The sequence below is a fragment of the Rhizobium sp. Root1203 genome, from assembly GCF_001424945.1.
Classification (GTDB): Bacteria; Pseudomonadota; Alphaproteobacteria; order Rhizobiales; family Rhizobiaceae; genus Rhizobium.
The window spans coordinates 167,731-223,369 of the sequence record NZ_LMCW01000012.1; the positions used below are offsets into that span (position 1 = coordinate 167,731).

Consider the following 55,639-nt stretch of genomic DNA (forward strand, 5'->3'; position numbering starts at 1 on the left):
TGCAGGAGTTGCAGCGCGACGGCGCGTTCGACCGCTCCATCCTCGTCATCATCGTGCCGACGGGTACCGGCTGGGTCGATCCGGCTGCGATGGACCCGCTCGAATATCTGCATCGCGGCGATGTGGCGAGCGTGGCGCTACAATATTCCTATCTGTCGAGCTGGCTGTCGCTGCTGGTGGAGCCGGAATACGGCTCGGAGTCTGCCAAGGCGCTGTTCCGCGAGGTGTACGGTTACTGGACGACCTTGCCGCATGACAAGCGTCCGAAGCTCTACCTGCACGGCCTCAGTCTCGGTGCGCTCAACTCGCAGATCTCTGCGGATCTTTTCGATGTCATCGCCGATCCCTTTCAAGGCGCCCTCTGGAGCGGCCCGCCGTTCGAGAGCGCGACATGGAGGGCCGTCACGGCGGGCAGGGACCCGCAGTCGCCTGCCTGGCTGCCGAAATTCCGGGACAGCTCGATTATCCGGTTCACCAACCAGGAGAACCAGCTCGACATTCCCGGCGCGGCCTGGGGGCCGATCCGGATCGTCTACCTGCAATATGCTAGCGACGCCGTCACATTCTTCGACGCTCACGCCTTCTATCGCGAGCCGGCCTGGATGCGGAAGCCGAGGGGACCGGACGTGACCGCTAGCCTGAGATGGTTCCCGGCGCTGACGATGCTGCAACTCCTGTTCGACATGATGATCGCGACGACCTCGCCGATGGGCTATGGCCATGTCTACGCGCCGGAGCATTATATCGACGGCTGGGTGGCGGTCACGGCGCCTGCGATCGAGCCCCGGCAGATCGACGAACTCAAGCGGCATTTCGCAGACACGGCAGCCACGATCGAAGGGCATGATTGATTTCAGCCTTTCCATTCTGTTCACAAACGGGATTATCGCGTGCGTTAACCATGCCTGTTAGGCTTTCGTTCAGGCTCACGCATCAGTTTGCGCCGCAGTGGCTGGGAAACCACATCCTTGAGGCTCGAAGAATGACCTATAGCGGCTTGCTCCTTTCTGCCATCGTGGCCGGGCTGATCACAATCCTTGCGATCGGCAGCCGACCTGCGACCGAGGCGGCGTCCAACTGGCCACAGATGGATCTTTCAAAAACCGACCGGATCGTGACGGGTAGCGTCCCGCCTCGATAAGGAGACGACGGTTGCGGGACGTGCTGGCGCCATATTGTGCCAAGCGGTCCGTTTTTTCTGATCGATTCAGACAAATACAAGAATTCGCCTGTACTAACTTAGGGGTTGCAGCAAGGCTGCGTTAAGGCCGCGCGACGTAAGCGAGTGGAGTAGTGAAAGCGTTAGACCCATGAACAGCTCCAATCCGCGGTACGACATCATTTGCGATCCACTCGATATGTGGATTGTCTGGGACAACCAGACCGACGAACCCGCCACCTTCGGCGGCCAGATACTTCATGGATTGACCCAGGGCTATGCCGTCGAGGTCGCCAAGATCATGAACGAAATCTACGGCACCGGCGGCCGCCCGGCGCGGCAGGTCGATAAGACCGCGCCGGCGGGCGCTGCCTTGCGGAACGCTATCTGACGCCCGGTGTCCCGCCGTTGCGTGGATCGGTCCACGGCACGGCTGCTTTCATCCTCCTCGCGCACGACGCTGCGTTCGCCAAATGGACGCTGCGGGAGCTGCGTTGCGCATTCCTGCTTCCAGACGTAAGCTGACGACGTCCGACATCGCGTATGGCGAAGCGGTCCAGTTTCGCCGGGAGGCCGATGCCGTGAGCATAGAGGAACTGTTTTCAAAGGCGGCCGGGCATGCAGCGCGCTTTCGCGGGACCGTCGGCGCCGGCGCGCATCGACCGGAGCAAGACTACGCATCCGCCATTTCAGCCTTCACACAGGATGTTCCAGCACAGCCGACGCCGATGGCCGACGTGCTCGAAGAGCTCGTGGCCAAGGCCGAGCCCGGTCTCCATCTCATGGCGGGGCCGCGCTTCTTCGGCTGGGTGATCGGCGGGTCGCACCCGATGGGCGTGGCAGCGGACTTCCTGACGAGCGCATGGGGACAGAATGCCGGGAACCATGTGGTGGCGCCTTCGGCCGCGGCGGTGGAATCGGTTGCCGGCAGCTGGCTGCTCGATATCCTGGGTCTCCCGCCGGAGAGTTCGCTGGGTTTCGCCACCGGTGCGACGGTTGCGAATTTCACCTGCCTTGCGGCAGCACGCGGAGAGGTGCTGCGGAAGGCGAACTGGGACGTAGATGCCCAGGGGTTGTTCGGTGCGCCTTCCATCACCGTCCTGATCGGGGACGACGCGCATACCACAGTGTTTTCAGCATTGCAGTTCCTGGGACTGGGTCACGACCGTGTGGTGCGGATCGCGACGGACGAACAGGGGAAAATCCGTCCCGCCGCCTTTTCCAAAGCCATCGAGACGGTGCGCGGCCCTTCAATCGTCATCCTGCAGGCTGGACAGATCAATACCGGCGCTTGCGACGATTTCGCCACACTTGTTCCGCAGGCGCACGCTGCAGGCGCCTGGGTGCATGTCGACGGGGCGTTCGGGCTCTGGGCGCAGGCGTCGGCCAAACGGCGTCATCTGACGCGCGGTATCGAACTTTCCGACAGTTGGGCGACGGACGGCCACAAATGGCTGCAGACGCCGTACGACTGCGGCTACGCGATCGTAAGGGACGAGCTGGCACATCGCCGGGCCATGACGATCGCTGCCAGCTATCTGCCATTGGCAAGCGAGGGCGAGCGCGATCCCTCGCACTATGTGCCGGAACTGTCGCGGCGCGCGCGCGGTTTCGCGACGTGGGCGATGATCAAGCATCTCGGACGCTCGGGCATCGAGGCGCTGGTGGAGCGCTGCTGTGCCTCCGCCGCAGACATGGCCCGCGCATTGTCACGGGAGCCCGGGATCCACGTTGCCAACGAGGTCGTCCTGAACCAGATCGTCGTGCGCTTTGGCGCCGATCTTCCAGACCAGCAGGGTGACGACCTGACGAGGCGAACGATCGCCGCGCTGCAGCGCGATGGCGAGCTGTTTGCGGGCGGTGCGACGTGGCGGAGCCGGCAGGTCATGCGGCTGTCGGTGACCAACCACCAGACGGATCTGGACGAGGCAAAAAAGAGCGCAGAGGCGATCGTTGCCGCGTACAGGATCGCAAGGCGGAGCGCCTTGGGTGCATGAGGAGGCGCGATCGGCGGACGCTTTGCGGCCGGGCGGCTAACCGTCGTAGTGACCGGAGAAGACCTCGTCAGCGGACTTGACGACCACCGCTACATTCACGCCTTTCGTCACCGTCGTGCCGGCCGCGCCGAGGTCGGTGACGACTTTCAGGCTGCCGGACTTCGGCGCGGAGAGGGGCTTAACCGTTCCTGCGTCGAAATCGACGACCCAGAGGTCCGTTTCACCTGCAATACCAATAACAACGACCTTAGCCATGCTTTGTCCCCTGTTTAGAGTTTTGGTGTCTAAAATCCTGCTTTTTTCAGGCCTTCGCGGTAGAGATCCTTGTGCCACTGCTCCTTGCTTGGAACTGCGGCGAGCCATTTGTCGACATCGAAGTCCGGATTGGCCTCGCGCACCCGCTGCACGAACACGCGTGCCCGATCCGCATAGCCCAGCATCGCCCAGCTCGCAGCTGAAAGCCTGTCGGCCAAGCTCGGATTGGCCATCTGATCGATGTAATCCAGCGAAGCCTCGAATTCTCCAAGAGCGTAATTTGCACCCGCAGCAGTCCAGAGATAGGTATCCGGACTGAGCGGGTTCAACGCGATCGCGCGCTCGATCTTCTTCAAAGCCATGGAAGGCAGGGAGCAGTGAACGAGCGTATCCGCATGATCAGCGACGATATCGGCATAATGCGGAGAAAGGGTCTCCGCTACCTCCATCGCCGAAGCGCTTTCGTCGAAAGCGCCCTGCAACAGCTTGGCGATGCCCAACTCACGATACCCGTCAGCCAGGTTCGAACGCGCATGAATGGCTTGCGTTGCGAAGGTCTCGGCCGATTTCAACAGATCGATGTCACCTCGCGCGCTGAGCAGCCATTCCTTGGAATAGGTTCGCCCGATCGAACTGAGTGCCGGGGCAAACTCCGGGCTCTCGCTCAAGGCAGCTTGCATCTCGTCGCGCGCGCGTCGCAGGTTCGGAAGCGTCAGCTGGCCCAGATGCCGTCTGCCGACGAGATAGCGATGGTAGGCGGCCGGATTGAGTTCGTAGTCTGAGCGTTCCTGCTGGTGGCGCTCGATCTCGCTCGACACAGAAAGCGCGATCTGTCGGGAAAGAACCCGCCGGTCCCTGACCAGATCCGAATGGTCGAGGCTGAATCTCTCTGCCCAGACGACTTTGCTATCGTCGAAGAAGATGAGTTGGGAGAACAGCGTTACCTCGTCGCCGATGCTGCTGATCCGGGTTTCCAGGACATAGTTGACGGAATGCCGTTTGAAGAAAGCCGCCTGAGTTTCCATTTGGTGGCCGATCTGGACGGCGGAATGGGGGGCCATAACCTGGAGGCTATTGAAGGCACAAAAGCCAATCGTGATATCCTCGATGAGGGACGCGGCCAGCATGCCGGCATCGGGACGAATGGACTGATTGCTGGGGGGCAACAAGACGAGACGCGGAAGCACGTGATCGAGGCCCACGGAACCCTGCGGAGATCCGGGGGCGTGCGGGGCGAATACGACGGGATCCTTGCCGGATATCGCATTCAGCGCGTCGAGACTGCGTGAGACCGAACTTCTCCGCTGATCAAAATGGTTCCGAAACGATTCAACGTCACCTTCAGCGTTGAGAATGCGAACGAGCATCTCCAACGTGTCGGGATCGGTGGGCTCCGAACGAAACAGGATAATTGCGGCCTTCCTGAGCAGCTTGGCTTCGTCATTCGTATGCGGCATTTGGGACGCCGTTCTCAATGCGTCTCTCAGAAGGCCGACATGATAGCGTTCGCGCCGGGCGAGCCAGTCTCCAAATGCGAGGCTGTCGCAACTCACGAGACCCATAAACGGCCGGCTCAGGAGCCCTACGAGATGCCTGAGCCAGGAGAACGGTTCGTCTTGTTCCCGCTGGCTGCCCCACAGCAGATCCGACGACAGGGAATTCCGGTCAACGAAAATCGCCTCCTCGCTCCACAACAGAAAGGTCACGCCGAGTTCATTCTGGCGCGCTTCGATTGTCGAGAGGATTTCGTGCAGGTTCGAAAGCGAGGCGTTCTTGTCCTTGCCCCATAAAAAGCGGGCCAACGAGGGTCGGGACTCCGAACCGCCTTCGGCTGCGAGCAGGTAGGCGAGAAGCAACAAGCCATGCTCCGGAAACGCGACTTCGTTGCCTCTCACATCCTGGAGCCGCACTGGTCCAAACGTTTTCAGGGCGAAGGCCATTTTTCCCTCTGTATCGCAGCGGATTTGATTTTAAATGTTACTACAACAATAAATTGAAATTCGCAATAAAGGGCTTTTGGAGGAGGGCGTTCGTATTTGTTCCAAACAAAGCCTGTGGTAATTCCTGGTTGAAGACGACGTCAAAGACGTTTTCGCAGGGTCGCATGCTGAAGAGGATACAGGATCAAGATGAAAATGATCTTTGCCGGGCCTTCTCTCCACGGTGCGAACGTCTTGCCAGGCGCAGGCTGTGAATTTCGCCCGCCCGCGCGACAGGGAGATTTGTACGGAGCGATCAAGGACGGCGCCAACGTCATCGGGCTCATCGACGGCATCTACGAGTATGTCCCCGCCATCTGGCACAAGGAGATCCTGTTCGGGCTTTCGCAAGGGGTTCATATGCTGGGAGCAGCGAGCATGGGCGCGCTGAGGGCGGCGGAATGCGCTGCGTTCGGCATGATCGGCGTCGGAGAGATCTATAGCGCCTTTGCGAGCGGCTTGTTTGAAGACGACTCCGATGTCGCCCAGGCGCATGCCCCGGCCGAGCTGAACTTTCTCCCACTCAGCGAACCGCTCGTGAATGTCCGCGTCACAATTTCGCGATGCTTGGAACTGTCCGAGATAACCGACTCGGAGCACGATCGGCTTCAACACGCCGCAAAGCGGATTTTCTTCAAGGACCGCACCTACCGGTCGGTGGTCGGCTCCGCTATCCGCGACCCCGATCGCGCGCGTACAGTGCTGGCAAGCCTGAGGGAAAACAAGATCAACCTGAAGCTGAACGATGCGCTGATGCTGATCGAGGCCGTAATCGGGATGCCCGATCGCCGGTTCGTTGCTGAATTCAATTGGAAGTTTGAAGCGACCGATTTCTGGAATTCGGTGTTTTCGCCATCCTGACCGGCGCAAAGGGTCTCAGCATGTTTCGGCTCGCAAACCTGGCGCCGAGGCAGTCCCGATGCATTCTTATGTGCCCCGGGTAAGCTTTCGTTCACCGTTTTTTACTAAATTTCGAAGGAAGTTTTTGGTCACTGCCGTTCTGCGGAAGCGATGAGAGTATGGCGTTTGTTTCCATTCTGCGGCGTTATGTGCTGCCCGTTCTGTTGTCCACGGCGTTGACGACGTGCTCGACGGAGGGGCTTATTCCGCCGGGCAACGTCGACAATGGAACGAGGGTCGGCTCGATCTCTCCGGCGAAGCGGTCTGCCGCGCCGGTTCGCATGCAGACTTCCGAAGCGCAACAGGCTTACCCGATGTCCAGCCAGCCGGTGAGCGGGGCCGAGCAGTCCGCCGACTATCTGGACACGCCCAATCTCGCGGGCACAGGGCATTCGCAATCCGGGCAGCTGCCGCCCATGGGCAGCGATGAAGCCACCGCCGGGGCGCGCGGCGCTGCGGGCGGGCTGCAGGGGCAGTCTCCGCAAAACTGGGGTGGAACGCAAGCACTTGCCGTTCCGCCCGGGGGCGTCAACATGGATGCGGAACTTGGCGCAGAACCTGTCGTCGGTCTCGCGCAGGAACAGCAGCAGCAGATTGCCGAGGGCCAGTCCGACCAGCCTGTTGTCGACGGCATCGGTACAGATACGCCGACGCAGCTCAGCCGTTCGCGCGTTCCTCGTCCGGCGAGCGAGGCGGCCGCAGGCCAGGCTCCCGTCTGGGGTGACGGCAGTGCCGTCGTCGCGCCGACACGGGTGCCCGAGGAGAACGAGCAACAGGAGGTCGCCATGCTGCGGCCGGGCAATCCGATGATGAGCCAGCCGGCACCGGTCGATCCAAGTGTCATGCCGGCCTCCGAACTTGCCTGTCGGCGCGAGCTGAAGAGGATGGGCGTCGTCTATGCCGAAAAGCCGCCGATTTCCCAGGGTCCCGCTTGCCAGGTGCCTTATCCGATCTCACTGCAGGGGCTGTCCGGCAATATCGGCGTGAGGCCGGCCGTGACGCTGAATTGCCAGGTGACACTTGCCTTCGCCAAGTGGGTGAAGAACGAATTGGCGCCATCCGCCCGCTTTCGTTACTGGTCCGGGATCAAGACCATACAGCCGCTCGGAGGTTACAGCTGCCGGCGGATGAACAACAGCCGCCAGAAGTACAATCCGATGTCGGAGCATGCGCGCGGCAACGCGATCGATGTCGGCAAGTTCGTGCTGAAGAGCGGCCACCAGATCGACGTGCGCAAGAAGGGTCTCTTCTCGTTCCGCGAAGGCAGGCTGCTGAAGGCCGTTCGCAGCGACAGCTGCAAATATTTCAACACGGTGCTCGGCCCGGGCAGCAATCCGGAACACTGGAATCATTTCCACTTCGACCTCAGATCGCGACAGAGCGGCAGGGCCTACTGCGATTGATTGCTGGCCGATGCGAGCGCTATCTTCGATGAGGTCAGCAATAGTCCCGTTTGCAAGAAGCCTTTCGCCAAACTCCGGCCATCGGACGTTCGGAATTGTTTTTCCAGCGGCGGGCATTCAGCAGAATGAATGCACTGTTCACACGCCTTGGGATGTCAAACTTTCCTAAAGCGGCTATATAGCGCCCAACCCGCCCGCGAATTTGCAAGAGCCCTGCATGGCCCCGATTATTTCCATCCGCAATCTCACGAAAATCTATGCCAACGGATTTCAAGCGCTGAAGGGCATCGACCTCGATGTCGAGAAGGGCGAGATCCTGGCGCTGCTCGGGCCGAACGGCGCCGGCAAGACGACGATGATCTCAATCGTCTGCGGCATCGCCAATCCGAGCGGCGGCACGGTGCTCGTCGACGGCCACGATGTCGTGAAGGATTTCCGGGCGACACGGGCAATGATCGGCCTCGTGCCGCAGGAGTTGACCACCGATCAGTTCGAGACGGTATGGAATACCGTCAGCTTCTCGCGCGGCCTGCACGGCAAGAAACCAAATCCGGCCCATATCGAGAAAGTGCTGCGCGACCTTTCGCTCTGGGACAAGAAGGACAACATGCTGCGCCAGCTTTCCGGCGGCATGAAGCGGCGCGTGCTGATCGCCAAGGCACTGTCGCACGAACCTGAGATTCTCTTCCTCGACGAGCCGACGGCGGGTGTCGACGTGACCTTGCGAAAGGACATGTGGCAGGTGGTGGAAAAACTGCGCGAGGCGGGCGTCACGATCATTCTGACCACGCACTACATCGAGGAAGCCGAAGAGATCGCGGACCGCGTCGGCGTGATCAACGGCGGGGAGTTGCTGCTCGTCGAGGACAAATCGGCGCTGATGGCGAAGCTTGGCCGGAAGCAGTTGATCCTGGAACTTACCGAACCGCTCGAGGCGCTGCCTCGTAGCTTTGCGGGCAACGGCCTTGCGCTCGCCGGCGACGGCAACAGGCTGGTCTACGATTTCGACGCCCAGGACGAGCAACTGAGCATCGCGATGCTGCTGACGCGGCTTGGCGAGCACAACATTCACTTCAAGGATCTTTCGACGCAGCAGAGTTCGCTGGAAGATATCTTCGTGGCACTCGTGGGAGGAGCGAAATGAACTTCGAGGCCATCAAGTCGATCTATTATTTCGAGATGGCGCGCACGCGCCGCACGCTGCTGCAAAGCGTCGTCTCGCCGGTTATTTCGACATCGCTCTATTTCATCGTGTTCGGCGCGGCGGTGGGTTCGCGCATTCAGGAAGTGGAGGGCGTCTCATACGGGGCATTCATTACGCCCGGCCTCATCATGCTGACGCTGCTGGGCCAATGCATCAGCAACGGCTCCTTCGGCATCTATTTTCCCAAATTCACGGGGACGATCTATGAGGTGCTTTCGGCGCCGGTCGCCATGAGCGAAATCCTGCTCGGCTATGTCGGAGCGGCGGCGACGAAGGGACTGATGATCGGCGTCATCATCCTGCTGACGGCGACGGTCTTTGTCGACGTCAGGATCGAGCATCCGTTCATGATGGTTCTGTTCTTCCTGCTGACGGCGATCACCTTCAGCCTGTTCGGCTTCATGATCGGTATCTGGGCAACCAATTTCGAGCAGTTGAACCTTATCCCCATGCTCGTGGTGCCGCCGCTCACCTTCCTCGGCGGCAGCTTCTACTCGATCAACATGCTGCCTCCCTTCTGGCAGGCGGTCAGCCACTTCAACCCGGTGCTCTATCTGGTCAGCGGTTTCCGCTGGAGCTTCTTCGGTATCGCCGACGTCAATCCACTGGTCAGTCTCGGGATGATCACGATCTTCCTGGCGATCTGCCTCGGCACGCTCGGATGGATGTTCAAGACGGGCTACCGGCTTCGGAACTAGGCCGAGCCGTAGCTAGTCGCGCATTTTCAGTTCGTCCGTCTGCATCTGCAGCGACCCGAGGGTCGAGAGGAAGCTCATGCCGAGCAGGCTCTGGTCGAGCTTGCCGTCCTCGGCGACGCTTGCATTGACATTGTTGCGCACGATGGGTCCGATCGCAACTTCGGACAGCGTCACCGGCGCAGCCCGGGCGCGGCCGTTCGCGGTCATCACGCTCATTGAGTAGGTCAGGTTCTCGGGGATGATGCCGACGCGCTCGGCGTCTTCGCGCGACAAGGCAACCATGCTGGCCCCCGTGTCCACAAGCATCGAGACTGTCTGCCCGTTGATCTGAACATCGGCCTCGAAATGTCCGTTCAGAAGCTTGTGCAGGATCACTTCCACGCCGCCTTCGCTCGTGGTCACGACGACGGCGCGGCCGGGAACGAGGCCGGCAAGCAGCCGGTTTCCGACGCCGAAGGCTTCCTCCCGGTAGAGGTAGGCCGTGGCTAGCCCGAGGATCAGAACAAGCCAGATCACCAGGTGGCGCAGGGTTTCGCCGACACTGATGCGGCGACCCCATATGCCCGCCGCCAGCATCAGCGCGATGGGCAACAAATAGACGAAACGGCCGAAATCGTCGGTTCGCATGCCCAGCACCCGCGGGCTGTCGCTGCTGACGAGGAGAACTGCAAGGCCGAGACCGAGAACGCCGAGAAGAATGGTCAGGCGTGTCATGCAGTCTGCTCCGCAGTCTTGGCGGTTTCCGATAGGCCGCACGCCATCAATTGGCCTGCCTGTAATCGGGCAGGCAAAATGGCCATCAGAATCTGCCGTTTCTCGTCGGAAAACGACATCCAGCCGCTGATTTCTTCCATCGTACGGCCACAGCCCGCACAGAGGCCGTTGGCAGGTTCGATCGAGCACACGTCAATGCAGGGTGTTTGCATGAAAAACTATATCGATGTTTCACAATGCCATGGCAAGGGCGCAAAGCGCCGCCGTCTCGGAAATCTGTGCTGCCGCGCCGAGCGTGTCGCCGGTGTGGCCGCGCAGCTTCTTTCGGATCAGCGTCGTGAATGCCATCACCGCCAGGCCGGCTGCCAGAAGGCCGCACACGAGCGGCAGGAGGCCTAGTGCGGGCCAGAGCAGCAGGGCGGCAAGAACGCAGCCGGCGACCAGTGCCTGATGCATCGCGCCTTCGCTCGGCTGCCCCGCTGCTGCGGCGACTCCATCGGTCTTTGCGGGTGGTAACCGGTGCCACTGCCAGACCAGAGCGCTGCGGCTGATGCATGCAACCGCCGGCAGCGCCAGCGCCGTGGCAAAAGACGGAGCGGCACGGGCGATGGCGGCGATTGCCGCGGCGCGAATGGCGAAGGACAGGATGAGCGCAATCGCACCATAGGTGCCGATGCGGCTGTCCTTCATGATCGTCAGGCTTTGCGCGCGGTCGTGCCCGCCGCCGATCCCGTCGGCGCAGTCGGCCAGACCGTCCTCGTGCAGCGCGCCGGTGACGACAGCCTGAACGGCAAGCGCAACAAGCGCGGACATCAGCCGGTCGGCGTGGAGCAGGAGCATGATGAAGAGGACGATGGCCGGCAACAAACCGATGAGAATGCCCGCGACGGGAAAGACGCGGGCGACGCGGGCGAGATTACCGTCGAACCCGGCGAAGGCGGCACGCGGCATGGGAATGCGGCTGAGGAACGCGACGGCGCGCGCGACGTCCACGGCATAGTTTCCAATATTCATGCTGCGCCCGACCCCGCGACAATTCGCAACGCTTTTGGAGTTGTTCGGCTCCGCCGCTGCCTTTAAGAGAGTGGCGACGAAAGAAGCTGATTTGCAGCCAAAAGACAAGTTTACCGACAAGACAAGGAAGCCGTATCCATGAGCGTTTCAGGCCTGCCGTTCGACGATTTCCGGGCACTTCTGCGCGATCTGCCGGGACCGGATGCCAAGGCGCTGGTGGCTGCCCGCGAGCGCGATGCGCAATTGACGAAGCCGCCGGGTGCGCTTGGCCGTCTGGAGGAAATTGCTTTTTGGCTGGCCGCGTGGACGGGCAGGGCGCCTGCGGTCAACCGTCCTCTCGTTGCCATCTTCGCCGGCAACCACGGTGTCACCAGGCAGGGAATCACGCCTTTTCCGCCTGCTGTGACACAGCAGATGGTCGAGAACTTTGCTGCAGGCGGTGCTGCGATCAATCAGATCTGCGTCGCCTACGACCTCGGACTCAAGGTGTTCGACCTGGCGCTGGATTATCCGACCGGGGACATCACCGAGGAGCCGGCGCTGTCCGAACGCGACTGTGCGGCGACGATGGCATTCGGCATGGAGGCGATTGCCGGCGGCACCGATCTTCTTTGCATCGGCGAGATGGGAATCGGCAACACGACCATCGCGGCCGCGATCAACTATGCCCTCTATGGCGGTTCGGCGCGTGACTGGGTCGGTCCGGGCACCGGGTCCGAGGGGGAAATGCTGGAGCGCAAGATTGCCGCGGTCGAGAAGGCGGTGGCGCTGCACAGCGATCACCTGGACGATCCCCTGGAAATCATGCGCCGGCTCGGCGGCCGCGAGATCGCGGCCATGGCGGGCGCGATCCTTGCCGCACGTGTCGAGCGGATTCCGGTGCTGATCGACGGATACGTCGCGACCGCTGCTGCGGCGATCCTGAAGGCGGCAAACCCATCCGCGCTCGATCATTGCCTGATCGGCCATGTCTCGGGTGAGCCGGGCCACCTGCGCGCGATCGAAATGCTCGGCAAGACGCCGCTACTGGCACTTGGCATGCGGCTCGGCGAGGGAACGGGTGCCGCACTTGCCGCAGGCCTCGTAAAGGCTGCGGCCGCATGCCATTCGGGCATGGCGACGTTTGCGCAGGCAGGGGTCACGAACAAGCACTGAGCGTTCAGGTTCGTGACAGTTTTATGACGGAGTCTTGCGGCGGGGACCCGGAACCGGTATTCGCATTTCCTGATTAAGGGCGCGATAGCGTCCGCCGACCAGACGACGAGGGTGCTCGATGAAACCTGCCGTGACCAAACTCACCGGCATCAGCCATTTCTTTGCAGCGGCAAGCTACTCTGTCGGCGGCTTCCGCCGGCTGATCAAGGAGGCTGCGTTTCGGCAGGAGCTGCTGTTTTTCGCCGTCTCCCTTATTCTGCTGCTGGCCGTCGGTGCGACGCTTGCCGAGCTGATGGTTGCGGTTCTCCTGTTCCTCGCACTGTTTGCGTTCGAAGCGTTGAACACGGCAATCGAGGAAGTGGTCGACCGGATCTCGCCTGAAATCTCCATGGTCGGGAAGCATGCCAAGGACCTCGGCTCGTTTGCCGTTCTTTGCATGATCGCGGCCTGCGGGGTTTTCCTGCTGTTCACAATCGGGAAGCATCTGCTGTTCGGATAAGCGGGCCTGGCGCCATACTTGCTTAGCCAAAAAGGGTCAGACGATCGGGCTCAGGCAAAGCTTCGGCGCTTGCGCGAGACGGCTTGAGTGTCCTCGACCGCCGGAACGCTTTGCAGCACCCGCATTGCCGGCAAGATCGCAATGGCTTCCGTGCCCTCGCGCAACTTGGATTTCAGAAGGAACTGTCCGTCATGCTTGGAAAGGATCGCCTGGACGATCGGCAGGCCGAGGCCGGTGCCTTGTTCAGCACTCTTGATGGCAATGGAACCCTGGCCGAACGCTGAGAGAACGACCGGGATTTCATCCTCCGGGATGCCCGGGCCATTGTCCTTGATCGAGATATACTGGCCGCCGCCGGCCGTCCAGCCGACCTTGACGTGAATCTCGCCGCCCTGCGGGGTGAACTTGACGGCGTTGGACATCAGGTTGAGAAGCACCTGGCGCATCGACTTCTCGTCCGCCCAGACCGGCGGCAGCTCCGGCTCGAATTGTTGCGTTATTGCGATGTTCTTGCCGCGCGCGCGCAGCTGGACCATGCCGATGCAATCCTCCGAGATGTCGAGGAGGGAGATAGCCTCCTCGTTCAGCTCGTACTTCCCGGCTTCGATGCGGGAGAGATCGAGGATCTCGTTGATGAGGTTCAGCAGGTGCTGACCCGAACGATGAATGTCGCCCGTGTATTCCTTGTAGGTCGGGTTGTTGAGCGGTCCCATGACTTCGGCAGACATCACTTCGGAGAAGCCGAGAATGGCGTTGAGCGGCGTCCGGAGTTCGTGCGACATCGACGCGAGGAAGCGGGACTTCGCAAGGTTTGCCTCCTCGGCCCGGCGGCGGGCCTCGTCGGACATCGACTTGGCGACTTCCAGTTCGGCGATCAGGTCGTCCTTCTCGGATTGATAGGCGAGTATCCTGAGGTTCGATTTGAACAGCCGGTCGCTGATGTAGTTGAAGAAGATCACCGTCGTTGTCAGCGTGGCAGTCAGGCCGATTTCAAGGAATTCGCGCGAAAGTCCTGATTTCGCGATCAGGCCGAGTACGACGGGTGCGAAAGTGACGAGCACGCAGGGCGTCAGCATGAAATTCCACATCGCCGTGAGCGACAGGGCGATCAGCAGGGTCGCTCCCTTGTAGAGCACAAAGCTCGAGGGTTCGCAGGCCGTGCAGTCCTGCAGGGCAAAGACGGCCCAACAGCAGCCGATCATGAACTGGCCGAGCAACAATACGCGTCGCCATTTCCGAGCGCTGACGACCGTCATCTCCTGCTTGCGGGCGCGCCGCGCGAGAAAGACGTTCGCCGCATGCGCGGTCAGCGTCAGAAAGCCCCAGAGGAGTATCTGGGCGTCGCCGGTAAAATAGATGCCGAGGGCTGTGACAATGATGACGAACAGCGGTGCGATCGAGGCGCCCTGAAGCACGGCATTGATATAGAGGGTGAGCACGTCGCGATCGAAGGCGCCGCTCGGGGCATGGCTCGATTGCAGGCGCTCACGCGTCAGCCGTACAGCCTTCGATGCAGGCTTGTTTCGGTGACTGCGTGATTTGTCGACGATATTCTTATCGGTCGATGTGCTTACGCCGTTACTCATTGTACACGTTGAAGCTTGATCCGCGGGTAGCTTCACCCTAAAGCGCAATTCTTAAGAATATGTTTGCCATTTTTGCCAACGATTTGTTTTTTAAGGAGGCGAAAGCGTGACGCGCGGCTTTCGGACGATACGCGATGGCGTGACTGCGCTCGCGCTTCTGGCGTTCATCTGGCTGATCGCCGCGAAATTGAACGACCGGGCCGAGATCGCCCACACTGGCCGGTTCCATGCTGCCGACGGCGACAGTCTGGCGATTGGCCAGGAACGGATGCGGCTATATGGAATAGATGCGCCGGAACTCAGCCAGACATGTGAGCGTGCCGGCCAGCCATGGCAATGCGGGCAGGAGGCCAAACGGATGCTGCAGAGCTTGGTGACGGCGCCTGACACGCGTTGCGTGGGCAGCGACCGCGACCGCTTTCAACGCCTGCTGGTCGTTTGCCATGCCGATGGCGTGGATCTGAATGGCGCGATGGTGCGCAGGGGCCTAGCCGTCTCCTATGGCGGTTACCGGCAAGAAGAGGCGCAGGCCCGGGCTGAAAAGGCCGGGCTCTGGGGTGGAACCTTCGAAATGCCGCGTGCTGTGAGAGACCATGCGCGGGAAACGTCGACGTTACGCGATGCACTTGGATTTTTCGGATGGTGACAGGTATTCCCGGACAGGATCGCCTCGATAGCCTGCGCAACGACATCGCGGCCTGCCGTATCTGTCGCGACGCACCGCTCCGGGGGCCCGATGACAGGCTGCCGCACGAGCCGCGCCCCGTGGTCGTGCTTTCGTCGAAAGCCCGAGTGCTGATTGCGGGGCAGGCGCCCGGCCTCAGGGTTCACGAGAGCGGCCTGCCGTTCAACGATGCCTCCGGCGACCGGCTTCGCGCTTGGCTTCAGGTCGACCGCGAGATGTTCTACGACCGCGACCGCTTTGCCATCGTGCCGATGGGCTTCTGTTTCCCCGGCTACGACACGAAGGGCAGCGATTTGCCGCCGCGTCGGGAATGCGCTCCGCGTTGGCGCCAGCAGGTTATTTCGGCAATGCCGCAGATCGAATTGGTGCTTGCCGTCGGGCAGTATGCGCAGGCATGGCATCTCGGCGCGGATCGTCGCGAGAACGTGACGGAAACTGTGCGCGCGTGGCGGGCCACATTGTTCTCCAACCGCCCGCCGGCAATTCTCCCGTTGCCGCATCCGAGCTGGCGAAACACGGCGTGGCTCAAGCGTAATCCGTGGTTCCAGGACGAATTGCTGCCGGTGCTGCGCGAACGTATCAAAATGCTCGCGAACTGAAACAAAATTCTTCCAAACGGTCGGAATCGCGCTATACAAGGAATATAATTCGAAGGGGCTTTAATTCATGGACCGTCTCGACCGTAAGATCCTGCGTCTTTTGCAGGAAGATTCGACATTGGCAGTTGCCGATCTCGCAAAGAAGGTCGGTCTCTCGACCACGCCCTGCTGGCGTCGAATCCAGAAGATGGAAGAGGACGGCGTGATCAAGCGCCGCGTCGCCATTCTGGATCCCGAGAAGGTCAACACGAAGGTCACGGTTTTCGTATCGATCCGGACGGCGACACACTCGATCGAGTGGCTGCGCCGTTTCTCGGAGGTGATCGCCGAGTTTCCGGAGGTCGTCGAGTTCTACCGCATGAGCGGCGACGTCGACTATCTCCTGCGTGTCGTCGTGCCCGACATTGCGGCCTACGACGCTTTCTACAAGCGGATGATCGCCAAGATCGAGATCCGCGACGTTTCCTCGGCCTTTGCGATGGAGCAGATCAAGTATTCGACGCAACTGCCGCTCGATTACATGCTCCTCGACAATGCCAAGTCGAACGAGGACTGAGCGCTAGTCCTTCAGACGAGCGAATATCTTTTCGCTCGTCAACTCCCTGACCGCGTCCTTGCCGATCCAGCGGGCGGTCTTGTCGGCGCTGGCAGAGAGGCGTTCTGCGAGTGACAAGGCGGGAGCGTGGCAACGTCGGCTGCGCTTTCCAATGTTTCTGAGTGCCCAATTGACGGCCTTGCGCACGAAGTTGCGTTCGTCGCTCGAATGGTTTTCGATGAGCGGCAGCCATGCCAACAGCGTCTCGTCCGCCTCCTGTTTCAGATGTACGGCCGCGCCCGCGATCATTGCGAATGCCGTCCGGCGCACGAACTCGCGTTGATCGGCGGCGAATTCGCCGACGAGGGGCAGGAGACGAGCCTTGACGAAGAGGTCGGCAGCCGTGTCGACGATCTCCCAGGAATTGAAATCGTCGGACCATCGGCGCGCGTTTTCCGGGGTTATGGCCTTCGGATCCGCCGTGTAGAGTGCGAGCATCCGCGCCTCGCGAATATCGCAGTTCCAGAGCTCGCGCGCCCGCGCCTGATCCCGCTTTGCAAGGCGGGCGATCTTCCGCAAGTCAGGAGTGGAAATTCCGAGGGCCGTTTCGGTGACCATGCCGAAACGGGCCATACCGGCGATATTCTCCGGCGAGCGCAGCGTCTGCAGATACGCGATCAGTTCGGTTGCGCCGGAGGAGGGACCGATCATTTTTCGAGGCGGGCGAGGAGGGAGGATGTATCCCAGCGATTGCCGCCCATGGCCTGGACGTCGCCATAGAACTGGTCGACGAGCGCCGTGACGGGAAGCTTGGCGCCATTGCTGCGGGCTTCGTCGAGCACGATGCCGAGATCCTTGCGCATCCAGTCGATTGCGAAGCCGAAGTCGTATTTGCCCTCGTTCATGGTCCTGTGTCGGTTTTCCATCTGCCAGGAGCCAGCCGCGCCCTTGGAAATGACCTCGACGACCTTCTCGATGTCGAGACCGGCGCGCTTGCCGAAATGGATGCCCTCGGCAAGCCCCTGGACAACGCCGGCGATGCAGATCTGGTTGATCATCTTGGTGAGCTGCCCGGCGCCCGGCGCACCCATCAGGCCGACCATACGGGCGTAGGCGTCTATGACCGGCTTTGCCGTATCGTAGGTTGCTTCATCGCCGCCGCACATGACGGTCAGGGCGCCATTCTCCGCACCGGCCTGTCCGCCCGACACCGGCGCATCGATGAAGCCGACGCCCTTTTCCTTGGCAATGGCATGGAGCTCGCGTGCGACGTCGGCGCTCGCGGTGGTGTTGTCGATCAGGATCGCACCCGATTTCATCGTCTGCAGGACGCCGTCCTTGCCCGATGTCACCGATCGGAGATCGTCGTCGTTGCCGACGCAGGTGAAGACGAAATCCGCGTCCTTGGCCGCCTCTGCCGGCGTCGGCGCCGATTTGCCGCCGAATTTTTCTGTCCAGGCGGCGGATTTTGCGGCGGTGCGGTTATAGACCGTGACGTCGTGGCCGCCCTTGACCTTGAGATGACCCGCCATGGGAAACCCCATCACGCCGAGACCGATGAATGCGACTTTTGCCATGTGCCTGTCCTCTGAATTGAATGTCGGCACGAGGATTAGCGGAAAGAGGGGCGGGCGAAAAGCTGTCGCGTGCAGGGAAGTGTTCACCGCGTTGGAACAAAATTCCGCCGAAACCGGAAAAACTGGTCAGGAAAGTTTCAACTCCGGCGAATATCACAAATATAATTGTCGATATAATTTATGGAAATAATCAGTATTCCGGTATCGCAAACGAAGCGGGTCGGCCGGGTCAAACCCGAATGACGCCCGAATAAAGGGGATTGCCATGATTTCACGTCGTCAGACACTGGGGCTTTTTGGCGCTGCGGCAGCGACTGCTTTTCTGCCTGCTATCAAGCCTGCACGCGCAGCTGCCACGGAATTCCGTATCGGCTGGCAGAAGAACGGCGTGCTTGCGCTTGCCAAACAGCGCGGAGCCCTTGAGAAGCGGCTTGCCGACAAGGGCATCACGGTCAGCTGGTCCGAGTTCACATCAGGACCGCCGCTGCTCGAAGCGCTTGGCGCAGCCGCGCTCGATTTCGGCGCGACGGGCGACGTTCCGCCGCTCTTTGCACAGGCGGCCGGCGGTCACCTCTACTATGTCGGTACCTATCGCGGAAGTCCGGCGGGCTCGGCGATCGTGGTCCGCAACGACTCCGCGATCAAGACGGTGCAAGACCTGAAGGGCAAGAAGGTCGCGTTCAAGCGGGGTTCGAGTGCCCACAACGTCACCGTCAAGATATTGCGCAAGGCGGGCCTCGGCATCGCCGACGTCGAGGCCGTCGACCTGTCGCCGCCGGATGCGGCGGCTGCCTTCAAGAACGGCAGCATCGACGCCTGGTCGATTTGGGATCCCTATCTGGCGATCGTCGAGGCCGACCCGGACACGCGTATTCTCTCGACGGCGGAAGGCATCGTGGACTCCTACAGCTATTTCCTCGCGAATGCCGAGTTCACCGATGCGAACGGACCGGTGGTCGTCGATGTCATCGATGAACTCGCCAAGGTGGGTCGCTCCGCGCAGGGCAGGCTCGAGGATACGATCAAGGAGCTTTCGGAAATCACCGGCGTTCCCGCCGACGTGACGCGCGTATCGCTGACCCGGCCGGGCGCCGACCTCGGTAGCGTTACGACCATCTCCGACGAGGCGGCCGCCTACCAGCAGGCACTGGCCGACGAATTCTTCAGCCTCGGCATCGTCCCGAAGCAGCTGAAAACCGGCGATATCGTATGGCGCCCGAAAGCCAGCTGAACCCAACTTCCCGACCGCGAGGAGCATTTCCCATGACCGCCAAACATGATCCGATCAACTTCCTCTGGTTCATCCCGACTTCGGGCGACGGCGCCTACCTCGGATCCGACGAGCTGAACCGCGCACCTGAGATCGGCTACCTCACGCAGATCGCGCAGGCCGTCGATCGCCTCGGCTATTCCGGCGTCCTGTTGCCGACCGGCGTTGCCTGCGAAGAGTCCTTCGTGATGGCATCTGCACTGGCAGCACGGACGGAAAGGCTGCAGTTTCTCGTCGCCATCCGCCCGGGTACCGCATCGCCTGCCTATTATGCACGCCTCGCGACAACACTCGACCGTATCTCCAACGGGCGCCTGCTGCTCAACATCGTCGTCGGTGGAAGCCCGGCTGAGCTTGCCGGCGACGGCATTCATCTGGCGCACGATGAACGCTATGCCCATGCCGATGAATTCTTCACAGTGTTCGAGGAGTTGCTGGAGAAGGGCGTCGCGAGCTACGACGGCAAATACATCAAGGCGACCAATGCGCGCCTCGGCTTCCCCTCCGTGCAGAACCCGCGTCCCCCGCTTTACTTCGGCGGCTCCTCCGATGCCGGCATCGACTTCTCGGTGGGCCGTGTCGACAAGTATCTGACCTGGGGCGAGCCGCCGGCGCAGGTGGCCGAGAAGGTCGAAAAGGTTCGTGCCGCCGCCGCAAAGAAGGGCCGCGAGGTCAGCTTCGGTATCCGCCTGCATTTCATCGTTCGCGAGACGGACGAGGAGGCGTGGGAGGCCGCGGACCGTCTGATCTCCAAACTCGACGACGAGACGATCCGCGAGGCACAGGAGCGCTTCGTCAGTGAGTCCGACTCGGTCGGGCAGAAGCGGATGGCCGCCCTTCATGGCGGTCGTCGCGACAATCTCGAAGTCTCGCCAAACCTCTGGGCCGGCGTCGGTCTGGTCCGCGCCGGTGCCGGCACCGCGCTCGTCGGGTCGCCGAAGACGGTCGCCGCGCGTCTGCGCGAATATCAGGACGTCGGCATCGATACGGTGATCGGCTCGGGCTATCCGCATCTGGAGGAAGCCTATCGTGTTGCCGAACTGCTCTTCCCCGAACTCGGCCTCACCCGTGAAGAACAGCGTCATGGCTTCCAGAGCGACTTCGGCAAGCGACAGGTCTTCGGCGGGGGTAGCCATGGCGGCAATCTGAAAGTGGTTTCCGGCTCCTGATCTGCCTGCTGCGCCGTCCGCCAATTGGGGGCGGCGCAGCAACGACTGGATGATGCACATGTTTGGCGCGAGGTCCGGGGTGACCGGCGACAACACGCGAAAGCGAGGATAATCTTCATGTCGACATTCGATACGCCGATCGGCAGGGCGCTGACACAACGCACAGAGGGAAGGGCGGGCTTCGCCGTTTCGCTGCCGGGGCGCGATACTCTGCTGCCCTATCTGGTGCCGGTGGCGATCATCGCGGCGTGGCAGCTTGCGTCCTCCGCCGGCTGGATTTCATCGCGCATCATGCCGTCGCCGGCCGATGTCGCCATTGCGTTCTGGGCAACGTCCATAACGGGCCAGCTTCCGCATGACATCCTGGTCAGCGCCGCGCGCGCCTTTGGCGGACTGCTGGTCGGCGGCGCGATCGGTTTTCTGCTGGGGATTGCCAACGGCGTCTCGAAAGTATCGGAGCAGCTGACGGATACGACGCTGCAGATGCTGCGCACCATCCCGCATCTTGCCATGATCCCGCTGGTCATCCTGTGGTTCGGGATCGGCGAGGAATCGAAGCTGTTCCTCACCTCGCTCGGTGTGCTTTTCCCTGTCTATCTGAACACCTATCATGGTGTTCGCAACGTCGACCGCGACCTGATCGAAATGGGTCGGGTCTACGGCATGGGCAGCTGGACATTGTTCAGGAAGGTGATCTTCCCCGGCGCGCTGCCGTCGATCTTCGTCGGGCTTCGCTATGCACTCGGTATCATGTGGCTGACGCTGATCGTCTCGGAATCGATCGCCGCCTCGTCGGGTATCGGCCACATGGCCAACAACGCCCGCGAGTTCATGATGACGGATGTCGTGGTGCTGGCGCTGGTGATCTACGCGGTGCTCGGCAAGCTCGCCGACGTCGTTGCCCGCGCCCTCGAACGGCGGGCGCTCAAATGGAACCCGGTCTACCAGAAATAGGAGAGACGCCATGACCCTCATTGCGCATGAGCGTTTTCAAGGCGCTACGGACGAGCCGGAATACGAAATAGACGACTCCGCTCCTACCATGGCCGGTGCCGCGTCGATTACGCTAAAGGGTCTCCAGAAGAGCTTCGGCGGCAACAGCGTGCTGCGCGGCATCAGCCTGCATATTCCGGCCGGACAGTTCGTGGCCGTGATCGGCAAGAGCGGCTGCGGTAAAAGCACGCTGCTGCGGATTCTCATGGGACTCGACGAACCTACGGCGGGCGAACTGCATTTCGAGAATGCCGACGGGCTGGATGCCAAGGCCAACGCCCGCATCGTCTTCCAGGAGCCGCGGTTGCTGCCTTGGCTGAGCGTCGTCGACAATGTCGTCGTCGGGCTCGGCGACAAGATCGACAAGCGGCTGGCACGCGGCGAAGCCGAGGCGGTGCTTGCCGAGGTGCAGCTTGCGGAGAAGGCAGAGGAGTGGCCGGCGCGCCTTTCCGGTGGTCAGCGCCAACGGGTCGCGCTTGCGCGTGCGCTGGTGAGCAAGCCGGGCGTCCTTGCGCTCGATGAGCCGCTTGGGGCGCTCGACGCCCTGACACGGATCAGCATGCAGGAGCTGTTGAACCGCGTCTGGCGCGAACTCGGTTTTACGGCGGTGCTGGTGACGCACGACGTCAGCGAGGCGGTGCATCTGGCCGACCGCGTGATCGTGCTGGAGGAGGGGCGCATCGCTCTTGATCTGGCGATCCCGTATCCCCATCCTCGCCGTCACGGCAACCCGGCTCTTGCCGAGCTGGAAGGCAGGCTGCTTGCCGCCATTCTTGGGACGAACGGCGGCCATTGAGCGGACGTTGCGCACGGCCTAGTGAACGACGCCTGCCTCGCGCTCGACGAATGCCTGAATCCGAGCGGCGAGGATTTCGGTTCCCTGCAGCCGTGAGCCGTTGTCGGCATAGCCGTCGAGGAACACAACTTGCTCGGTGAAGAGCATCTTCGTCCCCACGGCCGTGGCTTCGAACGTCACCGTTGCAAGGGACACCGAAATACGGGTGTCGCCAAGTTTCATGTCGTAGGCGTAGACGATGCGCGCGTTCGGGACGATGTCGATATAGCGTGCCTCGTAAACATGGAGGACGCCGTCGGTGTCGGCGACGTGGTTTCGCTCGGCTCCACCGACGCGAAAGTCGAGGCTATATTCCACCGGCGTCCATTCGTCGTGGCAGGCGAACCATTGGCGTTTGGCTTCGGAGTTGGCCCAGGCTGCGAAAACGCGCGATATGGACGCCTTCATGTGGCGCTCGATGGTCAGCGTCGCGTGTTCGGCCGACGTGCTCTTCATGATGTTCTCCCTAGGGCATTTCCGCTTTTCGCCGAATGGCGAAAACGTCCTATCTTTTTGTTTCTACGCAATTTCTGATAGTCTAGTCCGCTTGTTCGTCGGCGAGAAACAGGTCCAACCGGTCAAAGGTCGTATTCCAGCTGGCCTTGCGCTCGGCCAGCCAGCGCTCCAGGTTTGCCAGCGCCTCCTGCTGCAAGCGGTAGGTCCGCACCCGGCCGGTCTTGACCGAGCGTACCAGGCCGCTTTCCTCCAACACGCCAAGATGCTTCATGACAGTGGGCAGGGCCATGGAAAAAGGCTCCGCCAGTTCCGACACGGATGCCGGCCCACGGCCGAGGCGATCGATCATGCCTCGGCGACTGCGATCGGCGAGCGCGTGGAACATGCGGTCAAGGCTGGCTGGCTCCGGCATCATTCGGCGGCGTTCGGCCGGAATCGGGCAGGCAGGTTTTCGCGGTAAGGATAGAATTTGAAATAGGGCATCGCTTGCCGCAGAACCCTTTCAAAGGATGGCCGCTCCAGCAGCCGTTGGTAATAGGCTTTCAGTCGCGGTTGATCGTCGCCGAACGGTACGAGCGTCTCGGCATAGAAGAGGGCGGGCGCTGCACCGCAATCGGCAAGGGTAAAGCTGTCGCCGGTGATCCACCTGCGTCCGTCGAGTTGCCGTTCGATGATCCCGTAGGCTTTCAGGAGCGCTCTCCTGGCGTCGTCCGCGCGGCTCTCATCGCCGTTCTGACGCAGGCGCTCGGCGACAATCTGCTGCATCGGCTCCTGAACGTAGAGATCGTAGAACCGGTCCCAAAGCCGTACTTCCAGCGCATGGTCGAAGTCTTCCGGCACAAGGCGCAGGGGTCCGGGATAGTATCGGTCGAGATATTCCACGATGATCGACGTCTCCGGGACGGTGCGATCGCGCGCTTCGTCGCGCAGGGCGGGCATCTTGCCGAGAGGCGAGAGACGCAAGAAGGCCGCTCTCGACGCCTCGTCGCCGAGATCGACAAGGACGGCCTCGAAGGGCGTGCCGTTCTCATAGAGCGCGACCAGTACCTTGTGGCAGAAGGAAGCAAGCGGATGCTGATGAAGGAAGAGTGTCATGCCATCACCTTTCGTCCCATTGGAAACTTATAGGTTTGGCTAAGTATCAGCTCTTGGGCTTGGCGGCAATCGATTAGTTATCCAATTGGCTAAGTTATTATCTGCGTGACCACGACCGGGATTGTGCCGGTGCCCACCGCCTCAAGCCAGCCGTGCGATTACCAGGTGGCCAGGGGTCGGCTGACCGTCTTCCATGCGGACGTTGATGTCGGCGATCTCGATCAGTTCGAATCCGGTCGACGCCAGACGTTCACGGACATAGGATTCGGCGTGCGCGAAGCGCTGACGCGGGCCGACCATGTAGCTGCGGCCTTCGAGGGTGGCATCCGGCAGGGTCTCGGATGAGAAAATGAACAGGCCGCCCTGCGTCAGGTTCTCTGCAGCGCCAAAGAAGAGCGGCTCGAGCGCACCGAGATAGGGCAAGACGTCGGTGGCGGTGATGAGGTCGAAGGGCTCTTCGTCATTGTCCTCCAGGAAGTCTTCGGCTTCAGCGACGAACAATGTCTCGTAGAGATCCTTCTCGTGGGCGAGCTCGACCATGTTTTCCGAAAGGTCGATACCGGTCATATCCTCGCACAGATCGCGCAGGGTGCCGCCAGTCAGTCCCGTGCCGCAGCCGAGATCCAGCATGCGTTTGAATGGGCCGAGCTTCAGCTCCTGCAGGCGTTGGCGTACGAGCATGGGAACGTGGTAGCCGAGCTGTTCGACGAGGACGTCCTCGAAGACCTCGGCATGTTGGTCGAACAGCGTCTCGACATAGGCATCCGGGGCCTTGGCCGGTGTTTCGCCGCGCCCCATGGCAGCGATACGCACGGCTGCGCCGCCATGGTCATCCGGATCGATTGCGAGGACTTCCTCATAGGCTTTCACGGCCGCATCGACATCGCCGGCCTTTTCCAAAGCCAGCGCCCTGTTGTAGGCTTCCGCAAGTGCGTCTTCATCGATCTTCTTGGCCATAGCAATTCACCACCGTTCTATCTCTTGCGCAGCCTCTACGGCGACTGGTCGGCTTTTGCAATGGCTGCCTTCACGCAGCATCCCGGCAGTCTCGAAGGCGCGCTCGTCCACGGAGCCGGTGGACGTCATTCGTCCGCCACGGCACGCACGTCAGATGGGATCTGCAGCCGAGCGCTAGTTGATGATAAATTCACCCTTCAGCGCCCGCCACTCGGTTGCCGAGATCAGCTTGCGATGAATGTAGCGCACCGAATGCAATGGCCCGTCCAGTTTTTCCTGCCAGAACTTCAGGAAGCCGCGCATCTCGGGAAAATCCGGGGCGAGGTCGTATTCCTGCCATATATAGGTCTGGAGAATCGCCTTGTGATCCGGCATGCGGTAGATGATCTGGGCTGTGGTCAGGCCGTAACCCTGAAGCTGTCTTTCCATTTCCTTGTGCATCGTCGTCTCGCTTCTCGTTCCCACTCGGCGCCTATCAGCGCCCAGTGAAATGGAACCATGACATGGTTAACCGAAGCTTGAGAAAAAGCCAGCAAAAGAAAAGTTTCTTTGTGTTTTCAGTGTGTTAGCAGCTAACTCAGAGGAGTGCTGCCAGATCCTCATCGTTTCAGGTGGCGGGTCAGCCGACGCTCGATCCAGCCCCAGAGGTGACGGAGCGCCTCGACCATGCTGAGATAGAAGATCGCCGCCCACAGGTAGGTCTGGTAGTCGAAGGTGCGGGAGAAGGCGTAGCGCGTCTCTCCCATCAGGTCGAGCACGGTGATGATGGCGACGACAGCCGATCCCTTGATGAGGAGAATGATCTCGTTGCCGTAGGGGCGCAGCGCCACGATGAGGGCCTGGGGCAGGATGATCTTGCCGAAAGCCACGGCCTTGTGAATGCCGAGCGATGCCGCCGCCTCATGCTGGCCGCGCGGTACGCTCTCGATGGCGCCGCGCAGGATCTCGGCCTGATAGGCGGCAGTGTTGATCGTCATCGCAAACAGGCCGCAATACCAGGCATCGCGGAAGAACCACCAGAGACCGACTGACTCGAGCTGCGGACGGAACTGGCCGAGGCCGTAGTAGATGAGGAACAGCTGTGCGAGCAGCGGCGTGCCGCGGAATACGTAGACATAGCAATAAGCTATCCCGTTGATCAGCTTGTTCGGCGACATTCGCGCGAAGGCGAGCGGCAGGGAGAGGATGGCGCCGCAGATCACCGATATCGTAACGAGGGTGATCGTCGTGAAGAGGCCGTGGATATAGCGCGGGCCGTAGCGGGTAAATTTTTCGGGGTCCCAGCCATTGATCACCATTGCGACCAGGACGGCCGCGAGAACGATCCAAAGGCCGACAACTCCATAGCCGGTGACGCGCGCACCCGTGATACGCTTGCGCGCCTCCTTGGGTGCCGGCTGCGGCGGGATCAGGACCTGGGCGTAGCTCATCGGCGGACCTCCGAGCGCTTGGTCCAGCGTTCGATGTAGCTGAGACCGATGGAGGAAATAACGGCGAGCCCGAGATAGATCGCGCAGGCGACGGTGTAGAACAGAAACGCCTGCTTGGTGACCTTCACCGCGACACCGGTCTGGCGCAATATGTCGGCCAGTCCGATGATCGAGACATAGGACGTGTCCTTGAGCAGGATCATCCAGAGATTGACGAGGCCGGGGAGCGCGATGCGCACAAGCTGCGGCAGGACGATGAGCGTCATCGTGCGTCCGCGGTGGAGGCCGAGCGCATCGCCCGCTTCGTATTGGCCCTTGGGGATGGCGCGGAAGGCCGACAGCAAGACTTCTGCGCAATAGGAGGAAAAGACCACGGACAGGGCGATCACGCCTGCAAAGAAGGCGTTTATCTCGACGCGCCCGTCATAGCCGAAGGATGCGAGAACCGATTGGATGAGGATCTGCATGCCGTAGTAGATGATGAACAGCGTCAGCAGTTCCGGCAGGCCTCGAAAGATCGTGGTGTAGATGCCGGCGGCAAGGCGCACCGATTTTTCCTCGGACTGCTGGCCGAGAGCAACCGCGAAGCCGATGAGGAGGCCGATCGGCAGCGTCACGAGTGCGACAGCAATCGTGACCTTCAGGCCGGCGGCAATCTCGTCGCCCCAGCCGGTATCTCCGCAGGCAAGGATCGTCGAAGAGCCGAACCAGGTGAAAAGCCCAGCAGGTCCGCAAAGCGGATCAAACACATATCCAATCCAGGTCCACAACGAACCCAGCGCGGAAAATAATCCGCCCATGCCACTCTTCCCCTCGCGGCTTTTTGCCGCTTTGATCTTGCTATCTTTGTCAAACAAAAATGGCGGAAGGGCAAGCCTTCCGCCATCACCTTTGTCAGCGGCGTACAGAATTTATCATTCGCCGTAAACGTTGAAGTCGAAGTACTTGTCCTGGATCTTCTTGTAGGTGCCGTCGGCGCGGATTGCAGCGATCGCCGTGTTCAGCTTTTCGCGCAGCGGATCGCCTTGACGGACGGCAATGCCGGCGCCTACGCCGTTGATTTCCTTGTCGACGGGAAGTGTCGTCAGGATCTTGCAGCATGCGCCGGCATCCGACTTGACCCACTGAGAGAGCACCACGACGTCATCGATGACGGCATCGACGCGGCCGTTGGCGATATCGAGCTTGTACTCGTCGGCGGTCGGGTAAAGCTTAAGCTCGGTGTCGGGAAGATGCTTTTCAGCGTAATTGGAGTGGGTCGTGGACGTCTGCGCGCCGATCGTCTTGCCCTTGAGGCCGGCAACGTCGGTGACGGTCGAGTCCTTAGGCACGGCGACTGCCGGCGGGGTGTTGTAGTACTTGTTGGTGAAGTCGACGAGCTTGGAGCGCTCCGGCGTAATCGACATGGACGAGATGATCATGTCGAACTTCTTTGCCTGCAGGGCGGGGATGATACCGTCCCAGTCGCTGCTGACGATGGTGCATTCGGCTTTCATTTCGGCGCAGAGCGCGCGAGCGATATCCATATCGAAGCCGAGGAACTGGCCGCTGGCGTCGACATACTCGAAGGGCGGGTAGGTCGAGTCGGTGCCGATGACATACTTCTCGCCATCGGCCATTGCCGAGCCGGCGAATAGTGACATCGCGGCGATCGAGGCGGCAGCGAGAAAACGGGTGGAGATGCGCATGTTAGTCCTCTCTGTTGGTGACCGCCGACCATCTTCTTGTTTTGCGGCGGCGGCCCGGATGGGGCGCTGCCTAGCAGCGCCTTACCCCGATAATCAATCTCTTTCTGCTAAAATTGCAACTGGAATCGCAGCGCTCTTGTGCCCTGCAAACAACGACTGAGATGAACATTGGCCCACCGCCACATTCATACCGGGTTAATGCGGCAGTTCCTAAAAGCGTGGAACAGATTCAACCGTGCTCAGTTTCTGGACGCTGGTTTGCGTCCCGCAGCAGACGCGGCAACGAACGCGCCCAAGAGAAGAAGTCATCAAGAGGAGCCCCTATGGGAATGAAATCCAGATTGTTTGCCAGTGCGGCCTTTCCGCTGCTGTCCCTGTCGCTCGTGATGCCTCCGGCACATGTGTTTGCGGCGGCAGCAAGCGTCGAGCAGGCCGGCACGACACCGCAGGCGATCGCCGGCAGCTTCGAGGTCGCGCAGGAAGCTGCACCCGAGGTTGCGCAGGAAGCTGCACCCGAGGTTGCGCAGGAAGCTGCACCCGAGGTTGCGCAGGAAGCGGCACCCGAGGTTGCGCAGGAAGCGGCGCCAGTGGTCGCGCAGGAAGCGGCGCCAGTGGTCGCGCAGGATGCGGCCCCAGTGGTTGCGCAGGATGCGCCCACGGACGAGGAGCTGTTGAAGAAGCGCCGCAAGCAGCCCGAAGCTCAGGAACAGCAGCAGGCTCCGGCCGAAGCCCCCGCCAAGCAGCCTGAACCGCAGGCTCAACAACAGGAGGCTCCGGCCGAAAAGCCGCGCGCGCAGCCCGAACCCGCGGCCGAACAGCCCTCTCAGCAACAGGACGCGCCTGTGGAAAAGCCGCGCAAGAAGCGCGAACCCGCCGCCGAACAGCCGGCGGCCGAACAGCCCGCTACCGAGCAGCCGGTACAGCAGGAGACCCCGGTCGAGAAGCCGCGCAAGAAGCGGGACAAGCAGCAGCTGGAAGAGGCTGCACCGCAGCAGCAGTTGGATCAATCTGCGCCGCAGACCGATCAGGCGCAGCCGCAAAACGACGAGCAGAAGCCTTCGCGCAAGAAAGGCGAGCAGCCCGCCGCCGATGGCGGCGAACAGCCGGTGAAACCGCGCAAGAAGGCCGCCGAAGAAGCGCCGCAGGCGCAGCCCGAGGGCCAGAAGCCGGCCGCCGAGCAGGCGCCAGCCTCACAGGAACAGGCCGTCCCGGAAAAGGCACCCAAGCCGCAGGAAGAACCCGCAGCCGGAAAGGCGAGCACTCCCGAGCAACAGCCCGGGGACGCAAAGCCGCCGGTCCAGCAGCAGGGCGAGGCGCCGGCCCAGCAACCCGCCGATGCTCCTCAGCAGCAGGGTGAGCAGATCGTTCCGGCGCAGCCGAACGGTGGCGCGCAACCCGCAGCAGGTCAGGCCGAGCAGTCCATCCCAGCGCCCGAGAAGGTCACCCCGAAGGAGCTGGAGCGCCGCAAGGAGATCGCCGCCGATCCAAGCAAGAGCACCGAAACCGTCGTCCTTCCTGTTGAAAACGGCGCCGCGGTTCTCGACAGCGACAAGGACGCCGATCGTTCAGGTGGCGTCCAGTCCCGCCGCGATCGCGACAAGCAGCGTGGCCAGGAGCAGCAGGTGCGAGTCCCCAAGTCGGATGCCGACGCACAGATTGCCCCGGACGGCGCCAGGCAGGCACCGCTGAAGATCGAAGCCATCACCAGCGAACAAGGCCGGCGTCTTGATCAGCGGCCGCAGTTCGCCCGGCCGGACGGCGCCAACTACGGTCAGCGTGGCGATGACAACCGTGTGATCATCCAGTTCAACAACCAGACCTTCGTTCGCGGTGACGATGACCGCCGTTTCCTGCGCGACGGCGAACGGCCGATCTACGAGCAGCTGCCGCGTGACCGTTATCGTGAGACGATCGATCGGGACGGGTACCAGATCGTGACGGTTCGCAACCGGTACGGCGATATCATCCAGCGTTCGCGCATCGACAATCGTGGCCGCGAGCACGTGCTCTACTATACCCCGGAACTTTACGATAATCCGGACCGCGACTACTTCCAGGATCCGGGTGCCGATCTGCCGCCCATGCGCCTGCGCATTCCGCTGCAGGACTACATCATGGACACGAGCAGCGACGAGGACCGCGACTACTACGACTTCCTGCGCGAGCCGCCGGTCGAGCCTGTCGAGCGCGTCTATTCGCTGAACGAAGTGAAGTATTCGGCGCGTATCCGCGACAAGGTGCGTCGTATCGATCTGGATACGGTCACCTTTGCGACAGGAAGTGCTGAAATCCCCATGAGTCAGGCACGCAGCCTGCGCAAGGTGGCCGATGCGATCAATGAAGTCCTGAAGAAGGATCCGACGGAAACCTTCCTGATCGAAGGTCACACGGATGCCGTCGGTTCGGACCAAAGCAACCTGATTCTTTCGGACCAGCGCGCGGAATCGGTTGCCAACGTGATGAGCGATGTCTACGGCATTCCGCCGGAAAACCTTGCGACACAGGGCTACGGCGAACGCTACCTGAAGGTCAATACGCAGGGACCTGAGCAGGAAAACCGCCGTGTTACCATCCGCCGCGTAACCGCGCTGGTACGGCCGGTTGCCTCGCGCAACTAAGCGAAGCGACAGCAGAACGATTGGGGGCCGCCGGGTGACCGGCGGCTTCTCTATTTTCGCGGCGCCAAAGCGACGGTGGCCGCTATGAAGTCGGCGATGGCGTTCGTGTCGTCCAGGTCGAATATGGGCAGGGCACTATCGGCGATCGGATGGTCGGCGGCAATGGCCACGATGTGCGGATCGGTCGGCGCCAGGGGCTCGCGGTTTGCGGCGTCCAGGCGGCGAGCCTCGATCTTCGGAATCGGCTCGCGCTTGTAGCCCTCGATCAGCACGAGGTCGCAAGGTGCGATACGGGCGAGGATCTCATCGAATGTCGGCTCCGGGGCGCCGCGCAGCTCATGCATGATGGCATAGCGGGTGCCGGAGACAATCGTCACCTCATGCGCGCCGGCTTGCCGGTGGCGATAGCTGTCCGCTCCGACCTTGTCGATGTCGAAGTCGTGGTGGGCATGTTTTATCGTCGAAATCCTGTAACCGCGCCGCGTGAATTCCTCGACGAGTCGAACGGCAAGGCCGGTCTTGCCGGAATTCTTCCATCCCGAAATGCCGAAGATCCTGGGTTTTGTCGTCATGCGAGCACCTTCAGCCAGCGTTCGGCCTCGGTGAGGTCATCGGGCGTGTTGACGTTGAAGAATGGATCGAGAAGGCTCGCCCGCGTCGGGCGCAGGGGGAATGCGACTTCCGTAACGTCATGCCGTAACAGGAAGTCGCGGACGCGGCGCTTCTGGTCCGTGGCTATCCAGGTTTCGAGGTCCTCTGCGAGCGAGACCGGCCAAAGACCGAATACCGGATGGACTCTACTTTCGGAGGTCGCGACGGCGATCTTTTCCGGTGCATCGACCGCATCTGCGAGCCAATCCACGAGGTCGGTGGGGAAGAACGGGCTGTCGACGGAAACCGTGACGACATGCGTGACGGCGGCAAGCGATGCGCCATACGCCATGGCGGCATGGATCCCGGCCATCGGCCCGGCCTTGCCGGGAATGATATCGGGAATGAACGGGCGACTGCAATTGTGCGGCGTCACATCCGCATTGACGGCGATGGCGCTGACCTGAGGGGACAGTTGCTCGATAACCCGGTCGAGCAACGTGCGGCCGGCCAGCGTCACGGAAGCCTTGTCACGGCCCATCCGGGACGATCGCCCGCCCGCAAGGACGACGCCGGGAATGTTGGATCGGTCCAGCATAAATTCGCTCATGGTGCCTCAGACAGGGGTTCTCGGTTCGGACTCTTGCGCGACCGGCGAGCCGCGGCGCTTGGCCTCACGATAGAATGTATAGAGGCCGGAGGCGATGACGATGGCTGCGCCCATCAGGGTCCAGCCGTCAGGTATCTCGGCGAAGAAAAAGAAGCCCAGCAAAGCAGAGAAGATCAGGCTCGTATAGCGCAGTGGCGCGACGAAGGAGATTTCGCCGGTTCGCATAGCCAGGATCACCGACTGGTAGCCCACGAGCACCAGTACCGCCGCCAGTGCAATGTGAGACAACGATGTCGCGCTGACCGGCCGCCAGCCGCCCAGCAGGGGGATGAGCATTGCGCCAAAGATCGAAACGGAGACCGCCGTTACGACCGTGATCATCAGCGATGGAATTTCCGGGTCAACGCTGCGGGTTGCGAGGTCTCTGCCTGCCGTCACCAGGACGCTGGCGACGCAAAGCAACGCCGCTGCCGTAAAGCCCTCCGGACCGGGCCGGATGATGATGATCACGCCGATCAGGCCGACGAGAATGGCCGACCAGCGGCGCCAGCCGACCGGCTCACGGAAAAAGAGCGCAGCTCCAAAGGTTACGACGAGCGGCAGCGACTGCAGAATGGCGGAGGCGTTGGCGATCGGCATCATTCCGAGCGCGGTGATATATGTAACCGCAGCCAGCATCTCGCAGACGACGCGGACGATCACCATCGGTTTCAGGACCACTTTCAAGGAGCGAAGTGCGCCCATTTTCCGTGCGATCAGATAGACGAGGATGCTGGTGATCAGACCGCGCAGGCACATGAGCTGGCCGGCATTCATGTAGGCGACGACAGATTTCGAGAGGGCATCGCTGGCGGAGAATCCGGCCATGGCCGACGTCATGTAGATTGCACCCTCAGTATTGCGTGACCGCGACATGAAACTCTTCCGATTCCCGTACGGCTCCTTTTAGTGTGGAAGGGCAATTAGGGAAATCGAATGGAGGACACACCTGCAATAAATCTATCGTGCGTTGCTCGACTGAAGGTCGAACCAGACTCACGTTGCGTAATGCACGTGAGACAGTTCGCCTAACATTATGCGTTCACGATATTTTTGACGCGGTGTGTGAGGGGGAGCCGGCGAAGCGGCAGTCACCCCCCGGTGACGCTCATGTGACGGGCGACGGCAGGGCGGTTGTGGGTGCGGTCGATGATGAAGTCGTGCCCCTTCGGCTTGCGGGAAATCGCCTCGTCGATTGCGGCAAAGAGCAAGGCGTTGTCCTCGGTGGCGCGTATCGTCGCGCGCAGGTCGGCGGCGTCGTTCTGGCCGAGGCACATGTAGAGCGTGCCGGTGCAGGTCAGGCGGACGCGATTGCAGCTTTCGCAGAAATTGTGCGTCATCGGGGTGATGAAGCCGAGGCGACCGCCGGTTTCCTTGACCTCGACATAGCGTGCCGGGCCGCCGGTGCGATAGCCGGTCTCGCTCATCGTGAAGTTGCGCTCGAGGTCTGCGCGGAGCTTGGAAAGCGGCAGGTAGCGGTCCGTACGGTCCTCTTCGATTTCGCCCATCGGCATGGTTTCGATGACGGTAAGGTCCATCCCGCGGCCATGCGCGAAGCGGATCATCTCCGGCATCTCGACGTCGTTGAAATCCTTCAGCGCGACGGCGTTTAGCTTGATTTTCAAGCCCGCCTTCTGCGCGGCTTCGATGCCTTCCATCACCTTGGCGAAATCGCCCCACCGGGTGATCTGGCGGAACTTGTCCGGGTCGAGCGTGTCGAGCGAAACATTGATGCGGCGGACGCCGCAATCGTACAGCTCGTCGGCAAAACGGGAAAGCTGCGAGCCGTTGGTCGTCAGCGTCAGTTCATCGAGACCGGAGCCGATCTGCTTGCCGAGTTCGCGCACGAGGTACATGATGTTCTTGCGTACCAGGGGCTCGCCGCCGGTCAGCCGCAGCTTGCGCACACCCTTGGCAATGAAAGCGGAACAGAGCCGGTTCAGTTCCTCCAGCGTGAGGAGATCCTTTTTCGGGAGGAAGTTCATGTTTTCCGCCATGCAATAGGTGCAGCGGAAGTCGCAACGGTCGGTCACAGACACGCGCAGATAGCTGATCGCCCGCTGGAACGGATCGATCATCGGCCGTGCGTCCGCCACCAGCGGGGTGGCATTGCCAACGTTTCCAACTTTGCTGTTCACCACTGCCTCCGCGATGCCAATTATGTGTGTATACGCCATTGCAGCGTCAAGTGAAACGGCGGCGGACCACGGCAAATTGAACTTGCCTCGCACAGCGTCATTGCCTACTCCTGAAATCGAAGGGGACCGGGATCATGAGCGATATATGGCCGACTGAACTCAGGGTATCGAAGGACCGGCAGCGTCTCGCCGTGACCTTCAACGACGGGGAGAGCTTCGAACTGTCGGCGGAGATGCTGCGGGTGCTTTCGCCCTCAGCCGAAGTGCAGGGGCACGGACCGGGCCAGAAGCTGACTGTGCCGGGCAAGCGCAATGTCGGGATCATGTCAATGACGCCGACCGGAAACTACGCCGTTCGCATAGGCTTCGATGACATGCACGATACCGGCATCTTCACCTGGACCTATCTGCGCGAACTCGGCGAACGCGGCGAAGAGCTGTTCAGCGCCTATGAAAACGAACTGCGCGAGAAAGGCATGACTCGCGACACATCGGAAAAGCCGCGCTAGGCGAACTACGGCCACACGGGGGAACGCATGGCGACACCGAAACAACGAAACTGGCTGCGTACGAAGGGCACTCCGGGAGGCAGCAGGGTTACATTCCTGGAACTCTTCTTCGACCTGGTCTTCGTTTTCTCGATATCGCAGTTGTCGCATGCGCTTGCTGCACACTATACGCCGCTCGGCGCCCTCGAGGCCGGGCTGATGACGTTTGCGGTCTGGTGGGTGTGGATTTTCACGGCTTGGGTGACCAACTGGCTCGATCCGGACAAGATGCCGGTGCGCGGCATGCTGGTCGTGCTGATGCTGCTCGGCCTTGTGCTGTCGGCCTCCATTCCCGAGGCTTTCGGCGACAAGGGCCTGCTGTTTGCCTGTGCCTACGTGGCGATGCAGGTCGGTCGCTCGGTTTTTATGGCTTACGCGGTCAAACAGGCCAGTTCGCTGCATTATCGCAACTTCATCCGTATCTGCGCCTGGCTGATCGTATCCGGCGTTTTCTGGATCGCCGGTGGCTTACTGGAGCACGAAGCCCGGCTCGTCGCATGGCTGGTGGCGATCGCCATCGAATATGCGGGACCGGCTTCAGGCTTTTTCGTGCCCGGTCTTGGGAAGTCGACCGCGGCCGACTGGGATGTATCCGGCGCCCACATGGCGGAGCGTTGCGCGCTTTTCATCATCATCTGCCTTGGCGAGGCTATCCTGGTCTCCGGACGCACCTTCTCCGAACTGCCGTTTTCGACACTGACCGCTGTCGTGTTCGCAACCGGCTTCATCGGCACCGTCACCATGTGGTGGCTTTATTTCCGATTTGGGCACGAACGGGCAGCGCACCGCATCGAGCACGACGAGACACCCGGCAGTATTGCGCGGCAGGCGTTCACCTATGCGCATATCCCTATCCTGGCAGGCATTATCGTGCATGCGGTCGCCGTGGAGTTCATGTTCTCGCACCCGCACGAGACTGGAGACCTTGGCGTCATCGCGGCTGTCCTTGGCGGCTCCGGCTTGTTCCTGGCCGGCAATCTCTGGTTCAAGGGCGCAACGAGCAGGAAGCCGCCGCTGTCGCACTTTGCCGGTCTGGTCTTGTTGATATTGCTTGCCTTCGTCGCCCCGTTTATCGAGGTCTACGTGATGGGCATGCTGGCGACGTTCGTGCTGATCGTCGTCGCCGCCTGGGAATACCGTTCGCTTTCCGCGCAGCCGGTCACTCACACGCTGCACTGAGACTAGTCGTCCTCGCGCAGATCCTGTTGAAGAACGGCGACGATGCGTTCCATGGAGGTCGCCATAGCCATGCACTGATCGATCGGCTCCGGCGAAAGCACACGCTCGATCAGGTCGGTCTGGATCACCATGGCCTTTTCTGTGACGTTTCGACCTTCCTCGGTGAGGAACAGCCTCAGCACGCGCTTGTCCTTCTCGTGGCCTTTGCGTTCGATCAGGCCTCGCTTTTCCATCTGCGGCAGCAGCATGCTCATATTCGAGCGCCCGACGAGGAGCTTGCGGGCGAGCTCCTGCTGAGAGATACCCTCGAATCGATAGAGATTGATCAGGATATCGAGGTGTGGCGTCTTGATGTCCAAATCGGCCAGCGAACGGCCGAGTGACAGCTGCATGAGCTGACAGGCACGGGCAACGGCGATCCAGCTGCGAAAACGCGGATGATCCCATGGTAGGGGTTGATTTTTGTTCATCGTTGTACTTTATTGTTCAGTGTTGAACATAATTGGATTCCCACTATGGCAAACTTTGCAGCGAAGGTCACCCGCCTCGGTTTCCCGCTCGTCGAAGGCATTTCACCAACACTCGCAGGCAAGGCGGCGTTCCGCCTGTTCTGCCGGACACCATCCGCAAAACCGCATGGCGAGAAGGCGAGAGCAGCGCATACGGCGGGAACGCAGAAGCTTGCGGGTGCGGAGACGTTCGCACTCCGGCTCGCCGGCGGGCGTCGCGCCCATGCCTATCGGCTGAACGGCGGTTCGGTCGGAATGCGCGAGCGCTATCTTGTGACGCACGGCTGGGGATCGAGTATCGCCTACATGGCCGATCTTGTCGCGGCATTGGCGGCGACGGGCGCCGAGGTGATCGCCCTCGATTTTCCCGGGCATGGCCGCGCAGGCGGCCGCTTTCTTCATATGGGATTGGCCGTGCATGCGATCAGGGCGGCAGAGGAACGCTTTGGACCGTTCGATGCAGTCATCGGGCATTCCTTCGGCGGCGCAGCGCTGTTGGCGGCGGCTGCCGGGATGCTGCCAGACCTGCCTGCCGTCGTCCCGCACAAGCTCGTCCTGATCGGATCACCGAGCGAAATGCACTGGCTGTTCAAGGGGTTCGGCAAGATGCTTGGGCTAGGCAAAGCGGCGCAATCGGTGCTGGAACATGAAGTCCATCGCGTCACCGGTCGGAGACTTGAGGACTTCGATGCAGGGAAGGCGGCAGGAACCATCCGGCGTCCCGTATTGGTCGTTCACGCCGAGGACGACAAGGAGGTCAGTGCCAGCCATGCGCGTCGTTACGCGGCGTTGGGCGAGACGGTGAGGGTGCATTGGGCAAATGGCTTCGGACACCGCCGCATCGTCAGCGCCGCGCCGGTACTCGAGGTTGTCCGTGATTTTCTCGGCGACGATGATCTGGTCGAGAATGCCGAGGTAGTGACGCTTTTTGACGTTTCCACGAAACGAGCGTCATTGTAGCGTCATCGTAGTCGGCTAATCGCCGCACGGACAACGCGACAGGGCGATCATGAAAATCATCACGACACTGGAAGAACTCGGGGCAATCTATGGCGGAGGCCTGAGTCAGGCATCTGTTGCAAAGGTGACGAAGCACCTGACGCCGCTGTACCGGCAGATGATCGAGGTCTCGCCGTTCGTTGCGTTGGCAACCGTTGGGCCCGAGGGCCTCGATTGCTCGCCTCGCGGCGACATCGGCGGCGTGGTGCGCGTCGTCGACGACAAGACGCTGCATATGCCTGACTGGCGCGGCAACAATCGCGTCGACTCGCTGTCCAATATCGTCCGCGATCCTCGCCTGGCTCTGATGTTTCTCATTCCCGGTTCGAACACGACGATGCGGATCAACGCGCGCGGCGTGGTCTCGAACGACGAGGCACTGGTGGCAAGCTTTGAGATGGACGGCAGGAACCCGCGGACGGTGATCGTCATCACGATCGATGAAGTCTACTTTCAGTGCGCGAGGGCGTTGATGCGGTCCGAGCTGTGGAATCCAGAGCATTTCGTAGACACCGGGAGCCTGCCGACGCCAGGCCTGATGCTGAAAGCCGCAACCGACGAATTCGACCATGAGACCTACGATCGCGAATGGGCCGGTCGCGCCGCTAAGACGATGTGGTGACGCAGATCGTCGATTGGCAAATGCGGGTTTGGGAGGAAAACGCTACCCTTTGTAGATCAGCCAGCTCTTGATGAAATCCTTCTGCATGCCGTCTTCGAAAAGAACGCTGCAGTTGCGTCCTGAATTCTTGGCGCCATAGAGCGCAACGTCGGCCCGGTGGTACAGTTCGCCGGGGTCTTCGGCTGTGGAGGCCATGCAGACGCCGATAGAAACGGTCACCGGCCCGTAGTTGATCCGGGTGCGGGAGTTCTTGAAGGGGGTAGCCTCGAGCGTGCGGCGGATGCGCTCTGCCGTTCCCATGACTTCGTCAGCAGTGTTGCCTTCGATGATCAAGGCGAACTCTTCGCCGCCAGTGCGTGCCACGAAGACGTCGCGTCGAACATTGGCGCGGATCACAGAGGCCACGGTCGCCAGGATCTTGTCGCCGACCGGATGGCCGTAGCTGTCGTTGATCTTTTTGAAATTGTCGATATCGGCAAGGACGAGCGCTGTGACGGGGCGCATTGCAGGATTGTTGAAGACAGCAGCAAGGCGGTCGTCGAAGGCACGCCGATTGGACAGCCGCGTGAGGGAGTCCGTGTTGGCGATGCGCTTGTACTCGTCGAGTTCCTTGCGGACCTGGTCCATTTCCTGCGATCGTTGAACGACGTTCTCGACCGTCCGTTCGCCATGCGCCATTGTATCTCCGGTCGCTTCGGTGAGCAGATCGAGCGCGTTCTGGATGAGGTCGGCGCTTGAATGGTTCTTCGAGTTGATCCGGTTGTAGGTCTCGCCGAGCAGCTTATTGTAGCTCTCGAGCGAAGTCTGTTCCTGGCGAAGGACACGCAGCAGCGTCTCCAGCTCTGCCGCAATACGCCTGTGGGCGTCATCGTAGATGCGCGCCGGGCTGTGCGTGAAGTGCTGTGTGCCGAGCTCGTCCAGTTCCTCCTGGCTGGCGTGGCTGCCCAATGCCGCCAGGTCTTTGGTCAGGGCGGGATTCGATCCGATATAGGCTTCATAGAAGAGTTCGTAGTTCCTCGGGATCGGAGCTACGCCCATTGAGCGCATGGCAAAGGTGATCTGGCCCGCCACATCGGGAACCTGCGCCCTGGGCGCCACAGCCGTAGTCATTCGGCTACTCCTCTTGAAGATCTCAAATGCAGTCTTCTATTTGTTAGCTTAAATTTGTTGGGAAATGATTAAGGTCGGATATACCAACGATTGTATGTTAGTTTTATGAGGCGCCGGTAATTTCTTCTTATGTCAATGATTTTTATTCGATAATTTACAGAGTGTCGGCCTGGTCGCACACGCGGGCGACAAAATATTCAGAGAATATGTTGGTGGCTGCTTGCCTGAACTTGGTCGTCGTCTTCGAATTGAAGGGTAGTTTCTCGTGCAGGCGTGCATATAAGGCGGATCACTCGCCGCCGCCGAGCTGGCCGCGACGAGCAAAGATGTGGTGGTCGATCATGTGCGGACTGCCTCCCTCGACCGATCCCGCCTAGCCGAGATTGAGTTCCTGGAAGAAGTCATTGCCCTTGTCGTCGATGACGATGAATGCAGGAAAGTCTTCGACCTCGATTTTCCAGACAGCTTCCATGCCCAGTTCGGGATACTCGAGAACCTCGACCTTCTTGATGCATTCCTGTGCCAGACGCGCAGCCGGGCCGCCGATCGAGCCCAGGTAGAAGCCGTGGTGTTTCTTGCACGCTTCGCGCACGGCGCGCGAGCGGTTGCCCTTGGCCAGCATCACCATCGAGCCACCGAAGGACTGGAACTGGTCGACGTAGCTGTCCATTCGACCAGCCGTCGTCGGGCCGAAGGAGCCGGAGGCGTAGCCGGCGGGGGTCTTTGCGGGGCCTGCGTAGTAGACCGGGTGATTCTTCATGTAATCGGGCATGCCTTCGCCCTTTTCCAGCCGCTCGCGGATCCTGGCATGGGCGAGGTCGCGTGCGACGATGATCGTGCCCGTGAGCGAGAGGCGGGTCTTGACGGGGTGCTTGCTCAGTTCCGCCAGAATATCGTGCATCGGCCGGTCGAGGTCGATGCGCACCGTGGATTCCGAAAGCTTCGCTTCGTCGATCTCTGGCATATACTTGGAGGGGTCAGTTTCCAGCTGCTCGACGAAGATGCCGTCGCGCGTGATTTTCCCCTTTGCCTGGCGGTCGGCGGAACAGGAAACGCCGATGCCGATCGGCAGCGACGCGCCGTGGCGCGGCAGGCGTATGACGCGGACATCATGACAGAAATACTTGCCGCCGAACTGGGCGCCGACGCCCATCTGCTGCGTCAGCTTGTGGATTTCCTTCTCCATCTCGAGGTCGCGGAAAGCGTGGCCGCTTTCGGAGCCTTCGGTCGGCAGGCCGTCGAGATAGCGCGTCGAGGCGAGCTTGACGGTCTTCAGGTTCACCTCGGCCGAGGTCCCGCCGATGACGATCGCCAGGTGATAGGGGGGACAGGCCGCCGTGCCGAGCGTCAGGATCTTCTCCTTCAGGAAATCGATCATGCGGTCGTGCGTCAGAAGCGACGGCGTGCCCTGGTAAAGGAAGGTCTTGTTGGCGGAGCCGCCACCCTTGGCGACGAAGAGGAAATCATAGCTGTCCGTGCCTTCCTCATAGATATCGATCTGGGCCGGCAGGTTGTTCCTGGTGTTCTTCTCCTCGAACATCTTGATGGGAGCGAGTTGAGAATAGCGAAGATTCTTCTTTTCGTAGGCGTCCATGACGCCTTTGGCGAGCGCCGAGTAATCTTCGCCTTCCGTCCACACGCGACGGCCCTTCTTGCCCATGATGATCGCGGTGCCCGTATCCTGGCACATCGGCAGCACGCCGCCAGCCGCGATATTGGCGTTTTTCAGCAGGTCATAGGCGACGAAGCGGTCGTTGTCGGTTGCTTCCGGATCGTCAAGGATCGAGGCGAGCTGCTTCAGGTGGCCTGGTCGAAGGAGATGATTGATGTCCGCAAAGGCCGTTTCGGCAAGCAGCCGAATACCTTCCGGCTCGACGGTCAGAATGTCCTGTCCCCTGAAGGTGTCGACAGAGACGTAGTCACTGCTGATCTTGCGATAGGGGGTGGAGTCTTTGCTGAGGGGAAACAGATCGTCAGCCATCGAAGGACCTTTCATGCGGACCGAAATCGCAGATGGTCTATTCGCGCGCCTTCGCATTTGCAATAAATCTAAAACCTGCAAATTTTCGTCAACAATTGAGGGAAAACACAGCCGCAAAGAGCGGCGGTGCCGTTGACGTCAGCAGGGATCGCGAAGTCTTATTTCGGACCGATCATCGTTTCCGGGCGGACGATCGATTCGTATTCCTCGACGGTGACGAGGCCACTTGCGAGCGCTTCGTCCTTCAGCGTGGTGCCGTTCTTGTACGCGGTCTTGGCGATCTTGGCGGCATTGTCGTAGCCGATCGTCGGAGCCAGCGCGGTCACCAGCATCAGCGACCGTTCGAGGCCGGCCTTGATGTTGTCCTCACGTGCCTCGATGCCGACGACGCAATTGTCGGTGAAGGAGACGGCGGCATCGCCCAGCAACTGCACGGACTGCAGGAAATTGTAGGCCATCATCGGATTGTAGACATTGAGCTCGAAGTGGCCCTGGCTGTCGGCGAATGTGAGCGCTGCGTTGTTGCCGAAGATATGCGCACAGACCTGGGTCAGCGCCTCGCATTGAGTCGGGTTGACCTTGCCGGGCATAATCGAGGAGCCTGGCTCGTTCTCCGGCAGCGACAGCTCCCCAAGGCCGGCGCGAGGGCCTGAGCCGAGAAGGCGAATGTCGTTGGCGATCTTGAACAATGCTGCCGCCGCCGCGTTGATGGCGCCGTGACTGAAGACCATCGAGTCATGGGAGGCGAGTGCCTCGAACTTGTTGGGCGCGGTCACGAAGGGGAGCCCCGTGATTGCGGCGATCTCTTCCGCCACCCTTTCGGCAAAGCCGATCGGCGCGTTGAGGCCGGTGCCTACCGCGGTGCCGCCCTGAGCAAGTTCGGAGAGGCCTGGCAGTGTCATTTCGATACGCTTGATGGCGGAGCCGACCTGCGCGGCGTAACCGGAGAATTCCTGGCCAAGCGTCAGCGGCGTTGCATCCTGCGTGTGCGTGCGGCCGATCTTGATGATGTGGCTGAATTCCGTGACCTTCATGTCGAGTGCGGCATGGAGATGCTTCAGCGAGGGCAGCAGATGACGAACGATCTCCTCGACGCAGGCTATGTGCATTGCCGTCGGATAGGTGTCGTTCGACGACTGGCTCATGTTGACGTGATCGTTCGGGTGAACCGGCTTCTTCGAGCCCATGACCCCACCGAGCATCTCGATGGCGCGGTTGGAGATGACCTCGTTGGCGTTCATGTTGGATTGTGTGCCGGAGCCTGTTTGCCAGACGACCAGTGGGAAGTGATCGTTGAGCTTGCCGTCGATCACTTCCTGGGCGGCGGCGACGATCGGGTGGCCGAGTTCAGGGGAGAGTTGGCCGAGCGCCATGTTGGCGCGCGCGGCGGCCTGCTTGACGATGCCGAGCGCCCGAACGATCGACAGCGGCTGTTTTTCCCAGCCGATCTTGAAATTGCCGAGCGAACGCTGCGCCTGCGCCCCCCAATACTTGTCGTCTGCGACTTCGATCGGGCCAAACGTGTCGGTTTCGGTGCGGGTGGAGGTCATGGCCAGGCCTTTCGTTCAGGTGGACGGCTGCAAAGATGCGGTCTTATAAGTCTGAAAGGGCTGGATGAAAACTGCTCAGATCAAATATATGATTTCGATAATCATGTTATTGGTTGCGCTATAAGTGGTTTTTCGGACACGGCTGAGTTTTTATCCTACAGCGGCCTTTTGCCCCCTGTGTCGGAAACCGAAAATAAAGTAAAAAATTAACCAATAATTTCATAATTTTGTGTGAACTGGACCCTGGCGGCGAGTTCGCAGCGTTAGTGAAGGTTGAGTTCTTCAAGGCTGGCGGCGGCGCTCGCTTTCTGCCATGTGACCGGCTGGCGCCGGACGATACGGGTTCTAAACTGGGCTATGCCCGCGGTTGAAGACAGCTTTATACTGGGACTGGAAAAAAGCATGACATTCCTTTTGAAAGGTGCGGTTTCCGCACTCGCACTTTCATGCAGCGTAGTGGCCCTAGGGGTCGCGCCCGCGCATGCGTATACGCTGATGGACATGATCCGCGGCGACCGCGCCCGCACCCAGAGCACCATGATCAATCCCGCGCCCTCTGCGCCTCAAATGGCACCCAATGCGCCGCTGCCGAAGGTTTCGGCGCCGACCTACTATACGTACAAGCCGGATCCCATGCGGTTTGTCGATACCGGCAAGTTCACCGATCCGGTCGTTACCGGCGCGGTTGCAGCAACGACGGCCCCTACGGAGGTCGCGCCGTCCGTGCAGCGCCGCTTCCTGATCGAGGCGAAGGTGCGGGCGCCCGTCGACGTCGCCAAGGCGTTGGAGAACTATTACGGCGATGCCAAAAATCCATTGGTCTGGCTGCAGGGGACTGAGGTCAACGATCGCGCCAAGGCAGCGATGAGCGCTCTGGCCGGCGCAGCGTCCGTCGGCCTTGATCCCGCGGACTACGCAATCGGGATGCCGTCGGTCGATCCGGCCAACCCGGATCCCGCAGCGCGTGACCGTGCTTTGACGCAATTCGAGCTCCAGCTGTCGGCCAAGGTTCTCGCCTATGTGCAGGACACCGTCCGCGGTCGCGTCGATCCGAACAAGCTGTCCGGCTATCACGATTTCGTTCGCAAGGCCGTCAATCTGGATCCTGTTTTGAAGCTTGCGCGCATGAGCCCGGATGTTGCGGCCTACCTCTCCAGCCGCTCGCCTGACGGTCCCGAGTTCGAGACGCTGAAGGCCGAACTCGCGAAGCTGAAGGGTGAGGGCCATATCGAGGAGCGGATCGATATCGCGCTTGACGGCCTCCTGCACCCAGGTGACAATTCGCCGGAAATCCCTGATATCGTCAAGGCGATCGACAAGCATGGCTCGGCTGCGCTGAAGGCCGAGAATGCCGTGACGCTCGCTTCCTATAGCGGCGGTACCGACTATTCCCCGGAAATCGTTTCCCTGGTCGAGGGCTTCCAGAAGGAACACGGCCTGAAGGCCGACGGCGTAATCGGGCAGGCGACTGTTCGCGTCATGACCGGTGGCGACACCAATGGCTCTAAGATCGACAAGCTGATCGTCGCCATGGAGCAGGCGCGCTGGTTGCCGGAAGACCTCGGCTCGCGCTATGTCTTCATCAACCAGCCCGCCTACATGGTTTACTACCACGACAACAACAAGGAACAGTTGTCGATGCGGGTGGTTGTCGGTCAGCCGTCGCATCAGACATTCTTCTTCCAGGACCAGATCGAGACGGTCGAGTTCAACCCGTTCTGGGGTGTGCCACAGTCGATCATCATCAATGAGATGCTCCCGCACCTGCGTTCGGATCCAAACTATCTCGATCGCATGGGATACGAAGTTGAGGTCAACGGTCGCGCCGTCGCGTCGTCGAGCGTCGATTGGTACGGCTCGACCTCAAGCGTATCCGTGCGTCAGCCACCGAGCGGTGACAATGCACTCGGCGAACTGAAGATCCTGTTCCCCAACTCGCATGCGATCTACATGCATGACACCCCGTCGAAGAGCTTCTTCAAGCGGGACATGCGAGCTCTCAGCCACGGTTGCGTGCGCCTTGCCGATCCGCGCGCGATGGCGGCGGCCGTCCTGAATACGACGGTGGACAAGATCGGAAAAGAAATCGCGACCGGCCAGAACCATGCCGTTCAGGTTCCGCAGAAGATTCCCGTCTATGTCGCTTATTTCACAGCTTGGCCGAACAAGGACGGCGTCGTGCAATATTTTGACGACGTCTACGGTCGCGATGCCTATGTCGAGAAAGCCTTCCAGGCCACGACAAAGGCGCGGGACGCGCAGATCTGATCCAGAGCACTGCGTGCGTTTGTACCGCAGTCTCCTATTCGTCTGATTTCCCAGTGATCAAATAGGGGGCCTGTTGCCGCAGGTCCCCCATAGCGGTCGTAGACAATTGCGAGCATGTTTTACGGCTTTCGGTGGCGGCCGTGGGCAACTGTCATTTCACTATCATGTTCCCGCCTTAAATGCTGCGCGAAGGCTTGCAGGTACAGCCCGCATAGCTGCCGCCTCGAGTTCGGCTCAGGCGCGCGGCGAGCGGGAGGCTCCCCGGCAGGTCTGCCATCCAGCATTTTTCAAAGGACATGCCCTATGAGAGTTTCGTCAATCGCCAAGCCGCGTCATCTCGCGGCGGTCCTTGTCGCGTGCGTTGCATTGATGCCACTCGCCGCACTTGCGGATAGCACCGTAGCGGCCGGCGGCATTGCCTTCGCCAACAAGGGTCTCGTTGCCGTTGGGCGCATTCCCGCCAATCAACGGGACACGTTCGGCGAAACCTTTGGTTCCGGTTCGGGCATGTCGATCGACCCCAGCACGTGGACTCACGACGGAGCGGGCTACAAAGGCTCACTCTGGCTTCTTCCAGATCGCGGCTACAATGTCGAGGGAACCACAGACTACCGTCCGCGTCTCAACTCGATCGACATCCAGTTGACGCCGACCGCGCCCGGTGCGGCACCGGCGGCCGGGAAGGAGCAGGCCGGCGTTGAAGCGAAACTAACAAGCTCCATGCTGCTCGTGGATAACAACGGAAACGACGCGACAGGTCTGGACCCGGAAACGGGCGTTCGCGCTGCCAGCGGCGATTTCCCGCCGCTGCCGCAGGCACGCAACGGCAAGCTTGCGTTGGACAACGAAGCGATCGTTCGCCTGCCTGATGGCTCGATGCTCATCAGCGACGAGTATGGCCCATATATCTACCGCTTTTCCGCTGACGGTAAGCTGATGTCGGCCACCCAGCCGCCAAAGGCATTGCTGCCGATGCGCAAGGGCGCGCTGAACTTTGCCTCGAACAATCCGGGACCGGGCGCCTCAACGCCGGACCCCAAGGATCCGGAAACGGGACGGCAGAACAACCAGGGTCTTGAAGGCATGGGGCTGACACCTGACGGCAGGTTCCTGATCGCCGTGCTGCAATCCGCTACCCGCCAGGACGGCGGCGATTCCGGCGCGACGCGGCAGAATACCCGTGCGATGGTCTACGATGCCGCCGATCCGGCGCATCTGAAACTCGTTCACGAATACGTCGTTCCGCTGCCGGTCTTCAAGGATGGCAAAGGCAAGACGCTGGTGGCCGCGCAAAGCGAGATCATCGCACTGTCCGACAAGAGCTTTCTGATGCTCGCCCGCGACAGCAACAACGGCTTCGGCCTCAAGGGGGACACGTCTCTCTACCGCGCGATCAATATCGTCGATGTCTCTGCGGCCACGGACATCGCCGGGAGCGATTTCGACGGCGACAAGGCTGTTGCGTCGAAGGGTGTGCTCGATCCGTCCGTGACGCCGGCAGCGTTGACCTCGTTCATCGACCTGAACGACAGCCGCGAGCTTGCCCGCTTCGGCCTTCACAACGGCGCGCCGAACGATCGGAACAACCTGTCTGAAAAGTGGGAAGCCATGTCGCTTGCCAGCGCGCTCGATCCTGAACAGCCCGACGACTATTTCCTGTTCGTCGCCAACGACAACGACTTTCTGACCCAGGACGGCTACCAGGTCGGCGGCGCCTACAAGGCTGAAGGCGGCGCGGATGTCGACACGATGTTCCAGGTCTTCCGTGTGACGCTGCCCGGCATCGCGAAGAAGTAACGTCGAGACCTCAAGCGGACGCGCCCGTCGCGTCCGCTCCTCAGCCGGCGTGGAGGAAGCGGATCGCCTCGTCGCGGCGGAAGAGATAAAGCAGCGTGCGAACGGCCTTGCCGCGTTCGCCGGTCAGCTCCGGGTCGCGTTCGATCAGATAGGCAGCGTCTTTCCTGGCAATCTCCAGCAGATCGGCATGCGCCTCGAGGCTGGCAATTCGGAACCCGGGCGTTCCCGACTGGCGCGTACCGAGGAGTTCGCCTTCGCCGCGCAGCTTCAAGTCTTCCTCGGCAATTCTGAAGCCGTCCTCCGTTTCACGCATGATCGAAAGCCGGGCATGGCCGGTTTCGCTGAGCGGACCCCTGTAGAGCAGGATGCATGTCGAGGCTTCGTCGCCGCGCCCGACGCGGCCGCGGAGCTGGTGCAACTGAGCGAGGCCGAAGCGCTCGGCATGTTCGATCACCATGATCGTCGCGTCGGGAACGTCTACGCCGACTTCGACGACCGTGGTCGCCACGAGCAGGCGGATCTCGCCGCTCTTGAACGCCATCATCGCGGCGTCCTTTTCCGGACCGCTCATGCGTCCGTGGATAAGGCCGATGCCCGGGCCGAGCGCGGAGGCGAGGGTCGCGTGCCGCTCCTCGACCGACATCAGGTCGCTCTCTTCCGATTCCTCGACGAGCGGGCAGATCCAGTAGGCTTTCATGCCCTCCGCCAACGCGCTCTTCAGCCGGCCGACGATGTCGCCAATTCGCTCTGTGGGCACCGTGATCGTCTGGATTGGTTTTCGGCCGGCCGGCTTCTCGGTGAGCTTGGAGACGTCCATGTCGCCGAAGGCGGCGAGCACCAGCGTGCGCGGGATCGGGGTCGCGGTCATCACCAGCATATGCGGACTGATGCCCTTGGCGGTCAGTCTGAGGCGCTGGTGGACGCCGAAGCGATGCTGTTCGTCGACGACCGCCAGCATAAGATTGCGATAGTTGACGCTGTCCTGAAAGAGGGCGTGGGTGCCGACGATGATCTGCGCCTTCCCTGAGGCGATCCGTTCGAGGATTTCTTCACGCTCGCGGCCCTTGGTGCGACCAGTCAGAACCTCGATGCCGAGCCCGGCGGCAGCCGCGAAACTCGAGATCGTCGCGTGGTGCTGGCGCGCCAGGATTTCCGTTGGCGCCATCAGCACGGCCTGACCGCCGCTCTCGATCACCGCGGCCATAGCCATCAACGCGACCAGCGTCTTGCCGGAGCCGACATCTCCCTGCAGCAGCCGCAACATCCGATCGTCCCCCGACATGTCCCGCAGGATCTCCGAGATCGCGGTCGTCTGGCTCTGCGTCGGCGAGAACGGCAAGGCCTGCAAGATCTGGCTGCTGACGACGCCGGTGGCGTGCACCGGCTTACCGGCGACCTTGCGCAGTCGCTGGCGGACCAGCGCCAGGGACAGCTGGCCGGCCAGAAATTCGTCATAGGCCAGGCGACGGCGGGCGGGGGCTTGAGGATCGATGTCTGAGGGATCGCGCGGCTCGTGCAGCATATGAAAGCTGTCCCTGATCGCGGGAAGGCCCTGCTTTTCGGTGAGAGCCAGATCGAGCCATTCGGGCAGTTCGGGCGTACGCGCCAGCGCGGCCTCGATGATCTTGCGGAGCGTCTTGGGCGCAAGTCCGGCCGTGAGAGGATAAATCGGCTCGACCAGAGGCAGGTGCTCGGTCTCGCTTGCCTTCACGATGTAATCCGGGTGCACCATCGAGGCACGGCCGTTGAACCAGTCGATCTTGCCGCTGACGATCACGTCTTCGTCGAGCGGCAGCTGCTTCTCCAGCCACGCCGACTGGCCGCGAAAGAAGACGAGGGTGAGTTCCCCGGTCTCGTCGTGCAGGAAGACGCGGTAAGGAACGTTGCTCTTCCTGTTCGGCGGTGCCTGGTGCCGATCGACGCGGCCGGTGATGGTCACGATCGCCCCTTGCGGTGCACGGGCGATGCCCGGCTGATTGCGCCGGTCTATCAGCGAATGCGGCGCATGAAAGAGCATGTCGACAACCCTGCAATCTTCCACGGTCTCGCGTCCGAGCAGTTTCACCAGCAGGTCGGCAATCTTGGGTCCGACGCCGGGGAGTGCCGAAACGGGCGAAAACAGGGGATCGAGAATGGCAGGGCGCATGGGCGCAAAATGCGATGAACAATGCGGTCTTGGCAAGGCTGACAAGCCGCTTTCGAGGGTCTATAGAGGCGCATCAACAGGAAGGTAATGTCATGACAGGTGTGACACTCTCGAGCGCCGATCTCGATCCTCGCCGCCGCCGGATTCTGTTCCGCTGCTGGCACCGGGGTATCCGGGAGATGGACCTCGTGTTCGGACAGTTCGCCGAGAAGGAAATCGCCGCGTTGTCCAATGTCGAACTCGACGAATTCGAGACCATCATGGCCGAGGAGGACAACGACCTCGTGCGCTGGATCATGGGAACTTGGCCAGTGCCGGAGCGTTTCCAGACACCGATGTTCCAGCGGCTTGCCGCCTACAAACCCGATTTCGAATACCCTGCCGATGCCTTGCCCAGGAATGCAGAATGATCCCAGGTTTTGACGCGAAAAAGCTCGCAGCCGTTGCCGAGCCGCTGACGATCGGCAACGTGCCCGCGGGGCTCGAGCCGATGTTGCTTGCGGAGCTTGCTCGCACTGGCGAGCCGGTCGCCTATGTGCTTTCCGATGGCCAGCGTATGGCGGATATCGAGCAGATGCTCGGCTTCGTCGCGCCGGATATTCCGGTTCTGACACTGCCGGCATGGGACTGTCTTCCATATGACCGCGTTTCGCCGAGCGCCGATACGTCCGCGCGCCGTCTGGCTGCGCTGAGCGGCCTCATCGCCCATCACAAAAAGCCGCATGCGGCGATCGTGCTCGTCACCGTCAACGCGATGCTGCAGAAGGTGGCGCCACAGGATGTCATCGAGAGTCTGGCGTTTTCCGCGCGACCGGGCAATCAGGTGCGCATGGATGATGTTGCCGGTCGGCTGGAGCGCAACGGATTCGACCGCGTCGCGACGGTTCGCGAAGTCGGCGAATATGCGGTTCGGGGCGGTATCCTCGACGTCTTCGTGCCCGGTTCGGAGGAGCCGGTGCGGCTCGACTTCTTCGGCGACACGCTGGAGAGCATCCGCAGCTTCGATCCGGCAAACCAGCGCACGATAGGACAGGTCCGGTCGCTTGACCTCAATCCGATGAGCGAGGTAACGCTGACGCCCGACACGATCAGCCGCTTCCGCAAGAATTACCTGTCAGCTTTTGGCGCGGCGACCCGCGATGACGCGCTTTACCTTGCCATTTCCGAAGGCCGCCGCTATCCGGGCATGGAGCATTGGCTGCCACTCTTCTACGAGAGGCTTGAGACGGTCTTCGATTATCTCAAGGGCTTCCGTCTGGTCGTCGATCACACCGTCCGCGAAGCTGCCGAAGAGCGCTCGAAGCTGGTTTTCGACTACTACGATGCCCGCCTGAACTCCGGCCAGCCGAGCAAGGGCCAGATGTCGCAGGGCACGCCCTACAAGCCGGTCGTGCCCGGCCAGCTCTATCTCGACGGCAAATCCTTCGCCAGCACGCTCGATGCGTTCAACGCGATGCGTATCACCCCCTTCAACGAACACGAGGGTGAGGCGCGGCGCGTCGTCAACCTCGACGCGCGCCAGGGCGAGCGTTGGGCGCGATCGAATGCCGAGGGCGCAGGCAATGCCGAACGCATCAACGTGTTCGACGTGGTCGTCAAGCATATCGCGGCGAAGCGCGCCGACGGTGCGAAGGTGCTTATCACCGCCTGGACCGAAGGCTCGCTGGAGCGGCTGCTGCAGGTTCTGAACGAACATGGTCTTGAACGCGTGAAGCCGATTGCCGCGCTGAAGGATATTGCCAGCCTTGAAAAGGGCGAGGCTGCGGCGGCGGTCTACAGCCTGGAGTCCGGGTTCGAAGCCGGCAATCTCGTCGTCATCGGCGAGCAGGACATTCTCGGCGATCGTATGGTGCGCCGCTCCAAGAGGCGCAAGCGGGCCGCCGATTTCATCTCCGAGGTCGCCGGGCTCGACGAAGGCTCTGTCGTCGTCCATGCGGAACATGGCATAGGGCGTTTTATCGGTCTCAGAACCATCGAGGCGGCGGGCGCTGCGCATGCGTGCCTGGAACTGCAGTATGCCGACGATGCCAAACTGTTCCTGCCGGTCGAAAACATCGACCTTTTGTCGCGCTACGGCGGCGAGGGTACGGAAGCTCAGCTCGATAAGCTCGGCGGCGGCGCATGGCAGATGCGCAAGGCAAAGCTCAAGAAGCGGCTGCTCGATATGGCGGATGCGCTTATTCGCATCGCGGCCGAGCGCCTGACGCGCCACGCGCCGGTGCTGACCACTCCGGAAGGGCTCTACGACGAATTCGCCGCCCGCTTCCCCTACGACGAGACCGAGGATCAGGACACCGCCATCGAGGCCGTGCGCAGCGATCTTGGCGCAGGGCGTCCGATGGATCGCCTCGTCTGCGGCGACGTCGGCTTCGGCAAGACGGAAGTCGCGCTTCGCGCGGCCTTCGTGGCTGCCATGAACGGGATCCAGGTCGCCGTCGTCGTGCCGACGACGCTTCTTTCCCGCCAGCACTTCAAGACCTTTTCCGAACGTTTCCGCGGCTTGCCGGTTCGTATCCAACAGGCCTCCCGCCTCGTGGGCTCCAAGGAGCTGGCGCTGACGAAAAAGGAAGTCGCAGAGGGCAAAACCGATATCGTCGTCGGAACCCATGCGCTTCTCGGCGCAGGTATTCAGTTTGCCAATCTCGGGCTTCTGATCATCGACGAGGAGCAGCATTTCGGCGTCAAGCACAAGGAGCGCCTGAAGGAGCTGAAAAGCGACGTTCACGTTCTGACGCTTTCGGCAACGCCCATTCCGCGCACGCTGCAGCTTGCCATGACGGGTGTGCGCGAGCTGTCGCTGATCACCACGCCCCCGGTCGACCGCATGGCGGTTCGTACCTTTATCTCGCCGTTCGATTCGCTCGTCATCCGCGAGACGCTGATGCGCGAGCACTATCGCGGCGGTCAGAGTTTCTATGTCTGTCCGCGCCTTGCCGATCTGGAGGACGTGCATGCCTTCCTGCGTTCCGATGTGCCGGAGTTGAAGGTCGCGGTGGCACACGGGCAGATGCCGGCGGGCGAACTCGAAGACATCATGAATGCTTTCTACGATGGTCGCTATGACGTGCTGCTATCGACGACGATCGTTGAATCCGGCCTCGATGTCCCGACCGCCAACACGCTGATCGTACACCGCGCCGATATGTTCGGTCTGGCCCAGCTTTATCAGTTGCGGGGCCGCGTCGGACGCTCGAAGGTGCGTGCCTTCGCGCTCTTCACGCTGCCGGTCAACAAGGTGCTGACGGCGACGGCCGAACGGCGGCTCAAGGTTCTACAGTCGCTGGATACGCTCGGCGCCGGCTTCCAGCTCGCAAGCCACGATCTCGACATCCGCGGCGCCGGCAACCTGCTGGGCGAGGAACAGTCCGGGCATATCAAGGAAGTCGGTTTCGAACTTTACCAGCAGATGCTGGAGGAGGCGGTCGCCGAGGTGAAGGGTGTCGACGAAATCCACGATACCGGGTGGTCGCCGCAGATTTCGGTCGGCACGTCGGTCATGATTCCAGATGGCTACGTTCCCGACCTGCATCTGCGCATGGCGCTCTACCGCCGGCTCGGGGAGATTACCGAACTGAAGGAGATCGACGCCTTCGGTGCCGAGATGATCGACCGGTTCGGCCCCATGCCGATCGAAGTCCAGCATCTCCTCAAGATCGTCTACGTCAAGTCGCTGTGCCGCATCGCCAACGTCGAGAAGCTCGATGCCGGTCCAAAGGGCGTCGTCGTCACGTTCCGCAACAAGGAATTCCCGAACCCGGCGAATCTGGTGGGCTATATCGCCAAGCAGGGCTCCATGGCCAAGATCCGCCCGGACCAGAGCGTGTTCCTGACCCGCGATCTTCCAACGCCGGAAAAGCGGCTGCAGGGCGCGGCCGTCATCATGACGCAAATGGCGGAGATGGCGAAGCCGTAACGCAGATCAGTTCATGCTGGAGCGGGCTTCTGCCTTCGCCTTTGCAATGTCGCGCAGGGCGTTCGCCAGCACGTCGGGGGTCTGGGCGCCGCTGACGGCATACTGCTGGTCGAAGATGAAAAAGGGTACGCCGTTGACACCCATCTGCTGGGCGGCCTGGATTTCCGCGAGGACGAGGTCGCTGTCAGCATCGGATGCAAGCAGCGAGGCGGTGACGGAGCGGTCCAGCCCGGCCTTCTCGGCGATGTCGAGGAGAACGGCGCGATCTCCGACGTTGCGGCCTTCCTCGAAATTCGCCTTGAACAGTGCGTCGACGACGCGATCCTGCTTTTCGCGATCCTCGACCATCGCCCAATGGATCAGCCGATGCGCATCGAGTGTGTTGGGACCGATCGTGATGGCCTCGAAATCGAAAGCGATGCCGACTTCGCGGCCAAGGTCGGTCAGCATCTTGTGGCCCTGGGCGACGCGCTCTGCGCCGCCGAGCTTTTCTTCCAACGCCTTCTTCTGGTCGACGCCTTCCATGGGATAATCGGGATTAAGACGGTAGGGCCGCCAGTTGATGTCGACACCGATCTCGTCCTGAACGTCGGCGATTGCCAGCTCCAGCCGCGCCTTGCCGAGGTAGCACCAGGGGCAGACGACGTCCGATACGACATCGATGACTATGCGCTCCATGGGGCTTTCCTTTCCTGGGCCGGTATGTTTGCAGCCATCTAGGCCCTGCCGCGCAAGACTTCAACCAGGCAGGAGAAGAGAACCATCTATTGCACGCTCTGATCCCACCATGCCGGAAGCTGGTAGCCATAGAGCGGTACGGTCTCGGGATGGCCGATGCGCTTGCTGCGCGCAACCCATTGCTTGTCGACATGATAGAGCGGCAACACGTAGTGGCCGGAAAGCAGCATCCGATCGTGCGAGCGCACGGCCGCGGTAAAGTCTTCCGCCGAGCGGGCGGTCAGGATGTGCTGGATCAGGGTATCGACGTCGGGATCGGCGACGCCGGCGAAGTTGTCCGTACCCTCGCGATCCTTCGATGCAGACGACCAGCGGCCGATCTGTTCAATGCCGGGAGATAACGACGAGGTGTAGGATTTGACGATCACGTCGTAGTCGAAGCTGCTCGTACGGCTCTGATACTGCGAATCGTCCACCGTTCGGATCGTAGCGGTAATGCCCAGCTGGTTGAGCGAGCGTTGGTAGGAGACGGCAAGCTTCTCCTGGTCCGCGTTCTGGGTCATGATCTCGAAGGCGAGGGGCTTGCCTTTGGCGTCACTCATCTTACCGTTCTTGATCGTATATCCGGCTTCCTTGAGAAGGACTACCGCTTGCTTCAGGACATTGCGATCCCTGCCTGAGCCATCCGTCACGGGCAGCTTGTAGGTGCCGTCCAGAATGGCTGGATCGATCCTGTCCTTGATCGGACCGAGCAGCTTCAACTCGCGCTCGTCTGCCGGGACGCCGAAGCTCGACAGATCGGAATTCTGCCAGAAACTCTGGGTTCTGATATAGGCGCTGGAAAAAAGGTTCTTGTTCGCCCATTCGAAGTCGAAGATCAGAGACAGCCCTTCGCGCAGCTTCTGATTGCCAAAGACGGGTCGGCGGGTGTTGAAGACAAAGCCGAACATTCCGCTCGGCAGCTTCGGTTCGAACGTGTCCTTCACGACGTTGCCGGATGTGACCGCTGGAAAATTGTAGGCGTTGGCCCAATGGCCCGGGCTCCCGTCCGGATAGATGTCCACATCGCCCTTCTTGAAAGCTTCGAACAGTGTCGTGTCCTGCAAGAAATACTGGACGGTGACCTGGTCGTAGTTGTCCAGTCCCACCTTCGCGGGAATATCCTTGGCCCAGTAATCGGGATCGCGTTCGAAGGTGATGCTCTCGCCCGGCTTGAGCGATTTGATCTTGTAAGGGCCGGAGCCGACCGGCGGGACGAGCGTGGACCGGTCGAATGTCTCAGGATCGATCGCATGTTTCGGCAGAATCGGCGTCGAGCCCGCCAGTATCAGGGGAAGCTCCCGGTCTGCCTTTTCGTTGAACGTAAACCGAACGCTGTGGTCGCCCACCTTTTCCATCTTGTCGACGGTGTTGAGGCGGTTGCTGAACGGAACGCGTCCTTTATCCTTCAGGATATTAAACGAGAATATGACGTCATCCGGCGTCACGGGTTGGCCATCCGACCACCTGGCCGCAGGATTGAGGTTGAACTGGATGTACGTGCGGTCCTCGTCCCATTCGACCGTTTCAGCCAGCAACCCGTAAAGCGTAAATGGCTCGTCGCGGGAGCGCAACATCAAGGTCTCGTAGACGAAGTTGCCGTATTCCGGATCCCAGACGCCACGAGCGGTCGTGCGCATGCTTTTCAAGATGAATGGATTGAGGCTGTCGAACGTGCCAACCACACCATAGGCGATCTTGCCACCCTTCTTCACGTCGGGATTGACGTAAGGAAAGTGCTTGAAATCCCCAGGCAGGGCTGGCTCGCCGTGCATGGCGATGCCATGAACGGGCTCCGCAAGCACTGCCCCGCAGCACAGGGTGAAAACGATAGGCAGAACGATGCGGAGCATCCCTGAAATCCCTTCCGGAAGACAGCACGATTCGGCAAAACAGTAGCATGCAGGAGGCCCAATTCACCATCCGCAGCGAATTCTTTCAAGCGACCCCGAAAACGCCAAAGAAATGCTGGATATCTGCATCGACGCGATGTAACAGGGGAACCCGAAGTCGGGGGGTCATGCATTTGCCTTATTGTTTTAAGAGGTGAAGTGCAAACAACCCTGTTGGTGAGGATGGCATACCCGCTGTCCCAATGGGATACCAGGAGACGGAATTCGTTATGATGTTCAACTCTGAAAAGAAAACCCGGGCAGCCCTGTCCGTTCTGGCAGTGATGCTCGGCGCCGCAGCGGCTCCGGCGTCTTCTTTTGCCCAGGAAGCCGACGCTCCGGCTCAGGCTGCCGGTGCTCCTCGCCTCGGTTGGTACAAGACCTGCAGCAAGCAGGAAGACAATGATGTCTGCGTCGTTCAGAACGTCGTTCTGGCGGGTGGCGGCCAGCTCGTCACTGGCGTCGGCCTCATCAGCGTTGCTGGCAAGATCAACAACAAGAGCCTGCAGGTTTCGGTACCGCCGGCACGTCTGATCCCTCCGGGCATCATGATGCAGATC

53 protein-coding genes (2 of these 53 running past the window's edge) are annotated in these 55,639 nt (G+C 61.1%); 26 read left to right on the top strand and 27 right to left on the bottom strand.

Annotation, left to right across the window (positions count from 1 at the left end):
- The 3 genes from ASC97_RS11370 to ASC97_RS11380 form a co-directional block, all read left to right on the top strand.
- A protein-coding gene (locus ASC97_RS11370) for an alpha/beta hydrolase (protein WP_057468458.1) crosses the window boundary here: on the top strand, positions 1 to 851 show its 3' portion. Its footprint begins 811 nt before the window's first position; only the last 851 of its 1,662 coding nucleotides appear in the window; its start codon lies off the left edge, out of view; the stop codon is at positions 849 to 851.
- A gap of 459 nt (positions 852 to 1,310) precedes the next feature.
- Positions 1,311 to 1,550 (top strand): hypothetical protein, encoded by a 240-nt coding sequence (locus ASC97_RS11375; RefSeq protein WP_057468459.1) that lies wholly within the window; start codon positions 1,311 to 1,313, stop codon positions 1,548 to 1,550.
- A gap of 190 nt (positions 1,551 to 1,740) precedes the next feature.
- The gene (locus ASC97_RS11380; RefSeq protein ID WP_057469323.1) at positions 1,741 to 3,156 is read left to right on the top strand and encodes a pyridoxal phosphate-dependent decarboxylase family protein; all 1,416 of its coding nucleotides are present in this window, start codon (positions 1,741 to 1,743) and stop codon (positions 3,154 to 3,156) included.
- A gap of 36 nt (positions 3,157 to 3,192) precedes the next feature.
- Here ASC97_RS11380 and ASC97_RS11385 read toward each other — a convergent pair whose 3' ends face one another.
- Together ASC97_RS11385 and ASC97_RS11390 are read right to left on the bottom strand one after the other, a co-directional pair.
- Positions 3,193 to 3,411, bottom strand: coding sequence for a hypothetical protein (locus tag ASC97_RS11385; protein ID WP_057468460.1), 219 nt, complete (start codon positions 3,409 to 3,411; stop codon positions 3,193 to 3,195).
- Between the two features lie 29 nt (positions 3,412 to 3,440).
- Positions 3,441 to 5,351: a hypothetical protein gene (locus ASC97_RS11390; RefSeq protein WP_057468461.1), complete on the bottom strand. Its 1,911-nt coding sequence runs from the start codon at positions 5,349 to 5,351 to the stop codon at positions 3,441 to 3,443.
- A gap of 189 nt (positions 5,352 to 5,540) precedes the next feature.
- Between ASC97_RS11390 and ASC97_RS11395 the strand changes: the two genes are divergently transcribed.
- From ASC97_RS11395 to ASC97_RS11410, 4 genes are all read left to right on the top strand, one after another.
- Entirely contained in the window at positions 5,541 to 6,251 is a 711-nt protein-coding gene (locus tag ASC97_RS11395) for a TfuA-like protein (RefSeq protein WP_057468462.1), read from the top strand.
- A gap of 158 nt (positions 6,252 to 6,409) precedes the next feature.
- Positions 6,410 to 7,693 carry an extensin-like domain-containing protein gene (locus ASC97_RS11400; protein ID WP_057468463.1) on the top strand — a complete coding sequence of 428 codons (1,284 nt, stop codon included), beginning with the start codon at positions 6,410 to 6,412 and terminating at the stop codon, positions 7,691 to 7,693.
- A gap of 217 nt (positions 7,694 to 7,910) precedes the next feature.
- Positions 7,911 to 8,837 carry an ABC transporter ATP-binding protein gene (locus ASC97_RS11405; RefSeq protein WP_057468464.1) on the top strand — a complete coding sequence of 309 codons (927 nt, stop codon included), beginning with the start codon at positions 7,911 to 7,913 and terminating at the stop codon, positions 8,835 to 8,837.
- Positions 8,834 to 9,595 (top strand): ABC transporter permease, encoded by a 762-nt coding sequence (locus ASC97_RS11410; protein ID WP_057468465.1) that lies wholly within the window; start codon positions 8,834 to 8,836, stop codon positions 9,593 to 9,595. Before ASC97_RS11405 ends, ASC97_RS11410 begins: the two co-directional genes overlap by 4 nt.
- Positions 9,596 to 9,607: 12 nt before the next feature.
- Here ASC97_RS11410 and ASC97_RS11415 read toward each other — a convergent pair whose 3' ends face one another.
- The 3 genes from ASC97_RS11415 to ASC97_RS11425 are packed head-to-tail and all read right to left on the bottom strand — an operon-like array spanning position 9,608 to position 11,323.
- Positions 9,608 to 10,309, bottom strand: a complete 702-nt coding sequence (locus tag ASC97_RS11415) for a TIGR02281 family clan AA aspartic protease (protein ID WP_057468466.1) — start codon at positions 10,307 to 10,309, stop codon at positions 9,608 to 9,610.
- Positions 10,306 to 10,521 (bottom strand): DUF1289 domain-containing protein, encoded by a 216-nt coding sequence (locus ASC97_RS11420; RefSeq protein ID WP_057468467.1) that lies wholly within the window; start codon positions 10,519 to 10,521, stop codon positions 10,306 to 10,308. Before ASC97_RS11420 ends, ASC97_RS11415 begins: the two co-directional genes overlap by 4 nt.
- A gap of 19 nt (positions 10,522 to 10,540) precedes the next feature.
- Positions 10,541 to 11,323: an adenosylcobinamide-GDP ribazoletransferase gene (locus ASC97_RS11425; protein ID WP_057468468.1), complete on the bottom strand. Its 783-nt coding sequence runs from the start codon at positions 11,321 to 11,323 to the stop codon at positions 10,541 to 10,543.
- Positions 11,324 to 11,461: 138 nt separating this feature from the next.
- Between ASC97_RS11425 and cobT the strand changes: the two genes are divergently transcribed.
- Together cobT and ASC97_RS11435 are read left to right on the top strand one after the other, a co-directional pair.
- Positions 11,462 to 12,478 carry a nicotinate-nucleotide--dimethylbenzimidazole phosphoribosyltransferase gene (gene cobT, locus ASC97_RS11430; protein ID WP_057468469.1) on the top strand — a complete coding sequence of 339 codons (1,017 nt, stop codon included), beginning with the start codon at positions 11,462 to 11,464 and terminating at the stop codon, positions 12,476 to 12,478.
- A gap of 118 nt (positions 12,479 to 12,596) precedes the next feature.
- Positions 12,597 to 12,977, top strand: coding sequence for a diacylglycerol kinase (locus tag ASC97_RS11435; RefSeq protein ID WP_057468470.1), 381 nt, complete (start codon positions 12,597 to 12,599; stop codon positions 12,975 to 12,977).
- Between the two features lie 50 nt (positions 12,978 to 13,027).
- Here ASC97_RS11435 and ASC97_RS11440 read toward each other — a convergent pair whose 3' ends face one another.
- Positions 13,028 to 14,563 (bottom strand): sensor histidine kinase, encoded by a 1,536-nt coding sequence (locus tag ASC97_RS11440; protein ID WP_057468471.1) that lies wholly within the window; start codon positions 14,561 to 14,563, stop codon positions 13,028 to 13,030.
- A 106-nt stretch (positions 14,564 to 14,669) separates the two neighbouring features.
- On the opposite strand from ASC97_RS11440, the gene ASC97_RS11445 reads away from it, so the two are divergent.
- From ASC97_RS11445 to ASC97_RS11455, 3 genes are all read left to right on the top strand, one after another.
- Positions 14,670 to 15,209, top strand: a complete 540-nt coding sequence (locus ASC97_RS11445) for a thermonuclease family protein (protein WP_057468472.1) — start codon at positions 14,670 to 14,672, stop codon at positions 15,207 to 15,209.
- Positions 15,203 to 15,847, top strand: a complete 645-nt coding sequence (locus ASC97_RS11450; protein WP_057468473.1) for a uracil-DNA glycosylase family protein — start codon at positions 15,203 to 15,205, stop codon at positions 15,845 to 15,847. Before ASC97_RS11445 ends, ASC97_RS11450 begins: the two co-directional genes overlap by 7 nt.
- 67 nt (positions 15,848 to 15,914) lie before the next feature.
- Entirely contained in the window at positions 15,915 to 16,403 is a 489-nt protein-coding gene (locus tag ASC97_RS11455) for an Lrp/AsnC family transcriptional regulator (RefSeq protein WP_057468474.1), read from the top strand.
- 3 nt (positions 16,404 to 16,406) lie between these two features.
- On the opposite strand, the gene ASC97_RS11460 is transcribed toward ASC97_RS11455, so the two are convergent.
- Positions 16,407 to 17,093 carry a DNA alkylation repair protein gene (locus ASC97_RS11460; RefSeq protein ID WP_057468475.1) on the bottom strand — a complete coding sequence of 229 codons (687 nt, stop codon included), beginning with the start codon at positions 17,091 to 17,093 and terminating at the stop codon, positions 16,407 to 16,409.
- Entirely contained in the window at positions 17,090 to 17,989 is a 900-nt protein-coding gene (locus ASC97_RS11465; protein WP_274534156.1) for an NAD(P)-dependent oxidoreductase, read from the bottom strand. Before ASC97_RS11465 ends, ASC97_RS11460 begins: the two co-directional genes overlap by 4 nt.
- Positions 17,990 to 18,224: 235 nt before the next feature.
- Here ASC97_RS11465 and ASC97_RS11470 point away from each other — a divergent pair, with 235 nt between their 5' ends.
- The 4 genes from ASC97_RS11470 (at position 18,225) to ASC97_RS11485 (ending at position 22,187) form a co-directional block, all read left to right on the top strand.
- Entirely contained in the window at positions 18,225 to 19,190 is a 966-nt protein-coding gene (locus ASC97_RS11470; protein WP_057468477.1) for an aliphatic sulfonate ABC transporter substrate-binding protein, read from the top strand.
- 32 nt (positions 19,191 to 19,222) lie between these two features.
- Positions 19,223 to 20,398 (top strand): FMNH2-dependent alkanesulfonate monooxygenase, encoded by a 1,176-nt coding sequence (ssuD, locus tag ASC97_RS11475; protein ID WP_057468478.1) that lies wholly within the window; start codon positions 19,223 to 19,225, stop codon positions 20,396 to 20,398.
- Positions 20,399 to 20,515: 117 nt separating this feature from the next.
- Positions 20,516 to 21,352, top strand: a complete 837-nt coding sequence (locus ASC97_RS11480; protein ID WP_057468479.1) for an ABC transporter permease subunit — start codon at positions 20,516 to 20,518, stop codon at positions 21,350 to 21,352.
- Positions 21,353 to 21,362: 10 nt separating this feature from the next.
- Positions 21,363 to 22,187: an ATP-binding cassette domain-containing protein gene (locus ASC97_RS11485; RefSeq protein WP_057468480.1), complete on the top strand. Its 825-nt coding sequence runs from the start codon at positions 21,363 to 21,365 to the stop codon at positions 22,185 to 22,187.
- Positions 22,188 to 22,205: 18 nt separating this feature from the next.
- On the opposite strand, the gene ASC97_RS11490 is transcribed toward ASC97_RS11485, so the two are convergent.
- The 8 genes from ASC97_RS11490 to ASC97_RS11525 form a co-directional block, all read right to left on the bottom strand.
- Positions 22,206 to 22,682: an SRPBCC family protein gene (locus tag ASC97_RS11490; protein WP_057468481.1), complete on the bottom strand. Its 477-nt coding sequence runs from the start codon at positions 22,680 to 22,682 to the stop codon at positions 22,206 to 22,208.
- A gap of 82 nt (positions 22,683 to 22,764) precedes the next feature.
- A complete protein-coding gene (locus ASC97_RS11495) occupies positions 22,765 to 23,097 on the bottom strand; it encodes an ArsR/SmtB family transcription factor (protein ID WP_057468482.1) in 333 nt (110 codons plus the stop codon).
- On the bottom strand, positions 23,094 to 23,777 hold the full coding sequence (locus ASC97_RS11500; RefSeq protein ID WP_057468483.1) for a glutathione S-transferase family protein: 684 nt from the start codon (positions 23,775 to 23,777) through the stop codon (positions 23,094 to 23,096). The genes ASC97_RS11495 and ASC97_RS11500 overlap by 4 nt, the downstream gene beginning before the upstream one ends.
- 141 nt (positions 23,778 to 23,918) lie before the next feature.
- Positions 23,919 to 24,734 (bottom strand): methyltransferase, encoded by an 816-nt coding sequence (locus ASC97_RS11505; RefSeq protein ID WP_057468484.1) that lies wholly within the window; start codon positions 24,732 to 24,734, stop codon positions 23,919 to 23,921.
- A gap of 174 nt (positions 24,735 to 24,908) precedes the next feature.
- Complete coding sequence (locus tag ASC97_RS11510) at positions 24,909 to 25,175, bottom strand: usg protein (RefSeq protein ID WP_057468485.1); 267 nt, start codon at positions 25,173 to 25,175, stop codon at positions 24,909 to 24,911.
- A 158-nt stretch (positions 25,176 to 25,333) separates the two neighbouring features.
- Positions 25,334 to 26,164: an ABC transporter permease gene (locus ASC97_RS11515; protein WP_057468486.1), complete on the bottom strand. Its 831-nt coding sequence runs from the start codon at positions 26,162 to 26,164 to the stop codon at positions 25,334 to 25,336.
- Positions 26,161 to 26,964, bottom strand: a complete 804-nt coding sequence (locus ASC97_RS11520) for an ABC transporter permease (RefSeq protein ID WP_057468487.1) — start codon at positions 26,962 to 26,964, stop codon at positions 26,161 to 26,163. The genes ASC97_RS11515 and ASC97_RS11520 overlap by 4 nt, the downstream gene beginning before the upstream one ends.
- Before the next feature lie 114 nt (positions 26,965 to 27,078).
- Positions 27,079 to 27,852 (bottom strand): transporter substrate-binding domain-containing protein, encoded by a 774-nt coding sequence (locus tag ASC97_RS11525; RefSeq protein WP_037061208.1) that lies wholly within the window; start codon positions 27,850 to 27,852, stop codon positions 27,079 to 27,081.
- 323 nt (positions 27,853 to 28,175) lie between these two features.
- Here ASC97_RS11525 and ASC97_RS11530 point away from each other — a divergent pair, with 323 nt between their 5' ends.
- Complete coding sequence (locus tag ASC97_RS11530) at positions 28,176 to 30,470, top strand: OmpA family protein (protein WP_057468488.1); 2,295 nt, start codon at positions 28,176 to 28,178, stop codon at positions 30,468 to 30,470.
- 50 nt (positions 30,471 to 30,520) lie between these two features.
- Here ASC97_RS11530 and mobB read toward each other — a convergent pair whose 3' ends face one another.
- The 4 genes from mobB to moaA all read right to left on the bottom strand — a co-directional run bounded on the left by mobB (position 30,521) and on the right by moaA (position 33,887).
- The gene (gene mobB / locus ASC97_RS11535) at positions 30,521 to 31,042 is read right to left on the bottom strand and encodes a molybdopterin-guanine dinucleotide biosynthesis protein B (RefSeq protein WP_057468489.1); all 522 of its coding nucleotides are present in this window, start codon (positions 31,040 to 31,042) and stop codon (positions 30,521 to 30,523) included.
- Complete coding sequence (gene mobA, locus ASC97_RS11540; protein ID WP_057468490.1) at positions 31,039 to 31,671, bottom strand: molybdenum cofactor guanylyltransferase MobA; 633 nt, start codon at positions 31,669 to 31,671, stop codon at positions 31,039 to 31,041. Before mobA ends, mobB begins: the two co-directional genes overlap by 4 nt.
- Before the next feature lie 6 nt (positions 31,672 to 31,677).
- Positions 31,678 to 32,586: a DMT family transporter gene (locus tag ASC97_RS11545; protein ID WP_057468491.1), complete on the bottom strand. Its 909-nt coding sequence runs from the start codon at positions 32,584 to 32,586 to the stop codon at positions 31,678 to 31,680.
- Between the two features lie 215 nt (positions 32,587 to 32,801).
- Positions 32,802 to 33,887 (bottom strand): GTP 3',8-cyclase MoaA, encoded by a 1,086-nt coding sequence (gene moaA, locus ASC97_RS11550; protein WP_443216739.1) that lies wholly within the window; start codon positions 33,885 to 33,887, stop codon positions 32,802 to 32,804.
- Positions 33,888 to 33,982: 95 nt separating this feature from the next.
- Here moaA and ASC97_RS11555 point away from each other — a divergent pair, with 95 nt between their 5' ends.
- Both ASC97_RS11555 and ASC97_RS11560 read left to right on the top strand, forming a co-directional pair.
- On the top strand, positions 33,983 to 34,357 hold the full coding sequence (locus ASC97_RS11555; protein ID WP_057468492.1) for a gamma-butyrobetaine hydroxylase-like domain-containing protein: 375 nt from the start codon (positions 33,983 to 33,985) through the stop codon (positions 34,355 to 34,357).
- Between the two features lie 27 nt (positions 34,358 to 34,384).
- Positions 34,385 to 35,575 (top strand): low temperature requirement protein A, encoded by a 1,191-nt coding sequence (locus ASC97_RS11560; protein WP_057468493.1) that lies wholly within the window; start codon positions 34,385 to 34,387, stop codon positions 35,573 to 35,575.
- Between the two features lie 2 nt (positions 35,576 to 35,577).
- Here the strand turns inward: ASC97_RS11560 and ASC97_RS11565 are convergent, their stop codons facing one another.
- Complete coding sequence (locus ASC97_RS11565) at positions 35,578 to 36,045, bottom strand: MarR family winged helix-turn-helix transcriptional regulator (RefSeq protein ID WP_057468494.1); 468 nt, start codon at positions 36,043 to 36,045, stop codon at positions 35,578 to 35,580.
- A gap of 45 nt (positions 36,046 to 36,090) precedes the next feature.
- Between ASC97_RS11565 and ASC97_RS11570 the strand changes: the two genes are divergently transcribed.
- Positions 36,091 to 37,044, top strand: coding sequence for an alpha/beta hydrolase (locus ASC97_RS11570; RefSeq protein WP_057468495.1), 954 nt, complete (start codon positions 36,091 to 36,093; stop codon positions 37,042 to 37,044).
- Between the two features lie 49 nt (positions 37,045 to 37,093).
- The gene (locus tag ASC97_RS11575) at positions 37,094 to 37,705 is read left to right on the top strand and encodes a pyridoxamine 5'-phosphate oxidase family protein (RefSeq protein WP_057468496.1); all 612 of its coding nucleotides are present in this window, start codon (positions 37,094 to 37,096) and stop codon (positions 37,703 to 37,705) included.
- A gap of 42 nt (positions 37,706 to 37,747) precedes the next feature.
- Here the strand turns inward: ASC97_RS11575 and ASC97_RS11580 are convergent, their stop codons facing one another.
- The 3 genes from ASC97_RS11580 to fumC form a co-directional block, all read right to left on the bottom strand.
- Positions 37,748 to 38,815, bottom strand: a complete 1,068-nt coding sequence (locus tag ASC97_RS11580; RefSeq protein WP_057468497.1) for a GGDEF domain-containing protein — start codon at positions 38,813 to 38,815, stop codon at positions 37,748 to 37,750.
- Positions 38,816 to 39,188: 373 nt separating this feature from the next.
- Positions 39,189 to 40,796, bottom strand: a complete 1,608-nt coding sequence (locus tag ASC97_RS11585; protein WP_057468498.1) for a fumarate hydratase — start codon at positions 40,794 to 40,796, stop codon at positions 39,189 to 39,191.
- Between the two features lie 158 nt (positions 40,797 to 40,954).
- Positions 40,955 to 42,346 carry a class II fumarate hydratase gene (gene fumC, locus ASC97_RS11590; RefSeq protein ID WP_057468499.1) on the bottom strand — a complete coding sequence of 464 codons (1,392 nt, stop codon included), beginning with the start codon at positions 42,344 to 42,346 and terminating at the stop codon, positions 40,955 to 40,957.
- Positions 42,347 to 42,748: 402 nt separating this feature from the next.
- On the opposite strand from fumC, the gene ASC97_RS11595 reads away from it, so the two are divergent.
- Both ASC97_RS11595 and ASC97_RS11600 read left to right on the top strand, forming a co-directional pair.
- Positions 42,749 to 44,614 (top strand): L,D-transpeptidase family protein, encoded by a 1,866-nt coding sequence (locus ASC97_RS11595; protein ID WP_057468500.1) that lies wholly within the window; start codon positions 42,749 to 42,751, stop codon positions 44,612 to 44,614.
- Positions 44,615 to 44,917: 303 nt separating this feature from the next.
- Positions 44,918 to 46,411 carry an esterase-like activity of phytase family protein gene (locus ASC97_RS11600; RefSeq protein WP_057468501.1) on the top strand — a complete coding sequence of 498 codons (1,494 nt, stop codon included), beginning with the start codon at positions 44,918 to 44,920 and terminating at the stop codon, positions 46,409 to 46,411.
- A gap of 40 nt (positions 46,412 to 46,451) precedes the next feature.
- Here the strand turns inward: ASC97_RS11600 and recG are convergent, their stop codons facing one another.
- Positions 46,452 to 48,557, bottom strand: coding sequence for an ATP-dependent DNA helicase RecG (recG, locus tag ASC97_RS11605; protein ID WP_057468502.1), 2,106 nt, complete (start codon positions 48,555 to 48,557; stop codon positions 46,452 to 46,454).
- 92 nt (positions 48,558 to 48,649) lie between these two features.
- Here recG and ASC97_RS11610 point away from each other — a divergent pair, with 92 nt between their 5' ends.
- Positions 48,650 to 48,967, top strand: a complete 318-nt coding sequence (locus ASC97_RS11610) for an FAD assembly factor SdhE (protein ID WP_057468503.1) — start codon at positions 48,650 to 48,652, stop codon at positions 48,965 to 48,967.
- Positions 48,964 to 52,470, top strand: a complete 3,507-nt coding sequence (gene mfd / locus ASC97_RS11615; protein WP_057468504.1) for a transcription-repair coupling factor — start codon at positions 48,964 to 48,966, stop codon at positions 52,468 to 52,470. Before ASC97_RS11610 ends, mfd begins: the two co-directional genes overlap by 4 nt.
- A gap of 6 nt (positions 52,471 to 52,476) precedes the next feature.
- Here the strand turns inward: mfd and ASC97_RS11620 are convergent, their stop codons facing one another.
- A complete protein-coding gene (locus ASC97_RS11620) occupies positions 52,477 to 53,148 on the bottom strand; it encodes a DsbA family oxidoreductase (protein WP_057468505.1) in 672 nt (223 codons plus the stop codon).
- 86 nt (positions 53,149 to 53,234) lie between these two features.
- Positions 53,235 to 55,040: an extracellular solute-binding protein gene (locus tag ASC97_RS11625; RefSeq protein ID WP_057468506.1), complete on the bottom strand. Its 1,806-nt coding sequence runs from the start codon at positions 55,038 to 55,040 to the stop codon at positions 53,235 to 53,237.
- A gap of 269 nt (positions 55,041 to 55,309) precedes the next feature.
- Here ASC97_RS11625 and ASC97_RS11630 point away from each other — a divergent pair, with 269 nt between their 5' ends.
- On the top strand, positions 55,310 to 55,639 hold the 5' portion of the coding sequence (locus ASC97_RS11630; protein ID WP_057469325.1) for an invasion associated locus B family protein. The gene runs 318 nt beyond the window's last position; only the first 330 of its 648 coding nucleotides appear in the window; the start codon lies at positions 55,310 to 55,312; its stop codon lies off the right edge, out of view.

What these genes read in the sequence shown, in the direction of transcription:
- moaA (WP_443216739.1), bottom strand. Translation starts at nt 33,887, where the DNA reads ATGGCGTATACACACATAATTGGCATCGCGGAGGCAGTGGTGAACAGC.
- ASC97_RS11545 (WP_057468491.1), bottom strand. Translation starts at nt 32,586, where the DNA reads ATGTCGCGGTCACGCAATACTGAGGGTGCAATCTACATGACGTCGGCC.
- ASC97_RS11515 (WP_057468486.1), bottom strand. Translation starts at nt 26,164, where the DNA reads ATGAGCTACGCCCAGGTCCTGATCCCGCCGCAGCCGGCACCCAAGGAG.
- ASC97_RS11490 (WP_057468481.1), bottom strand. Translation starts at nt 22,682, where the DNA reads ATGAAGAGCACGTCGGCCGAACACGCGACGCTGACCATCGAGCGCCAC.
- ASC97_RS11565 (WP_057468494.1), bottom strand. Translation starts at nt 36,045, where the DNA reads ATGAACAAAAATCAACCCCTACCATGGGATCATCCGCGTTTTCGCAGC.
- ASC97_RS11620 (WP_057468505.1), bottom strand. Translation starts at nt 53,148, where the DNA reads ATGGAGCGCATAGTCATCGATGTCGTATCGGACGTCGTCTGCCCCTGG.
- ASC97_RS11450 (WP_057468473.1), top strand. Translation starts at nt 15,203, where the DNA reads ATGGTGACAGGTATTCCCGGACAGGATCGCCTCGATAGCCTGCGCAAC.
- ASC97_RS11395 (WP_057468462.1), top strand. Translation starts at nt 5,541, where the DNA reads ATGAAAATGATCTTTGCCGGGCCTTCTCTCCACGGTGCGAACGTCTTG.
- mobA (WP_057468490.1), bottom strand. Translation starts at nt 31,671, where the DNA reads ATGAGCGAATTTATGCTGGACCGATCCAACATTCCCGGCGTCGTCCTT.
- ASC97_RS11500 (WP_057468483.1), bottom strand. Translation starts at nt 23,777, where the DNA reads ATGACACTCTTCCTTCATCAGCATCCGCTTGCTTCCTTCTGCCACAAG.
- recG (WP_057468502.1), bottom strand. Translation starts at nt 48,557, where the DNA reads ATGCGCCCTGCCATTCTCGATCCCCTGTTTTCGCCCGTTTCGGCACTC.
- ASC97_RS11485 (WP_057468480.1), top strand. Translation starts at nt 21,363, where the DNA reads ATGACCCTCATTGCGCATGAGCGTTTTCAAGGCGCTACGGACGAGCCG.
- ASC97_RS11480 (WP_057468479.1), top strand. Translation starts at nt 20,516, where the DNA reads ATGTCGACATTCGATACGCCGATCGGCAGGGCGCTGACACAACGCACA.
- ASC97_RS11455 (WP_057468474.1), top strand. Translation starts at nt 15,915, where the DNA reads ATGGACCGTCTCGACCGTAAGATCCTGCGTCTTTTGCAGGAAGATTCG.
- ASC97_RS11420 (WP_057468467.1), bottom strand. Translation starts at nt 10,521, where the DNA reads ATGCAAACACCCTGCATTGACGTGTGCTCGATCGAACCTGCCAACGGC.
- ASC97_RS11600 (WP_057468501.1), top strand. Translation starts at nt 44,918, where the DNA reads ATGAGAGTTTCGTCAATCGCCAAGCCGCGTCATCTCGCGGCGGTCCTT.
- ASC97_RS11375 (WP_057468459.1), top strand. Translation starts at nt 1,311, where the DNA reads ATGAACAGCTCCAATCCGCGGTACGACATCATTTGCGATCCACTCGAT.
- cobT (WP_057468469.1), top strand. Translation starts at nt 11,462, where the DNA reads ATGAGCGTTTCAGGCCTGCCGTTCGACGATTTCCGGGCACTTCTGCGC.
- ASC97_RS11405 (WP_057468464.1), top strand. Translation starts at nt 7,911, where the DNA reads ATGGCCCCGATTATTTCCATCCGCAATCTCACGAAAATCTATGCCAAC.
- ASC97_RS11510 (WP_057468485.1), bottom strand. Translation starts at nt 25,175, where the DNA reads ATGCACAAGGAAATGGAAAGACAGCTTCAGGGTTACGGCCTGACCACA.
- ASC97_RS11460 (WP_057468475.1), bottom strand. Translation starts at nt 17,093, where the DNA reads ATGATCGGTCCCTCCTCCGGCGCAACCGAACTGATCGCGTATCTGCAG.
- ASC97_RS11530 (WP_057468488.1), top strand. Translation starts at nt 28,176, where the DNA reads ATGGGAATGAAATCCAGATTGTTTGCCAGTGCGGCCTTTCCGCTGCTG.
- ASC97_RS11595 (WP_057468500.1), top strand. Translation starts at nt 42,749, where the DNA reads ATGACATTCCTTTTGAAAGGTGCGGTTTCCGCACTCGCACTTTCATGC.
- mfd (WP_057468504.1), top strand. Translation starts at nt 48,964, where the DNA reads ATGATCCCAGGTTTTGACGCGAAAAAGCTCGCAGCCGTTGCCGAGCCG.
- ASC97_RS11625 (WP_057468506.1), bottom strand. Translation starts at nt 55,040, where the DNA reads ATGCTCCGCATCGTTCTGCCTATCGTTTTCACCCTGTGCTGCGGGGCA.
- ASC97_RS11385 (WP_057468460.1), bottom strand. Translation starts at nt 3,411, where the DNA reads ATGGCTAAGGTCGTTGTTATTGGTATTGCAGGTGAAACGGACCTCTGG.
- ASC97_RS11570 (WP_057468495.1), top strand. Translation starts at nt 36,091, where the DNA reads ATGGCAAACTTTGCAGCGAAGGTCACCCGCCTCGGTTTCCCGCTCGTC.
- ASC97_RS11525 (WP_037061208.1), bottom strand. Translation starts at nt 27,852, where the DNA reads ATGCGCATCTCCACCCGTTTTCTCGCTGCCGCCTCGATCGCCGCGATG.
- ASC97_RS11610 (WP_057468503.1), top strand. Translation starts at nt 48,650, where the DNA reads ATGACAGGTGTGACACTCTCGAGCGCCGATCTCGATCCTCGCCGCCGC.
- ASC97_RS11390 (WP_057468461.1), bottom strand. Translation starts at nt 5,351, where the DNA reads ATGGCCTTCGCCCTGAAAACGTTTGGACCAGTGCGGCTCCAGGATGTG.
- ASC97_RS11495 (WP_057468482.1), bottom strand. Translation starts at nt 23,097, where the DNA reads ATGATGCCGGAGCCAGCCAGCCTTGACCGCATGTTCCACGCGCTCGCC.
- ssuD (WP_057468478.1), top strand. Translation starts at nt 19,223, where the DNA reads ATGACCGCCAAACATGATCCGATCAACTTCCTCTGGTTCATCCCGACT.
- ASC97_RS11555 (WP_057468492.1), top strand. Translation starts at nt 33,983, where the DNA reads ATGAGCGATATATGGCCGACTGAACTCAGGGTATCGAAGGACCGGCAG.
- ASC97_RS11400 (WP_057468463.1), top strand. Translation starts at nt 6,410, where the DNA reads ATGGCGTTTGTTTCCATTCTGCGGCGTTATGTGCTGCCCGTTCTGTTG.
- ASC97_RS11435 (WP_057468470.1), top strand. Translation starts at nt 12,597, where the DNA reads ATGAAACCTGCCGTGACCAAACTCACCGGCATCAGCCATTTCTTTGCA.
- ASC97_RS11470 (WP_057468477.1), top strand. Translation starts at nt 18,225, where the DNA reads ATGATTTCACGTCGTCAGACACTGGGGCTTTTTGGCGCTGCGGCAGCG.
- ASC97_RS11585 (WP_057468498.1), bottom strand. Translation starts at nt 40,796, where the DNA reads ATGGCTGACGATCTGTTTCCCCTCAGCAAAGACTCCACCCCCTATCGC.
- mobB (WP_057468489.1), bottom strand. Translation starts at nt 31,042, where the DNA reads ATGACGACAAAACCCAGGATCTTCGGCATTTCGGGATGGAAGAATTCC.
- ASC97_RS11505 (WP_057468484.1), bottom strand. Translation starts at nt 24,734, where the DNA reads ATGGCCAAGAAGATCGATGAAGACGCACTTGCGGAAGCCTACAACAGG.
- ASC97_RS11575 (WP_057468496.1), top strand. Translation starts at nt 37,094, where the DNA reads ATGAAAATCATCACGACACTGGAAGAACTCGGGGCAATCTATGGCGGA.
- ASC97_RS11415 (WP_057468466.1), bottom strand. Translation starts at nt 10,309, where the DNA reads ATGACACGCCTGACCATTCTTCTCGGCGTTCTCGGTCTCGGCCTTGCA.
- ASC97_RS11425 (WP_057468468.1), bottom strand. Translation starts at nt 11,323, where the DNA reads ATGAATATTGGAAACTATGCCGTGGACGTCGCGCGCGCCGTCGCGTTC.
- ASC97_RS11580 (WP_057468497.1), bottom strand. Translation starts at nt 38,815, where the DNA reads ATGACTACGGCTGTGGCGCCCAGGGCGCAGGTTCCCGATGTGGCGGGC.
- ASC97_RS11560 (WP_057468493.1), top strand. Translation starts at nt 34,385, where the DNA reads ATGGCGACACCGAAACAACGAAACTGGCTGCGTACGAAGGGCACTCCG.
- ASC97_RS11410 (WP_057468465.1), top strand. Translation starts at nt 8,834, where the DNA reads ATGAACTTCGAGGCCATCAAGTCGATCTATTATTTCGAGATGGCGCGC.
- ASC97_RS11520 (WP_057468487.1), bottom strand. Translation starts at nt 26,964, where the DNA reads ATGGGCGGATTATTTTCCGCGCTGGGTTCGTTGTGGACCTGGATTGGA.
- ASC97_RS11440 (WP_057468471.1), bottom strand. Translation starts at nt 14,563, where the DNA reads ATGAGTAACGGCGTAAGCACATCGACCGATAAGAATATCGTCGACAAA.
- fumC (WP_057468499.1), bottom strand. Translation starts at nt 42,346, where the DNA reads ATGACCTCCACCCGCACCGAAACCGACACGTTTGGCCCGATCGAAGTC.